The organism is Methylobacterium sp. J-072 (assembly GCF_022829425.1).
GTDB lineage: Bacteria > Pseudomonadota > Alphaproteobacteria > Rhizobiales > Beijerinckiaceae > Methylobacterium.
Window position 1 is genome coordinate 55,307 of record NZ_JAKSYK010000147.1, and the last position, 55,730, is coordinate 111,036.

At 69.3% G+C, this 55,730-nt stretch carries 54 protein-coding genes and 1 riboswitch (2 of these 55 running past the window's edge); of the genes, 33 read left to right on the plus strand and 21 right to left on the minus strand.

Annotation, left to right across the window (positions count from 1 at the left end):
* Together MKK67_RS16960 and MKK67_RS16965 are read left to right on the plus strand one after the other, a co-directional pair.
* Positions 1-97 carry the 3' end of a Fic family protein gene (locus MKK67_RS16960; protein ID WP_313899026.1) on the plus strand. Its footprint begins 1,025 nt before the window's first position, so only the last 97 of its 1,122 coding nucleotides appear in the window; the start codon falls outside the window, past its left edge; its stop codon occupies positions 95-97.
* Positions 98-173: 76 nt separating this feature from the next.
* Positions 174-998 (plus strand): EamA family transporter, encoded by an 825-nt coding sequence (locus MKK67_RS16965; RefSeq protein ID WP_243966433.1) that lies wholly within the window; start codon positions 174-176, stop codon positions 996-998.
* A 6-nt stretch (positions 999-1,004) separates the two neighbouring features.
* Here MKK67_RS16965 and MKK67_RS16970 read toward each other — a convergent pair whose 3' ends face one another.
* The 4 genes from MKK67_RS16970 to MKK67_RS16985 form a co-directional block, all read right to left on the minus strand.
* The gene (locus tag MKK67_RS16970; protein WP_007561549.1) at positions 1,005-1,406 is read right to left on the minus strand and encodes a PTS sugar transporter subunit IIA; all 402 of its coding nucleotides are present in this window, start codon (positions 1,404-1,406) and stop codon (positions 1,005-1,007) included.
* 174 nt (positions 1,407-1,580) lie between these two features.
* Entirely contained in the window at positions 1,581-2,021 is a 441-nt protein-coding gene (locus MKK67_RS16975) for an HPr kinase/phosphorylase (RefSeq protein ID WP_243966350.1), read from the minus strand.
* Entirely contained in the window at positions 2,021-3,823 is a 1,803-nt protein-coding gene (locus MKK67_RS16980) for a stimulus-sensing domain-containing protein (protein WP_409568407.1), read from the minus strand. Before MKK67_RS16980 ends, MKK67_RS16975 begins: the two co-directional genes overlap by 1 nt.
* Positions 3,824-3,839: 16 nt before the next feature.
* Positions 3,840-4,550 carry a response regulator transcription factor gene (locus tag MKK67_RS16985; protein ID WP_092043734.1) on the minus strand — a complete coding sequence of 237 codons (711 nt, stop codon included), beginning with the start codon at positions 4,548-4,550 and terminating at the stop codon, positions 3,840-3,842.
* A 289-nt stretch (positions 4,551-4,839) separates the two neighbouring features.
* Between MKK67_RS16985 and MKK67_RS16990 the strand changes: the two genes are divergently transcribed.
* The 3 genes from MKK67_RS16990 to lepA all read left to right on the plus strand — a co-directional run bounded on the left by MKK67_RS16990 (position 4,840) and on the right by lepA (position 7,912).
* Complete coding sequence (locus MKK67_RS16990) at positions 4,840-5,631, plus strand: HugZ family protein (protein ID WP_243966351.1); 792 nt, start codon at positions 4,840-4,842, stop codon at positions 5,629-5,631.
* A 21-nt stretch (positions 5,632-5,652) separates the two neighbouring features.
* Complete coding sequence (locus tag MKK67_RS16995) at positions 5,653-5,889, plus strand: hypothetical protein (RefSeq protein WP_243966352.1); 237 nt, start codon at positions 5,653-5,655, stop codon at positions 5,887-5,889.
* 220 nt (positions 5,890-6,109) lie between these two features.
* Complete coding sequence (gene lepA, locus MKK67_RS17000; RefSeq protein ID WP_243966353.1) at positions 6,110-7,912, plus strand: translation elongation factor 4; 1,803 nt, start codon at positions 6,110-6,112, stop codon at positions 7,910-7,912.
* A gap of 232 nt (positions 7,913-8,144) precedes the next feature.
* Here the strand turns inward: lepA and MKK67_RS17005 are convergent, their stop codons facing one another.
* The 3 genes from MKK67_RS17005 to MKK67_RS17015 all read right to left on the minus strand — a co-directional run bounded on the left by MKK67_RS17005 (position 8,145) and on the right by MKK67_RS17015 (position 11,586).
* The gene (locus MKK67_RS17005; RefSeq protein WP_243966355.1) at positions 8,145-8,462 is read right to left on the minus strand and encodes a c-type cytochrome; all 318 of its coding nucleotides are present in this window, start codon (positions 8,460-8,462) and stop codon (positions 8,145-8,147) included.
* 224 nt (positions 8,463-8,686) lie between these two features.
* A complete protein-coding gene (locus tag MKK67_RS17010; protein WP_243966435.1) occupies positions 8,687-9,970 on the minus strand; it encodes a PQQ-dependent sugar dehydrogenase in 1,284 nt (427 codons plus the stop codon).
* 113 nt (positions 9,971-10,083) lie between these two features.
* Positions 10,084-11,586 (minus strand): NAD(P)/FAD-dependent oxidoreductase, encoded by a 1,503-nt coding sequence (locus MKK67_RS17015; RefSeq protein WP_243966357.1) that lies wholly within the window; start codon positions 11,584-11,586, stop codon positions 10,084-10,086.
* Between the two features lie 162 nt (positions 11,587-11,748).
* Between MKK67_RS17015 and MKK67_RS17020 the strand changes: the two genes are divergently transcribed.
* Positions 11,749-13,527, plus strand: a complete 1,779-nt coding sequence (locus MKK67_RS17020; RefSeq protein WP_243966359.1) for a hypothetical protein — start codon at positions 11,749-11,751, stop codon at positions 13,525-13,527.
* A gap of 4 nt (positions 13,528-13,531) precedes the next feature.
* Here MKK67_RS17020 and glp read toward each other — a convergent pair whose 3' ends face one another.
* The 7 genes from glp to MKK67_RS17055 all read right to left on the minus strand — a co-directional run bounded on the left by glp (position 13,532) and on the right by MKK67_RS17055 (position 21,481).
* Complete coding sequence (glp, locus tag MKK67_RS17025) at positions 13,532-14,761, minus strand: gephyrin-like molybdotransferase Glp (protein WP_243966360.1); 1,230 nt, start codon at positions 14,759-14,761, stop codon at positions 13,532-13,534.
* Entirely contained in the window at positions 14,758-15,249 is a 492-nt protein-coding gene (moaC, locus tag MKK67_RS17030; protein WP_092043725.1) for a cyclic pyranopterin monophosphate synthase MoaC, read from the minus strand. Before moaC ends, glp begins: the two co-directional genes overlap by 4 nt.
* A gap of 2 nt (positions 15,250-15,251) precedes the next feature.
* The gene (trpC, locus tag MKK67_RS17035; RefSeq protein ID WP_243966361.1) at positions 15,252-16,130 is read right to left on the minus strand and encodes an indole-3-glycerol phosphate synthase TrpC; all 879 of its coding nucleotides are present in this window, start codon (positions 16,128-16,130) and stop codon (positions 15,252-15,254) included.
* Positions 16,127-17,164, minus strand: a complete 1,038-nt coding sequence (trpD, locus tag MKK67_RS17040) for an anthranilate phosphoribosyltransferase (protein ID WP_243966362.1) — start codon at positions 17,162-17,164, stop codon at positions 16,127-16,129. Before trpD ends, trpC begins: the two co-directional genes overlap by 4 nt.
* 35 nt (positions 17,165-17,199) lie before the next feature.
* Positions 17,200-17,814 carry an anthranilate synthase component II gene (locus MKK67_RS17045; protein ID WP_243966436.1) on the minus strand — a complete coding sequence of 205 codons (615 nt, stop codon included), beginning with the start codon at positions 17,812-17,814 and terminating at the stop codon, positions 17,200-17,202.
* A 239-nt stretch (positions 17,815-18,053) separates the two neighbouring features.
* A complete protein-coding gene (trpE, locus tag MKK67_RS17050; protein ID WP_243966363.1) occupies positions 18,054-19,574 on the minus strand; it encodes an anthranilate synthase component I in 1,521 nt (506 codons plus the stop codon).
* A 5-nt stretch (positions 19,575-19,579) separates the two neighbouring features.
* Entirely contained in the window at positions 19,580-21,481 is a 1,902-nt protein-coding gene (locus tag MKK67_RS17055) for a peptidylprolyl isomerase (RefSeq protein WP_243966364.1), read from the minus strand.
* Between the two features lie 185 nt (positions 21,482-21,666).
* On the opposite strand from MKK67_RS17055, the gene tpiA reads away from it, so the two are divergent.
* Both tpiA and ppk2 read left to right on the plus strand, forming a co-directional pair.
* The gene (gene tpiA, locus MKK67_RS17060; RefSeq protein ID WP_243966365.1) at positions 21,667-22,428 is read left to right on the plus strand and encodes a triose-phosphate isomerase; all 762 of its coding nucleotides are present in this window, start codon (positions 21,667-21,669) and stop codon (positions 22,426-22,428) included.
* Positions 22,429-22,636: 208 nt separating this feature from the next.
* Complete coding sequence (gene ppk2 / locus MKK67_RS17065; protein ID WP_243966366.1) at positions 22,637-23,548, plus strand: polyphosphate kinase 2; 912 nt, start codon at positions 22,637-22,639, stop codon at positions 23,546-23,548.
* A 17-nt stretch (positions 23,549-23,565) separates the two neighbouring features.
* Here ppk2 and MKK67_RS17070 read toward each other — a convergent pair whose 3' ends face one another.
* Complete coding sequence (locus MKK67_RS17070; RefSeq protein ID WP_243966367.1) at positions 23,566-24,024, minus strand: nuclear transport factor 2 family protein; 459 nt, start codon at positions 24,022-24,024, stop codon at positions 23,566-23,568.
* A 262-nt stretch (positions 24,025-24,286) separates the two neighbouring features.
* On the opposite strand from MKK67_RS17070, the gene secG reads away from it, so the two are divergent.
* The 6 genes from secG to MKK67_RS17100 all read left to right on the plus strand — a co-directional run bounded on the left by secG (position 24,287) and on the right by MKK67_RS17100 (position 31,113).
* A complete protein-coding gene (gene secG, locus MKK67_RS17075) occupies positions 24,287-24,688 on the plus strand; it encodes a preprotein translocase subunit SecG (RefSeq protein ID WP_243966369.1) in 402 nt (133 codons plus the stop codon).
* Between the two features lie 249 nt (positions 24,689-24,937).
* Positions 24,938-26,566, plus strand: a complete 1,629-nt coding sequence (locus MKK67_RS17080; RefSeq protein ID WP_243966371.1) for a CTP synthase — start codon at positions 24,938-24,940, stop codon at positions 26,564-26,566.
* Between the two features lie 66 nt (positions 26,567-26,632).
* Positions 26,633-27,085 (plus strand): DNA polymerase III subunit chi, encoded by a 453-nt coding sequence (locus MKK67_RS17085; protein WP_243966373.1) that lies wholly within the window; start codon positions 26,633-26,635, stop codon positions 27,083-27,085.
* A 2-nt stretch (positions 27,086-27,087) separates the two neighbouring features.
* Positions 27,088-28,677, plus strand: a complete 1,590-nt coding sequence (locus MKK67_RS17090; RefSeq protein ID WP_243966437.1) for a S10 family peptidase — start codon at positions 27,088-27,090, stop codon at positions 28,675-28,677.
* Positions 28,678-29,436: 759 nt separating this feature from the next.
* A complete protein-coding gene (locus MKK67_RS17095; RefSeq protein ID WP_243966374.1) occupies positions 29,437-30,234 on the plus strand; it encodes a class I SAM-dependent methyltransferase in 798 nt (265 codons plus the stop codon).
* 36 nt (positions 30,235-30,270) lie between these two features.
* Complete coding sequence (locus tag MKK67_RS17100) at positions 30,271-31,113, plus strand: glycosyltransferase family 2 protein (protein ID WP_243966375.1); 843 nt, start codon at positions 30,271-30,273, stop codon at positions 31,111-31,113.
* A 245-nt stretch (positions 31,114-31,358) separates the two neighbouring features.
* Here the strand turns inward: MKK67_RS17100 and MKK67_RS17105 are convergent, their stop codons facing one another.
* The 3 genes from MKK67_RS17105 to MKK67_RS17115 form a co-directional block, all read right to left on the minus strand.
* Positions 31,359-32,705 (minus strand): MFS transporter, encoded by a 1,347-nt coding sequence (locus tag MKK67_RS17105; RefSeq protein WP_243966376.1) that lies wholly within the window; start codon positions 32,703-32,705, stop codon positions 31,359-31,361.
* A 369-nt stretch (positions 32,706-33,074) separates the two neighbouring features.
* A complete protein-coding gene (locus tag MKK67_RS17110; RefSeq protein ID WP_243966377.1) occupies positions 33,075-34,571 on the minus strand; it encodes a discoidin domain-containing protein in 1,497 nt (498 codons plus the stop codon).
* A gap of 41 nt (positions 34,572-34,612) precedes the next feature.
* Complete coding sequence (locus MKK67_RS17115) at positions 34,613-35,632, minus strand: DUF4424 domain-containing protein (protein ID WP_243966378.1); 1,020 nt, start codon at positions 35,630-35,632, stop codon at positions 34,613-34,615.
* A gap of 237 nt (positions 35,633-35,869) precedes the next feature.
* A riboswitch (cobalamin riboswitch) is annotated at positions 35,870-36,065 on the plus strand.
* A 33-nt stretch (positions 36,066-36,098) separates the two neighbouring features.
* Here MKK67_RS17115 and MKK67_RS17120 point away from each other — a divergent pair.
* The 11 genes from MKK67_RS17120 to cobJ all read left to right on the plus strand — a co-directional run bounded on the left by MKK67_RS17120 (position 36,099) and on the right by cobJ (position 46,496).
* Positions 36,099-36,281: a CbtB domain-containing protein gene (locus tag MKK67_RS17120; RefSeq protein WP_147854404.1), complete on the plus strand. Its 183-nt coding sequence runs from the start codon at positions 36,099-36,101 to the stop codon at positions 36,279-36,281.
* Positions 36,282-36,297: 16 nt separating this feature from the next.
* Complete coding sequence (locus MKK67_RS17125; RefSeq protein WP_243966379.1) at positions 36,298-37,032, plus strand: CbtA family protein; 735 nt, start codon at positions 36,298-36,300, stop codon at positions 37,030-37,032.
* The gene (locus MKK67_RS17130) at positions 37,025-37,423 is read left to right on the plus strand and encodes a DUF1636 domain-containing protein (protein ID WP_243966381.1); all 399 of its coding nucleotides are present in this window, start codon (positions 37,025-37,027) and stop codon (positions 37,421-37,423) included. Before MKK67_RS17125 ends, MKK67_RS17130 begins: the two co-directional genes overlap by 8 nt.
* Positions 37,420-38,454 (plus strand): cobalamin biosynthesis protein CobW, encoded by a 1,035-nt coding sequence (gene cobW, locus MKK67_RS17135; RefSeq protein WP_243966383.1) that lies wholly within the window; start codon positions 37,420-37,422, stop codon positions 38,452-38,454. The genes MKK67_RS17130 and cobW overlap by 4 nt, the downstream gene beginning before the upstream one ends.
* 75 nt (positions 38,455-38,529) lie before the next feature.
* Positions 38,530-42,078, plus strand: coding sequence for a cobaltochelatase subunit CobN (cobN, locus tag MKK67_RS17140; protein WP_243966385.1), 3,549 nt, complete (start codon positions 38,530-38,532; stop codon positions 42,076-42,078).
* The gene (gene cobG, locus MKK67_RS17145) at positions 42,075-43,508 is read left to right on the plus strand and encodes a precorrin-3B synthase (RefSeq protein WP_243966386.1); all 1,434 of its coding nucleotides are present in this window, start codon (positions 42,075-42,077) and stop codon (positions 43,506-43,508) included. Before cobN ends, cobG begins: the two co-directional genes overlap by 4 nt.
* Complete coding sequence (locus tag MKK67_RS17150) at positions 43,505-44,185, plus strand: precorrin-8X methylmutase (RefSeq protein WP_243966387.1); 681 nt, start codon at positions 43,505-43,507, stop codon at positions 44,183-44,185. Before cobG ends, MKK67_RS17150 begins: the two co-directional genes overlap by 4 nt.
* Positions 44,185-44,964 carry a precorrin-2 C(20)-methyltransferase gene (locus tag MKK67_RS17155; protein WP_243966388.1) on the plus strand — a complete coding sequence of 260 codons (780 nt, stop codon included), beginning with the start codon at positions 44,185-44,187 and terminating at the stop codon, positions 44,962-44,964. Before MKK67_RS17150 ends, MKK67_RS17155 begins: the two co-directional genes overlap by 1 nt.
* Before the next feature lie 73 nt (positions 44,965-45,037).
* Complete coding sequence (locus MKK67_RS17160) at positions 45,038-45,313, plus strand: AbrB/MazE/SpoVT family DNA-binding domain-containing protein (protein ID WP_243966389.1); 276 nt, start codon at positions 45,038-45,040, stop codon at positions 45,311-45,313.
* Positions 45,310-45,726, plus strand: coding sequence for a type II toxin-antitoxin system VapC family toxin (locus MKK67_RS17165; RefSeq protein WP_243966390.1), 417 nt, complete (start codon positions 45,310-45,312; stop codon positions 45,724-45,726). Before MKK67_RS17160 ends, MKK67_RS17165 begins: the two co-directional genes overlap by 4 nt.
* Positions 45,723-46,496: a precorrin-3B C(17)-methyltransferase gene (gene cobJ / locus MKK67_RS17170; protein WP_243966391.1), complete on the plus strand. Its 774-nt coding sequence runs from the start codon at positions 45,723-45,725 to the stop codon at positions 46,494-46,496. The genes MKK67_RS17165 and cobJ overlap by 4 nt, the downstream gene beginning before the upstream one ends.
* Here the strand turns inward: cobJ and MKK67_RS17175 are convergent.
* Positions 46,463-47,260, minus strand: a complete 798-nt coding sequence (locus MKK67_RS17175; protein ID WP_243966393.1) for a cobalt-precorrin-6A reductase — start codon at positions 47,258-47,260, stop codon at positions 46,463-46,465. The genes cobJ and MKK67_RS17175 overlap by 34 nt on opposite strands.
* Between MKK67_RS17175 and cbiE the strand changes: the two genes are divergently transcribed.
* Genes cbiE through MKK67_RS17195 form a run of 4 tightly spaced genes read left to right on the plus strand, consistent with a single transcriptional unit; the run spans position 47,259 to position 50,969 of the window.
* On the plus strand, positions 47,259-48,479 hold the full coding sequence (gene cbiE, locus MKK67_RS17180; protein WP_243966395.1) for a precorrin-6y C5,15-methyltransferase (decarboxylating) subunit CbiE: 1,221 nt from the start codon (positions 47,259-47,261) through the stop codon (positions 48,477-48,479). The genes MKK67_RS17175 and cbiE overlap by 2 nt on opposite strands.
* The gene (locus tag MKK67_RS17185) at positions 48,476-48,880 is read left to right on the plus strand and encodes a cobalamin biosynthesis protein (RefSeq protein WP_243966397.1); all 405 of its coding nucleotides are present in this window, start codon (positions 48,476-48,478) and stop codon (positions 48,878-48,880) included. Before cbiE ends, MKK67_RS17185 begins: the two co-directional genes overlap by 4 nt.
* Positions 48,877-49,653: a precorrin-4 C(11)-methyltransferase gene (cobM, locus tag MKK67_RS17190; RefSeq protein WP_243966399.1), complete on the plus strand. Its 777-nt coding sequence runs from the start codon at positions 48,877-48,879 to the stop codon at positions 49,651-49,653. The genes MKK67_RS17185 and cobM overlap by 4 nt, the downstream gene beginning before the upstream one ends.
* Complete coding sequence (locus tag MKK67_RS17195) at positions 49,650-50,969, plus strand: cobyrinate a,c-diamide synthase (protein WP_243966401.1); 1,320 nt, start codon at positions 49,650-49,652, stop codon at positions 50,967-50,969. Before cobM ends, MKK67_RS17195 begins: the two co-directional genes overlap by 4 nt.
* 90 nt (positions 50,970-51,059) lie before the next feature.
* Here the strand turns inward: MKK67_RS17195 and MKK67_RS17200 are convergent, their stop codons facing one another.
* Entirely contained in the window at positions 51,060-51,470 is a 411-nt protein-coding gene (locus MKK67_RS17200; RefSeq protein ID WP_243966402.1) for a helix-turn-helix domain-containing protein, read from the minus strand.
* 484 nt (positions 51,471-51,954) lie between these two features.
* Between MKK67_RS17200 and MKK67_RS17205 the strand changes: the two genes are divergently transcribed.
* On the plus strand, positions 51,955-52,302 hold the full coding sequence (locus MKK67_RS17205) for an antibiotic biosynthesis monooxygenase family protein (protein ID WP_243966403.1): 348 nt from the start codon (positions 51,955-51,957) through the stop codon (positions 52,300-52,302).
* A gap of 492 nt (positions 52,303-52,794) precedes the next feature.
* Complete coding sequence (locus tag MKK67_RS17210; RefSeq protein ID WP_243966404.1) at positions 52,795-54,303, plus strand: undecaprenyl-phosphate glucose phosphotransferase; 1,509 nt, start codon at positions 52,795-52,797, stop codon at positions 54,301-54,303.
* Positions 54,304-54,307: 4 nt separating this feature from the next.
* On the opposite strand, the gene MKK67_RS17215 is transcribed toward MKK67_RS17210, so the two are convergent.
* Positions 54,308-54,793, minus strand: coding sequence for a transcriptional repressor (locus MKK67_RS17215; protein ID WP_243966405.1), 486 nt, complete (start codon positions 54,791-54,793; stop codon positions 54,308-54,310).
* Positions 54,794-54,916: 123 nt separating this feature from the next.
* Here MKK67_RS17215 and MKK67_RS32655 point away from each other — a divergent pair, with 123 nt between their 5' ends.
* Complete coding sequence (locus MKK67_RS32655; protein WP_279601677.1) at positions 54,917-55,051, plus strand: hypothetical protein; 135 nt, start codon at positions 54,917-54,919, stop codon at positions 55,049-55,051.
* A protein-coding gene (locus MKK67_RS17220; protein WP_243966406.1) for a metal ABC transporter ATP-binding protein crosses the window boundary here: on the plus strand, positions 55,048-55,730 show its 5' portion. Its footprint extends 121 nt past the window's final position; only the first 683 of its 804 coding nucleotides appear in the window; the start codon lies at positions 55,048-55,050; its stop codon lies off the right edge, out of view. The genes MKK67_RS32655 and MKK67_RS17220 overlap by 4 nt, the downstream gene beginning before the upstream one ends.

A 55,730-nucleotide genomic window follows, 5' to 3' on the forward strand; every position in this document is an offset into this window, starting at 1 on the left:
TCGGGACATCGAAGAGCTGAGCGCGCGCGGGCTCCTGACACGCGGTCCGGCGGGGGTACGCAGTACCAGCTACCGTCTGGTCGAGCCGCATTTCTGAGAGATCCGTGTCCGTGACGATCACCAAGCCGAGCCTCGGCGCCACACTTCTCCCGGTCGTCGCACTGGTTGGCGGCATGATCTCGCTGCAATACGGCGCGACCGTTGCCAAGAGCCTGTTCCCCATCGTCGGCGCGGCCGGGACCTCGTCCCTGCGCGTGGGCTTCTCGGCGCTGATCCTGATCGCCGTCTGGCGGCCGTGGCGGCGCAGCCTGTCGCGGCGCGAGGCCGGGTGGATCGCGCTCTACGGCGTCACCCTGGGGCTAATGAATTTGCTGTTCTACCTGTCGATCGCGCGCCTGCCCCTTGGGCCTGCGGTTGCGATCGAGTTCGCCGGGCCACTCTCCATCGCGCTGATCGCGTCGCGCCGCCGAGCGGATTTCCTCTGGATCGGCGTGGCGGTGGTGGGCCTCGGGCTACTCCTGCCGGTCGCGTCGACCAATGCACTCGACCCGCTCGGCGTTGCCCTCGCCCTCGGGGCAGCCCTGGCCTGGGCACTCTACATCCTGTTCGGGCAGCGGGCCGGCCGAATCGACGGCGGCCAAGCCGTGTCGTTGGGCATGCTGATGGCTGCCCTGGTGGTGGCGCCGTTCGGCTTCGCCGAGGCCGGCCCGGACCTGCTGGCGCCCGGGATCCTGGTTGCTGGGCTGACCGTAGCGCTGATGTCGAGCGCCCTGCCCTACTCGCTGGAGATGTTCGCGTTGCGGCGCCTCGACCGCAAGAGTTTCGGCGTGCTGATGAGCCTGGAGCCTGCGGTTGCGGCCTGCGCGGGCTTCGCCCTGCTCGGCGAGCGGCTCGGCGCCGTTCAGTGGCTCGCGATCGGCCTGGTGATCGCCGCATCCGTGGGTATCACCGCCACGTCGCGCCGGCCTGTCCCGGAGGCCGCGCTCATCGAAGGCTGAGAGATTTTATTTGCCGGCCAGAACGCGCGAGGCGACGTTGATGTACTTGCGGCCGGCTTCCTGGGCGTGGAGGACGGCGTCGCCGAGATTCTCCTCGTCGCGAACGCTCGCCAGCTTGATCAGCATCGGCAGGTTGATGCCCGCCACCACCTCAACCGAGCCACCGTTCATACAGGAAAGGGCAAGGTTCGAGGGCGTGCCGCCGAACATGTCGGTGAGCACCACCACACCGTCACCGGTGTTCACGCGACAGACCGCGGACATGATGTCCCGCCGTCGCAATTCCATATCGTCTTCCGGCCCGATCGTGATCGTCTCGATCTGATCCTGCGGGCCGACCACGTGCTCCAGGGCGGCCTTGAATTCGGTCGCCAATAGCCCGTGAGTGACGAGCACCATGCCAATCATCGACACGTGTTCCAACGTCCTCTGTCTGCCGCCATGTTGTGCAATGCACAGGTCCCAACAAGGCGATCGCGACGTTTTTGCTCGGACATTGCCGCGATCATGCCATGCGCGCTCCTTGGGCGCCATGGGGTCTCACCACCACGACGCGAATCAACGACCTGTGCGGCTGCGAAGTCACGGCCTCTGCTTCCGCAGTGCCGCACGAATCAGCAGCGGTGCCAGTCCGGCATTTCGTACGCCGCGGTCAAGGACCAGGCGGGGTATTCGAAGGTCCAATATTTCGGCGTCCGCCGGCGGCTCGGGCAGCCGGCGTGATTCTGCGACCAGATCGATCGCGAGGCGCACGATCGCCTCGGGGCGGATCGCGAGGCCGAGTTCTTGAACCGGCAGAATACCTTGTCCGCGGATCTCGACCTGCCCGACAAGGGCGTCGTGCGGCCGGGCCACCAGCGCGCCGGCGCGGCGCTCGCAGATGACCCGGTCGTCCGCGACGAAGGCCCCGTCGCTCTCGGCGGCGAGAAGCAGCGCCAGGCTGGACTTACCCGAGCCCGAGGGCCCGCGAATCAGGACGCCGGACTCGCCTAGGGCGACGCAGGCGGCATGAAGGCTCGGCATCAGGCGTGAAGCTGCCGCGGCGCGGCGGGCAGACGGACGGTAAAGCGAGCGCCGCGCACCGTGGGTTCGCCGTCCTCGTCGGGCGCGCCCGGGCGGTTCTCGGCGCGGATCATGCCGCGATGGGCCTGGACGATCTGGCGGGAAATCGAAAGGCCGAGCCCCGAATTCTGGCCAAAACCCTGCTCCGGCCGGTCGGTATAGAAGCGCTCGAAAATCCGTTCCAGGGCGTGCTCCGGGATGCCCGGCCCCTCGTCCTCGCAGACCAGCTCGACCTCGCCGCGGACCCGGCGCAGGGCGACCCGCACCTTGGCGTCGGTCGGCGAGAACGAGCGGGCATTGTCGAGGAGGTTGTTAACCACCTGCCCCAGCCGGCTGTCATGGCCGATGACCGTGAACGGCGCATCCTGGTCCGGGATCGGCTCGACATCGAGCTGGATCAGGCAATCCTTGGGACGCCGCCGCTCGTTCGCCACCGAAACGACCGTGGTGAGCAGCTTCTTGAGATCGACCCGGCGCGCCTCGGCCCGGGCCAGTTCCGCGTCGAGCCGCGAGGCATCGGCGATGTCGCTGATCAGCCGGTCGAGACGTTTCACGTCGTGCTGGATGATCGCCATCAGCCGGCCGCGCGAATCATCGGACTTCGCCAGCGGCAGCGTTTCGACCGCGCTGCGCAGCGAGGTCAGCGGGTTCTTCAGCTCGTGGCTGACATCCGCGGCAAAACTCTCGATGGCGTCGATGCGCCGGTAGAGCGCCTGGGTCATGTCCCGCAGCGCTCCGGAGAGGTGTCCGATCTCATCGGTGCGTTGGGTGAAATCCGGGATCTCTTCCCGGGTCTTGATCCCCATCCGCACCTTTTCCGCGGCCTCGGCGAGGCGCCGGACCGGGCCGGCGATGGCACCCGCCAGCAGCGCCGACAGCACCACCATCACGGCAGACGCCACCAGAAACACCTGAAGCAGGCCGAAGCGCTCGGAGGCGATCACCCGGTCGATGGCGTCGCCCTGCGTCGAGATCAGCAGTGCGCCGCGCACCGAGCCGGCCCGATGGATCGGCACGGCCACCGACACGGTGGTCTCGCCCAGCGCGTTGCGGCGGACCAGGCTGCCGCGATTGCCGCTGAGCGCGGCCTGGACCTCGCGCAGCGAATGGCCGTTCACTGGGCCGGTCTCTTCGAGCTGCGTGGTGCGGCTGCCGAACAACCCGCTCAGCTTCGCCTGGACCGCCTGGAAGGCGGATTCGAGCATGCCGGCCTTGTGCGGCTTGGCGGCGATCGGATCGCCGCGGCCGGCGTCACCCCGCTTGAACAGGGTCCTGGTATCGAACAGCAACCCGCCTTCCTGGTCGTAGACCCGAGCGCGGTTGCCGGTGGGCGTCACCAGGCGCGACAGCAGCGGCGCCACCTTCTCGGGGTTGAGCGAGAAGGCGAGCGGCTGCGATTCCTCTTCCGCGGACTCTCCCGCTTGTTGCTGGAGCAGCTTGTCGGGGTCGATCTGGATCGTGTCGGTATCGACCGAGGCGGAGGCCGCGATGGCGCCCGCGATGATCTCGCCCTGGATCGCCAGGCTCTGGATCCGGGCCTGGATCAGGCCCTGCCGGAACTGGTTCAGGTAGAGGAAGCCGACGAGCAGCGCGATCAACCCGACGAGGTTGAGCACGACGATGCGGCGCGTCAGGCTCGACGACGCGCGCTGGCCGATCGCGTCCCAGAGGGCGCGCGGCCAGGTCAGCGGTCGGGAGAGGAGCTGAGTGAACGAGGCGCGCGGTTGCACGTCCTCGGTTTGGGCGGGGGTACAGCCGGTCACGGAGCGGATCCTTGGATCACGCCTCCTTGAACCGGTAGCCGACGCCGTAGAGCGTCTCGATCATGTCGAAGCTCTGGTCGGTCACCTTGAACTTCTTGCGCAGGCGCTTGATGTGGCTGTCGATGGTGCGGTCGTCGACATAGACCTGGTCGTCATAGGCTGCATCCATCAGGGCGTTGCGGCTCTTCACGACGCCGGGACGATGGGCGAGCGCCTGGAGGATCAGGAACTCCGTGACGGTGAGGGTCACCGGCTCGCCCTTCCAGGTACAGGTGTGGCGCTCGGGATCCATCATCAGCGAGCCGCGCTCCAGCGACCGGGCCGCAACCTCGGCCTCGCCCCTCGGGGTGGACCCGGCCGGCTCCTTGGCGAAGCGCCGCAGCACCGCCTTGACCCGCTCGACCAGCAGGCGCTGCGAGAACGGCTTATGGATGAAGTCGTCCGCGCCCATCTTGAGACCGAACAATTCGTCGATCTCCTCATCCTTCGAGGTCAGAAAGATCACCGGAAGGTCCGATTTCTGCCGCAGGCGTCGGAGAAGCTCCATCCCGTCCATGCGCGGCATCTTGATGTCGAAGATCGCGAGGTCCGGCGGGGAGTGCCGCAGACCGTCGAGGGCGGAGGCGCCGTCGGTGTAGGTCTGGATGCGGTAGCCTTCGGTCTCAAGCGCGATCGACACGGAGGTGAGAATGTTCCGGTCGTCGTCGACGAGGGCGATGGTTGGCATGCGCGATCCCTGAATGAACGGGCTCAAGCGCGGTCCCGGCTGTTCGCGCGGGCCGCGCTTCACCCCGGCCCCCGAGGGGCAGGCGGACGTGCGAACCAGGCCGGTGTCGGCGCCGCCCGGTTCGCGCAACGGGACAGGTGCTTTAGTACGGTCGATCGGAAAAAGCGAGCGGCGGTCATAGCTTGGCCGTAAAGGCCGATCTGACGCGGGCCGCGGCGCTCGTGCGCCGGCTACGGCATCGCTACCATGGCGCGCGATTGTGGCGGCGGTTCGAAACGGGAGGGATTCGATGGCGGACGTGAGCACAGGTGCGTCGGAACAGCGCGAGCCGGCCCGCCCGCTTCCCGCCGCGGACGCGCCCTTCGACGCCATCGGGCTGTCCCGGATGCTGCTGCGGAGCATCCGCTCCGGCGCGCTGGCGACCCTCGATCAGGATGGAACGCCGTTCGCCTCGCTGGTCACCATCGCCACCGACCAGGACGGCACGCCGCTGATGCTGCTGTCGCGGCTCTCGGCGCATACCCGAAACCTGCTGGCCGATCCGCGCTGCTCGCTGCTGTTCTCGCAGGGCGGCAAGGGCGATCCGCTGGCGCATCCGCGGCTGACCGTGGTCGGCGAGGCCGTCCAGACGAACGAGGCCCGGGCGCGGGAGCGGTTCCTGGCGCGCCATCCGAAGGCGAAGCTCTACGCCGACTTTCCGGACTTCGGGTTCTTCACGTTGGCCCCGAGGGCCGGCCACCTCAATGGCGGTTTCGCGAAGGCGGCGACGCTGACCCGCGAAGAACTGCTCCTCGACCTGACCGGGGCGGACGCCTTTGCGGCGGGCGAGCGCGGGGCGGTCGAGCACATGAACGCCGACCATGCCGATGCCCTGGCGCTCTACGCTGCCGCGGCCGGTGCGGAGGCTGGTCTGCCCTGGCGCCTGACCGGGCTCGACCCGGAGGGCCTGGACCTGATGGCCGGCGAACGGACGGCGCGGGTCGTCTATCCGGGGCGGGTCACCGATATGGGCGCCCTGCGCAAGAGCTTGGTCGCCATGGCCGCGCAGGTGCGCGGGGCTGGCGGTACGGCAGAAACGTAACGCGGGAGATCGCGCTCAGGCATGGCGAAGCATCGCCCGGTGCACCATATCCGCGCGATGAGCGACACACAGACAGACACCTATCCTTTCAGCCTCGATGTGCAGCCGGTCGGCGAGAGCGGCTCGATGTTCCAGTGGAGCATCCGCAAGCACGGCAAGCTGCACCAGCGCTCGGACCGGAAGCACCCGACCGAGTCGAAGGCCCGGACCCACGGCGAGGCCGAGATCGAGCGCCTGATCCGCGACCGCGGTCGCTGATCGCATCGGAAATCCGCCGGAACCGGCGGGACGTTGCCGACAGGCGGGGGCCGGATCGTTCCGGCTCCCGTCTTGTCGTTTGTTCCGGCTCGACCGCAGGGCGGTTGCCGGCGCGCTTGGCGCGTTCCCGCGGCGCTGCTATCTCGCGCGTGAGCCGATCCTACCGAACACGCCCTGACGTCAGACGGTGCGCGCCGTCGCGCGCCCGAACGGAATGCCGATGACAACCCCGATCGACAACATCCGCAACTTCTCGATCGTCGCGCATATCGACCACGGCAAGTCGACCCTGGCGGACCGGCTGATCCAGGCCACCGGCACCGTGGCCTTGCGCGACATGAGCGAGCAGATGCTCGACTCGATGGATATCGAGAAGGAGCGCGGCATCACCATCAAGGCGCAGACGGTGCGCCTGGAATACCGGGCCGAGGATGGCAAGGACTACATCCTCAACCTGATGGACACGCCCGGCCACGTGGACTTCGCCTATGAGGTGTCGCGGTCGCTGGCCGCCTGCGAGGGCTCCCTTCTGGTGGTGGACGCCTCCCAGGGGGTCGAGGCGCAGACGCTGGCCAACGTCTACCAGGCGCTCGACGCCAACCACGAGATCGTCCCGGTCCTCAACAAGGTCGACCTGCCGGCTGCCGAGCCCGAGCGCGTGAAGGAGCAGATCGAGGAGGTGATCGGCCTCGACGCCTCCAACGCCGTGCCGATCTCGGCCAAGACCGGGCTCAACATCGAGGCGGTGCTCGAGGCGATCGTCACCCGCCTGCCGCCGCCCAAGGGCGACCGGACCGCGCCGCTCAAGGCCCTGCTGGTGGACAGCTGGTACGACGCCTATCTCGGCGTCGTCGTGCTGGTGCGCATCATCGACGGCGTGCTCAAGAAGGGCATGACCATCCGGATGATGGGCGCCGATGCGGTCCACGGGGTCGACCGCATCGGCGTGTTCCGCCCGAAGATGGCTGAGATCGGCGAACTCGGCCCCGGCGAGGTCGGCTTCTTCACCGGCTCGATCAAGGAGGTCGCCGACACCCGCGTCGGCGACACCATCACCGAGGACAAGCGCCAGACCACCTCGATGCTGCCGGGCTTCAAAGAGGTCCAGGCGGTCGTGTTCTGCGGCCTGTTCCCGGTGGACGCGGCCGAGTTCGAGAACCTGCGCGCGGCCATGGGCCGTCTCCGGCTCAACGACGCCTCGTTCTCCTACGAGATGGAGAGCTCGGCCGCGCTGGGCTTCGGCTTCCGCTGCGGCTTCCTGGGCCTCCTCCACCTGGAGATCATCCAGGAGCGGCTGGAGCGCGAGTTCAACCTCGACCTGATCTCCACCGCGCCCTCGGTGGTCTACCGGCTGAAGATGCGCGACGGCACGCTCAAGGAGCTGCACAACCCGGCCGACATGCCGGACGTGATGAAGATCGAGCTGATCGAGGAGCCCTGGATCCGCGCCACGATCCTGACCCCCGACGAGTATCTCGGCGGCGTGCTCAAGCTCTGCCAGGACCGTCGCGGCGTCCAGATCGACCTCAACTACGTCGGCAAGCGCGCCATGGTGGTCTACGACCTGCCGCTGAACGAGGTCGTGTTCGATTTCTACGACCGGCTGAAATCGATCTCGAAGGGCTACGCCTCGTTCGACTACCACGTCTCCGACTACCGCGAGGGCGACCTCGTGAAGATGTCGCTGCTCGTCAACGCCGAGCCGGTGGACGCCCTGTCGATGCTGGTCCACCGCACCCGCGCCGAATCGCGCGGCCGGGCCATGTGCGAGAAGCTGAAGGACCTGATCCCCCGCCACCTGTTCCAGATCCCGGTCCAGGCGGCGATCGGCGGCAAGATCATCGCCCGCGAGACGATCAAGGCCCTGTCCAAGGACGTCACCGCCAAGTGCTACGGCGGCGACATCTCGCGCAAGCGCAAGCTGTTGGACAAGCAGAAGGAAGGCAAGAAGAAGATGCGCCAATTCGGGCGCGTGGAGATCCCGCAGGAGGCGTTCATCGCCGCGTTGAAGATGGACGATTGAGGCGCTGCATTCGAGATGCATGCTCGCCTCCCTCACTTGCGGGGAGGTGAGCAGGCGGGGGGTCTCGTCTCCGCGTTCGGACATGATGCCCGGTTCTGGAGCTGAAACGAGCCTTTCCCGTCATTGCGAGCGGAGCGAAGCAACCCAGGGCAGCGCGCGATCTAAGGACGTAGCGTTTCCCTGGGTTGCTTCGCTCCGCTCGCAATGACGGTATGGGGCGCTGGAAAAGCCTTTAGCCCGGCGGAAGCACGTCGATCTGGATGCCCGCATAATACGCCGCCAGGTTCGCGATATCGGCATCCGACAGCTCCTTGGCGACCACGTTCATGATCTCGTTCTGCCGCTTGCCGTCGCGGTACTCGCTGAGCGCTTTCACCAGGTAGGGCTCGACTTGGCCGGCGAGGTTCGGCGCCTCCGGCAGCTTCGAGAGCCCGTCCATCCCGTGGCAGGTCTGGCAGGCGGTGGCCTTCTTGCGTCCGAGGGCCGCGTCGCCGGCTTGGGCCGAGAGCGGGACGAGCACAGCGGCGAGAAAGAGAAGCGGGCGTATCATCGGATGGGCTCGGGATGAGACACGGGTGACGTTTTCGCGAACGATCAGTAGACGGCGCAGATCCCCTCTCCCGTCCGGGAGAGGGACAGGGTGAGGGGTGCGACCTCTCCGGAAAGACCGGGTCCCTCACCCCAACCCTCTCCCGCACGGGAGAGGGGGTCCGTTGCGCCACTTCAGGATGGTGGCGCCTCGCACGGAGAGAGGCGCCCCAAATCCCAAAAAGACTACTTCTCGTAGGAGATCCGGTAGATCGCCCCGGCGGCATCGTCCGAGACCAGCAGGGAGCCGTCGAGCATCACCGCCACGTCCACCGGCCGGCCGAGATACTCGCCGTCGCCGGTGAGCCAGCCTTCCGCGAACGGCTTGACCGCGCCGAGCTTTCCGTCCGCGCCCATGGGGGCGAACATCAGCCGGGCGCCCACCGGCTCGGTGCGGTTCCAGGAGCCGTGCTCGGCGATGAAGATCCCGCCCTTGTACGAAGCTGGGAACTGCTTGCCGTTGTAGAAGGTCATGCCGAGGTCAGCCGCGTGCGGCGGCAATTCGGCGACCGGAGCGACCGCGTCGGCGGGCGGGGTCTGGTCCTTGTACTCGACGGTGCGGATCGCGCCGCCGCCATACCAGGGGAACCCGAAATTCTCGCCCGCCTTGGTGGCGTGGTTCAGCTCGCCCGGCGGCTTGTCGTCGCCCATGCCGTCGACCTGGTTGTCGGTGAACCAGAGCGACTTGTCGGTGGCGAAATCCATGCCCACCGAGTTGCGGATGCCGGTCGCGTAGACCTCGCGGTTCTTGCCGTCGGCATCGATCCGGATGATGCCGCCGATGCCGGCCTTCCGGTACAGGTCCATCTTCTCGGCCGGCGGCACGTTGTAGGGCTGGCCGAGCGCGATGTAGGTCTTGCCATCGGCCCCGACCCGGCAGACCCGGGCGGTGTGGTTGAAGCTCTCTTCCGCGGCCGGAATGAGCGCGCCCTCCTTCACGAGAATGCCGGCGGCGACATCCGGATTCTCATAAAAAAACTCGGCGGCCGGGAAGGCGAGGATCCGGTTCTGCTCGACCACGGTGAGCACGCCGTCCTTCGAGAAGCAGACGCCGTTAGGGATCTTGAAGGTAATGCCCGGCGCAAAGGCGCGGACTTCGTCGGCGACCCGGTCCTTGTCGCGGTCGGTGACGGTGTAAACCTTGGTCTTGCGGGTGCCGACGAACAGCACGCCGGCATTGGGGCCGACCGCGATGGCGCGGGCATCCGGCACCACGGCGTAAAGATCGATCTTGAAACCCTCGGGGAGCTTGATCTTGCCGAGCGTCTTGCGGATCGCGTCGGCGCGGCGGCCGCTCTGCGGGATCTCGGGGGCGGCCTGGGTGTCGGTGCTGCGCATGCCCTGGAGCTTCTCCAGGTCGTCGGCCTTGGCCTTGGTCTCGGCCGGCGCCGCACCCTGCGCGAGGGCCGGCACGGCGATGGCGGGCATGGCGACACCCGCCCAGAGCGCAACGATGATCAGCGATCGCATCGTCGAAAAATCCTCCCCGTCGCCCTTGGTGTCGGGCGTTGCCGGATCGGACATAGACGACGCGCGCCAACCGGCAAGTTGCGGTGGTGACGCGCGCCGGCACCTGTTGCGTGTCAGGCGACCTTGCGTGGGACGAGCCGCTCGCTGCCCAGCGCGGCCTGGGCGCCGGACACGCCGGACTCGGTGTATTCCGCGTCCTCGTTGACCTGCCAGACATCGTGCCGGCGCCGGCCGCAGAGGATGTTCTCCACGGTCAGCATCGCAGTCATCATCGCGTGGTCCTGGTTGTTGTACTTGTGCATGCCGTTGCGGCCGACGAGGTGCAGGCTCGGGAAATCCCGCTCCAACTCCCGCCGCACGGTGACGACGTGGCCGGCATAATCCTCGTCGTAGACCGGATAGGCCTTGGGCTGCCGCACCACGCAGGCATCGACCACGTCGGCCGGATCGATCAGGCCGATCTGGCCGATCTCGCGCTTGGCCAAGGCCACCAGCTCGTCGTCCGAGGCGGTCCAGAGCCCGTCGCCCTCGAAGCAGAAATATTCGAGGCCGAGGCAGGTGTGATCTTCGTCCGGCACCATCTCGGGCGACCAAGAACGGAAGTTCTGCACCCGCCCGACCTGCACCGACGGATCGTGGATGTAGATCCAGTTATCCGGAAAATTCTTGTGGGATTTTGCGATGAGCGCGACGGTCAGGAAGTCGCGGTACTTGAGGGACCGTGCGTTGAAGGTGCTGAGCGGGCGCGGGCGGATCGAATCCACCAACTCCCGCACCGGCGCGGACGAGATCACGTGCCGGGCCGTGAAGGTCTCACGGCTGCCGTCGGCGCTGCGGGCCGCCACCGTCCAGATGCCGGTGCCGGAATCATAGCTGAGGGAATCGACGCCGCGGTCGAGGATCACGCGCCCGCCCTGCGCCTGGATCTTGGCGGCGGCCGCCTCCCACATCATGCCGGGGCCGCGGCGGGGATAGCGGAACGACTCGATCAGCGTCTTGATCACCGGGCCGCCGGCCTTCGGCGTCTTACGCAGGCCGAGCGAACGCTTGAGACCGTCGCGGATCGCCGAGCCGAGATCGAGACCCTTGATGCGCTGGGCCGCCCAATCCGCCGAGATCGCGTCGCAGGACATGCCCCACACCTTCTCGGTGTAGGTCTTGAAGAAGATCGAGAACAGGCGCTCGCCGAACTGGTTGCGCACCCAGGCGTGGAAGTTTTTCGGGTCGCGGACCGGCTTCATGCGGGCATACAGGTAGGACGCGACGCAGGCCGCGCTGGTGAGGACACCCAGATTGCGCAGCGCCTCGAAGGCCTTGAGCGGATAGGCGTAGTATTTGCCGCGATAGTAGATCCGCGACAGGCGCGGGCGCTCGATGAAATCGTTCGGCAGGATCTCGTCCCAGAGATCGACCACCGCCTTGGATTTCGAGAAGAACCGGTGCCCGCCGATATCGAACAGGTAGCCGTTGTGCGAGACGGTGCGCGAGATCCCGCCGACCTGCGCCGGATCCCGCTCCAGAACAGTGACCGACCGCCCCTGCTTCGACAGCAGGTAAGCGGCCGTGAGACCGGCCGGCCCCGCGCCGATCACCAGCGTCTCGGTGTGGTGGCTCATCCCCTGCTCCGGCTGCCGTCGCGGCCGGATCCCGACCGGCTCGCGCGGAGATTGCGGTCGGATGGTTAAGGAACCGCCTTACGGTCGATTGACCGGCCATTAAGCCGGTGCGCGCACCTTTCAACCCGCGCCGGATCGGGGCGCGTCCGGGAACCCGTAACGATGCCGCCCGCGGCCGCCGCCTCGCCGGCACGGATCGACACCCGCGCCTTCCTGTGGCTGCTCGTCGCCCTGTCGCTCGCGACGATGAACACGCCGCAGGACATCTGGGACACGATCCGGCACCTGCGCGTGCCCGATACCGACGACGCCATGCGGCTGGTCGAGGTGCGCGACCTCCTGGCCGGCCAGGGCTGGTACGACAATGTCCAGTATCGCTTCCTCGCGCCCGAGGGCGTGGCGAGCCACTGGTCACGCCTCGTGGACGCGCCGATCGCGGGGCTGATCTGGGCATTGACGCCGCTGGCCGGCCGGACGCTCGCCGAGGGGCTGATTGCCGCCTTCTGGCCTATGCTCCTGTTCGGCCTGTTCTGCGCCCTGCTCTATCGCGGTGTGCGGCAGAGTTTCGGAGACCGGGCGGCCCTTCTCGCGCTCCTCGCGGCGACGCAGACCTTTGGGATCGCCATCCAGTTCCAGCCGGGCCGGGTCGACCACCACAACGTTCAGATCCTGGCGATGCTGGGCCTCGCCCTCTGCCTGATCAGCGGCGGCTTTCGCGCCGGCCTCATCGGCGGTGGACTGGCGGCGCTGTCACTCGCGGTGGGCCTCGAAGGGCTGCCCTATCTGGCGCTCGCCGCCCTCTACCTCGCCGGCGACTGGTGCTGGCGCGGTCGCCCCGCCCTCCCCTGCCTCGCCGGATTCGGGCTGGGCCTCGGGCTCGGCGCGCCGCTCCTGTTCGCCGCGCAGACGGCCCCCGCCCTGTGGACCGCGACGCATTGTGACGCCCTCTCGCCGCCCTGGCTGTGGCTGGCCGCCGGCGGCCTCGGCTTCGCATTGGCGGCGGCTGCGCTCGGGCGCCGTCTTGGTACGCCCGGATCACGCATCGCCCTGGCGGCCCTCTGCGGCGCCCTCCTGATTGGCGGCTTCGCCCTAGCCTTCCCGGTCTGCCTGGACGGGCCGTTCCCCGGCATGCCGGCCCTGGTCCGGGAGCATTGGCTGCTCACCGTCAACGAGATGGCCTCGTTGCCGAAATCCATCACCCAGGGGCGCTGGGAGATGCTGGTCTTCTATCCGGTGGTCCTGCTCGCAACGCTGGCTGCAACCAGGATGGCTTGGCGCGGCACGCAGCGACGGGCCTGGTCGGTGGCGGCGCTGTTCCTATGGCCCGGTCTGATCCTCGGCATCTTCCAGTTCCGCGGGCTCTACATCGCCTCCGGCTTCGTGCCGCTGGTTGCTGGACCGGTAATCGACCGCGTCTTGACGTTCGCCGCCGCACCCGGAACCGGCCTTCGCCGCTGGGGCGCGCTCGCCCTCGGCGGCTGCCTGATCAGCACGCTCTGGCTGGCACCGGCGGGGCTGGGCGAATGGCTCGCCCCGGCCTCGCGGACGGCCCCCGATCCGGCCAGCGCCCTCGCCTGCCAGGGCGACGCCGCCGTGCGGCCCCTGGCGGCGCTTCCGGCCGGCACCGTGCTGGCGCCGATCTTTTTGGGGCCGTCGATCCTGCTGCGCACACCGCACACGATCGTGGCCGCGCCCTATCACCGGGCGATCCCGGGGCTCACCGCGGCGATCGAGGGCCTGGGCGGAACGCAAGCGGATCTCGACCGGATACTCGATGCCTTCCGGGTCCGCCACCTGGTGGCCTGCCCGTCCCGGCCCGCCGACGACCTCCAGGCCGAGCCGGCTTTCGCGACCCGGCTCGCCCGCGGCGCGGTTCAATCCAACCGGCTGGAGCCCGTGGCGCTGCCCGGCCCCCTGAAGGTCTGGCGCGTGGTGCGGTGAGCCGTCAGAGCAGCCGGCGGTCCAGGCGGATGATCCGGCACAGGTCGCCCGCCTTGGCGGCCGGCTCGTGCGGCGCTCGGATCAGCAGCGCTTCCGCGCGTCCGAGCACCGCAAGCATCGAGGAATCCTGGCGCTGCTCGGGCGACGCCACCGGCAGCCGACCGGGCTCGATCGCGAGGCTCGCGCGCATGTAGTCGGCACGGCCGTCATTGGCCGGCAGGTCGCGGCCGAGGGTGGCCGGTTCGCTCCGGTCTGCGCCGGCCTGGGGATCGCCCTGGAGCGCCCGGATCGCCGGCACCACGAACAGCAGCCCGCAAACGATCGACGAGACCGGATTCCCCGGCAGGCCGATCACCTGCATGGCGCCGAGGCGCCCCTGCATCAGCGGCTTGCCCGGCCGGAGCGCCACCCGCCAGAAGCCGAGTTCCAGCCCCTCCTTGGCGAGCGCCGCCTGCACGAGGTCGTGGTCGCCGACCGAGGCGCCGCCCAGCGTCACCAGCAGGTCGGCCCGGGCCTCGCGGGCGCGGCGGAAGGCGTCTTCCAAAGCGCCGTGATCGTCCGCGGCGATGCCGAGATCGATGATCTCGGCGCCCGCCTCGGCGGAGAGCGCAGCCAGCGCCAGGCTGTTCGAGGCGACGATCTGGTCCCAGGCCGGCGCAGCGCCGGGCTCGACCAGCTCGTCACCGGTGGCGAGGATCGCCACGCGCGGCCAGCGCCGGACCGACAGGCGCGGATGCCCGGCCGCCGCCGCCAGCGCCAGGCGGCGCGCGTCGAGAGTCATGCCCGCAACCAGCAGGGTCTCACCGGCGGTGAAGTCGAGCCCGGCCCGGCGGATGAAGCGGTTTTTTTCGACTCCCTCCATAACCCGGACGGTCTCGCCCTCGGCTTCCGCGTCCTCCTGGATCAGGATCGCATCGGCGCCCTCCGGCACCGGCGCGCCGGTGAAGATCCGCACCGCCTCGCCGGGGCCGATGCGGCCGGAGAAGCCGTGCCCGGCCGCGCTGGTCCCGATCAGCCGCAGGCGCGCGCCGACAGCAGACGCGTCGGCGAAGCGGACCGCGTAGCCATCCATGGCGGAGGCCGGAAACGGCGGCTGCGTGCGGGCGGCAGCGACATCGACGGCGAGCGTCCGACCGGCGGCTTGAGCCAGGGGAACGGTTTCGGCCTCGACCGGCCCGGGCACGCTCGCCAGGACTCGCGCCAGCGCCTCGGCGACCGGGATCAGGCCGCTCATGCCTCGGGCGCCCGGTAGGCGCCGGAGCGGCCGCCATCTTTGGCGACGAGCCGGATGCCCTCGATCCGCATGCCGCGATCCACCGCCTTCACCATGTCGTAGACCGTCAGGCACGCCACCGAGACTGCGGTCAGCGCCTCCATCTCGACGCCGGTCGGCCCCTGGACCCGCACCTCGGCGGCGATGCGCAGGCCCGGCAGCGCCGCGTCCAACTCGCACTCCACCCGCACCTTCGAGAGCAGCAGCGGGTGGCAGAGCGGGATCAGCTCGTGGGTGCGCTTGGCCGCCATGATCCCGGCGAGCCGGGCGGTGCCGATCACGTCGCCCTTCTTGGCGTCGCCCTCGCGGATCAGCGCCAGGGTCTCGGGCCGCATCACCACGCTGCCCTCGGCCCGGGCGGTCCGGTCGGTGGCGGGCTTGTCGGTGACGTCGACCATGTTGGCCGCGCCGCTCGTGTCGAGATGGGTGAGCGTCGAACCGGGCTCCATGCTCAGCCCTTCTTCTTGGCCTTGCCGGCCTCGCCGAACAGCAGCGCCCGAGTCGCCTCGGTCACGTCCGCCTGGCGCATCAGGCTCTCGCCGACCAGCACCACGCCGAGGCCGTGCTGCCGGAGCCGCTCGACATCGGCATGACCGCCGATTCCGCTCTCGGCCACGGCGATCCGGTCCTTCGGGATGCCGGGGCCGAGACGGATCGCGGTGTCAAACGAGACCTCGAAGGTCTTGAGGTTGCGGTTGTTGATCCCGATCAGGGCCGTGCCCAGCGGCAGCGCCCGCGCCAGCTCGGCCTCATCATGCACCTCGACCAGCACGTCCATGCCGAGCTCGTGCGCGGTGGCGACCAGGGCCTCGGCCTCGTCGTCGTCGAGACAGGCCATGATGACGAGGATGCAATCGGCGCCCCAGGCCCGCGCCTCGTAGACTTGGTAGGGCTCGAACAAGAAGTCCTTGCGCAAGACCGGCAGCCCGCAGGCCGCCCGCGCCTCGGTGAGGTATTCCGGGCGCCCCTGGAACGACGGCTCGTCGGTGAGAACCGACAGGCAGGTGGCGCCGCCCGCCTCGTAGGCGGCAGCCAGCATGGCCGGCGCGAAATCTTCCCGGATCAGGCCCTTCGACGGCGAAGCCTTCTTCACCTCGGCGATCAGGGCCGGGCGCCCGGCGGCGAGATGGGTCCGGATCGCCGCCGCGAAGCCGCGCACCGCCTCGGCCTGGGCGGCGCGGCGCTCGAGCTTGGCCAGCGGCACCCGAAGCTTCGCCTCGGCGATCTCGCGGCGCTTATAAGCCTCGATCCGCGCCAGCACGTTGGGCCGCTCGTGCGGCGGCTCGGCGGCACCCGCTTGGGGCACCGGATCCTGCGTGAGCGTGCTCATCGGCACTCCTGCCCGTTCGAGCGATCGTTCGAGGCCCGGACCAGACGGGCGAGGGTGTCACGCGCCGCCCCGGAATCGACGGCATCCTGCGCCCGTGCGAGCCCCTCCGCCAGGGTCGACGACGCCCCCGCGACGACGAGGGCCGCGCCTGCATTGAGAACGGCGATGTCCCGGTAGGCGTTGCGTGCGCCCGCCAGGACGGCTTCGAGCGCCCGGGCATTGTCGGCGGGATCGCCGCCGCGCAGGTCTTCCGGCGCGCGCAGCGTCAGGCCGAGTTCCTGCGGATCGATGGTGAAGCGGGACAAACGGCCGTCCTCGAGAGCGACCACGCGGGTCGGCCCGGTGACGGTGATCTCATCCAGCCCGTCGGAGCCGTGGACGGTCCAGACCCGGCGGCTGCCGAGTTCCGCCAGCACTTTCGTCAGCGGCTCGGCCAGCGCCTCCTGGGCGACGCCGAACAGCTGGTAGGCGACGCCCGCCGGATTACAGAGCGGACCCAGCAGGTTGAAGATCGTCCGCACCGGCAACTCAGAGCGCACCGCAGCGACATGGCGCATGGCGCCGTGATGGGCCTGTGCGAACAGGAAGCATATATTGGCCTCGGCGAGGCATCGCGCCTGCCCCTCGGCATCGAGCCCCAGCTTCACGCCCAGAGCCGCCAGCACGTCGGCGGCGCCGGAGCGCGAGGTCGCGGCGCGGTTGCCGTGCTTGGCCACCGGCACGCCGCAGGCGGCGACCAGGATGGCGGCGAGCGTCGAGACGTTGACGCTGCCGGAATGATCGCCGCCGGTGCCGACCACGTCGACGGCGTTGTCCGGCGCCGCGATCCGGGTCATGCGGGAGCGCATCGCCTCGGCCGCGCCGACGATCTCTTCGACGGTCTCGCCGCGAACCTTAAGGGCGGCCAGGAATGCGCCGGCCTGGACGGAGGTGACCTCGCCCGACAACAGGTCGTCGAAGGCCGCGCGCGCCTCGGCGCGGTCGAGGGCCAGGCCCCCGGCGACCTTGGCGAGATGGGGTCTGAAGCTGTCCATGCGCTCTGTCGGAAGGCCGCCCCGGCCGTCCGGCGTCAATGCACGTCGGGGCCGCCTCTGTCACGCGCCGCGTTCCAGGCGGCGGCGAGATCCAGAAAATTCTTCACGATCGCCGTACCGTGCTGCGACCGGATGCTCTCGGGGTGGAACTGCACCCCATGCAGGGGCCGCTCGGCATGCTCCACGCCCATGATCAGGCCGTCGGCTTCGGCGGTGACCCGCAGGGTCTCCGGGCAGCTGGCGCGGTCGATGATCAGCGAATGGTAGCGCGTCGCCTCGAAGCTATCGTTGAGCCCGCGGAACAACCCGCTGGCGCCGTGCCGGATGGTCGAGACCTTGCCGTGGAGCGGCAGTGGTGCCCGGATCACGTCGCCGCCGAACGCCTGCCCGATCGCCTGCAAGCCGAGGCAGACCCCGAAGATCGGGATGTCTTCCGAGAGTTCGCGCACCACGTCGAGGCAGATGCCGGCCTCGTTCGGCGTGCAGGGGCCGGGCGAGAGCACGATCGCGTCCGGCGCCTTGGCGCGGATGTCAGCCACCGTCAGCGCATCGTTGCGGGCAACCTCGATGGCGCCGCAGAGCGGGCCGATCAGGTGGACGAGATTCCAGGTGAAGGAATCGTAGTTGTCGATGACGAGGACGTTGGGCATCGCGGCGGCACGCTCGGGCATGAGGGCGATGTGACGGCTCGGGGCGGAACGGTCAACCGTGTGCGACGCGCGGGGCATCGTTCCAACCCAGAGACCTCATCCTGAGGTGCCCGCGTCGGCGGGCCTCGAAGGCGGGCTCCAGGGATCGCGGTGCCGGCTGAAGGGCTCCTTCGAGGCCTCCGCTGCGCTTCGGCAACTCGGGATGAGGTCGTGTTTGGAAGAGCCCCGAGCGCAGCCTCCTACTGCCCGCGCTTGGCCTGCGCGGCGAACCGCACCGCCTCTTCAGCCGCCCGGAACAGCGCCTTGGCCTTGTTGACGCATTCCTGCTGCTCGGAGGCCGGGTCGGAATCGTAGACGATACCGGCGCCGGCCTGGACGTGCATCCGGCCGTCCTTCACCAGAGCGGTGCGCAGGACGATGCAGGTGTCCATCTCGCCGCGGGCGCCGAAATAGCCGATGCAGCCGGCGTAGGGCCCGCGCTTCTCGTGCTCCAGCTCGTCGATGATCTCCATGGCCCGCACCTTCGGGGCGCCCGAGACCGTGCCGGCCGGGAACCCAGCCGCCAGGGCGTCCAGGGGGTCGTGGCGCGGGTCGAGGTCGCCCTCGACGTTCGACACGATGTGCATCACCTGGCTGTAGCGCTCGATGAAGAACGAGTCGGTCACCCGCACGGTGCCGATCTTGGAGACCCGGCCAGCATCGTTGCGGCCGAGATCGAGGAGCATCAGATGCTCGGCGCATTCCTTCGGATCGGCGAGCAGCTCGGCAGCCAGCGCGACGTCCTCGGCCGGGGTCGCGCCACGGCGGCGGGTTCCGGCGATCGGCCGCACCGTGACGGTGCCTTCGCGAACCCGCACCAGGATCTCCGGCGACGAGCAGACGATCTGAAAGGCCTCGAAATCGAGGTAGCACAGGAACGGCGCCGGGTTCGTGCGCCGCAGCGACCGATACAAGCTGAAGGCCGGCAGCGTGAACGGCGCCGAGAAGCGCTGGGACAGCACCACCTGGAACACGTCACCCGCGACGATGTACTCCTTGGCCTGCGCCACCATGGCGGCGAAGGCTTCAGGCGTCGTGTTCGAGACCGGCTCGGGGTGCGCCACCGTCGAGAGGTCCACCCGGGCGTCCACCGGCAACGGTCCTTCGAGGGCTTCCGCCACTCGGTCCATACGCAGAAGCGCGGCCTCGTAGGCGGCGCGGGCGGTGACGCCGGGCGCCGGGCGCACGGGTGAGATGACGGTGATCTGGTCGCGGATCGCGTCGAACACCACCATCACGCGCGGGCGGATCAGGATCGCGTCCGGCAGGCCCAGGGGATCGGGGTTCGGCTCGGGCAGCCGCTCCATGGCCCGGACCATGTCGTAGCCGAGATAGCCGAACAGGCCGGCGGCCATCGGGGGCAGGTCCTGGCCGTCGCTCTCGCCGATGGCGCTCTCGGCGATCAAGGCGCGGAGGCTGTCGAGCGGCGCCCGGTCGTCCGGCTGGAAGGCGTCGAGATCGGTGCCGCGGGCGATGGCGGGGGCGCCGTCGCGGCAGCGCCAGATCAGGTCCGGATCGAGCCCGATCATCGAGTAGCGGCCGCGCACCGCGCCGCCCTCCACCGATTCGAGCAAGAAGGCCGGCCCGGCATGCCGGGCGCGCAGCTTGAGGAACGCCGCCACCGGCGTCTCCAGGTCGGCCACCAAGCTCAGTTCGACGAGGCTCGGTTGCCCGGCCTCGTAGCGTCCGGCAAACGCCGCGTAGTCAGGCGCCTCGGCCATGGCCGTCAATACTCTCCGCCGATGGCGCGGCGCAGGGCCGTCTGGTCGATCTTCACGCCGGCGTTCTTCTGGACCTCCGAGATGTACTGGGACAGCACGTCGTCGGCCAGCGCGGCCTGGAAGTTCTTGGTGATGGTCTTGTCGGCCTGGGTGTCGACCACGAAGGCCGGCATCGTCGCGCTGGTAACCTTGAACACCGCCCGCGAATCGCCCGCCGCCGCGGTTCCGGCTTTGCCGACCGCGGTCGCGAAGATCAGGTTCACGTCGTCGGCGGTGAGCATGTCCTTCGCCTGGTTGCGGGACAGGTCCTGCGCCTCCTGGGTGTTGACGCCGGCCTCCTGGGCGACCGCCTCGATGGTCGCGCCACCGTTGAGCTTCTCCACCAGCTCGCGGCCTTTGGCCTGAAGCCGCTTGGCGATCTCGGTGGCGGTCCAGCCGGCCTTCACGCCGTCCCGGACCTCGTCGAGGGGCTTGTCGTGGGCGGCGTCGATGCCGGTTACGTCGTACCAGACATAGCCGCCGGACTTGGTGCGCAACGGCTCGTTGTCGCCGCCGATCTCGGCGCGGAACAGGGCCGGCAGCGTGGTGTCCGGGTCGGGGATGTCGGCGACGCGCTGCCCGTCGGGGGCTTTGCCCTGGGGATCCACCGCCTTGACGGTCACGAGCTTGAGCCCGCGCTCGGAGGCGATGTCGGCCAGAGGCTTGGCGCCGGCGCGCTGGTCCTCGATGGCGTCGCGGGTGGTCTCCATGGCGTCGCGGGCACGGGTGAGCGCGAGGCTCTTGCGGATCTCGCCCTCGACCGCCTCGAACGGCTTGACGGTGCCGGGCTCGATCTTGGTCACGCGCAGCAGCACCGTGCCGAACCGGCCCTGGACCGGCTGGCTGACGCCGCCCTCGGGCAACGCGAAGGCGGCATCGGCCACGACCTTGTCGAACAACTCGGCCTTGGTCAGCGTGCCCAGCGTCAGGTCGGTGCCGCCGGTGCTGCGCTCTTCGGCGACGGCTTCAAACGTCTTCGAGCCGTCCTCGATCGCCTTGCGGGCGGCTTCCGCGGAAGCCGCGTCCGGGAACACGACCTGCTGGATCGTGCGCTTTTCCGGGCTGCCGTAGCGGCCCTTGTTCAGCTCGTAGGCGGCCTTGGCATCCGCGTCGGTGATCGCATCCGGCTTGGCCATCGCCTCCGGATCGACCACCAGCAGGGTGGCGGCGCGGAATTCCGGCGCCCGGAAGCCCGACTTGTTGGCCTCGTACCAGGTCTTCAGCTCGTCCTCGGTCGGGTCGGGGATCTGCCCGGCTACGGAGGGCGTCAGCATCAGGTAGGCGGCCGAGCGGCGCTCGGTGGAGTAGCGGTGGACCGCCTCGCGCATCGCCGCCGGCACGTGCAGGTCGGACGACACCGCCTCGGCCAGTTGCAGCCGGGCGATCACGGCGCGCTGCTCGCGCACGAATAGGCCCTCGTTCAGGCCGGCCCGCTGCAAGGTCTGGTAGAACAGCTGCGGCTCGAACTGGCCCTGGGCGTTCTGAAAGCTTTTTTCGTCGTGGATCGCCCGGATCACCGAGGCGTCCGGCACGCCGAGGCCGAGATCATGCGTCTTCTGGTCGAGGGCCGCCTCGGTGATCAGCTGCGACATCACCTGCCGGTCCAGGCCGAGCATCCGCGCCTGATCGGGGGTGAGCGCGCGCTTCAGCTGCACCTGATAGCGCTGCAGCTGATTCTGATAGGCCTGGCGCACCTGCTCGCCGGTGATCGGCGTGCTGCCCACGGTCGCGACGTTGTTGCTGGAGCCGCCGCGGAAGAACTCTTCCACGCCGAAGATGCCCACGCCCGCGATCAGCAGCGCGAAGATGATCGTCAAGACGATCTTGCCGAGCCAATGCTGGCTGGCGTTGCGGATGCCCTGAAGCATGATCTGTGATCGGATACCTTCGGCACCCGACCCGTCGCCGGGCCGATGCCATCCCTGAAAGGCGACCGCGATAGACCATTCGCGCCCGCAGGCAAAGGCTCAGCCTTTCGGACGGTTTGCGCGCCCAAGCTCGCTCTGGTAGGCCGCGCCGACCCCGGAAAACCGAGGCGAAGTGAGGGATAGGGATGACGCAGACGGGGCGGAAGCCGCTGGTCGCCGGCAACTGGAAGATGAACGGAACGCGGGCATCGATCCACGTGGTCGAGGCGATCCGCGACGGTCTCACGCCGGAGCTCGCCGCCCGCGTCGACGTGCTGATCTGCCCGCCCGCGACCTTGATCGGGTCCTGCGTGGCGGCCACCGCCGGGTCGCCGATCGCCATCGGCGGCCAGAACCTCCACGCCCGCCCGAGCGGCGCCTTCACCGGCTCGATCTCGGCCGAGATGCTGGCCGACCTCGGCGCCAAATACGTGATCGTCGGCCATTCCGAGCGCCGGGCCTACCACCACGAGACCGATGACGGCGTCCACGCCAAGGCGCTCGGCGCCCGCCGCGCCGGTCTGTGCGGCATCATCTGCGTCGGCGAGACCATCGAGGAGCGCGAGCAGGGCCGCGCCCTCGACATCGTTCGCGCCCAGCTCGCCATCGGCCTCCCGAAGGGCGCCAAAGCGGCCGACACGGTGATCGCCTACGAGCCGGTCTGGGCGATCGGCTCCGGCCGCACCCCGACGCCGCGCGACATCGCCGAGGTCCACGCATCCTTACGGGAGATGCTCGACAAGCTCGTCGGCGACGAGGCCCACCGGATCCGCATCCTCTATGGCGGCTCGGTGAAGCCCAGCAACGCCCGCGAGCTGATGGCGGTGGAGAATGTCGACGGCGCCCTGGTCGGCGGCGCGAGCCTCGTGGCCGAGGATTTTCTGGGGATCTGCGCCGCTTACGCCTGAGGGTTTGAGCGCGGCCCTGGAATGACAGGGTGCTGTATCCGCGAGCGGCCACGGCGCCGGTCGAAGATTAGCTTCGAGCAGCCGCCCAATTCCAAAGACGGAGAATTGCCGGAGGGCGATTGCACCACGCATGAGGCTTCAGGGGTTCTCGGAGCTGTCACATGATCCTGCTTTAGAGTCGTGACGACATCCGACCCAGAAGCCTGCCATGACCATCGACTACGACCGCGCCGACCCCACGATGGTGGACATGATCCGCCGCGAGATCCTCGACAGCTACGACGAGGAGATGGAACTCGGATTCGAGGACGACCGCCTCGACAGCCTCGAAGGCGGAACCGAATCCGTCCAGGACCGCAGGCGCTACTTCCGCGAGCTCCTGCGCCTCCAGCACGAGCTGGTCCGGCTCCAGGACTGGGTGCAACACAGCAAGCTGCGCGTCGTCGTCCTGTTCGAGGGGCGCGATTCGGCCGGCAAGGGCGGCGTGATCAAGCGGATCACCCAGCGCCTCAACCCACGCGTCTGCCGCGTCGTGGCCCTGCCCGCGCCGAGCGAGCGCGAGCGCACGCAATGGTACTTCCAGCGCTACGTCACCCACCTGCCCGCCGGCGGCGAGATCGTGCTGTTCGACCGCTCTTGGTACAACCGCGCCGGCGTCGAGCGCGTCATGGGCTTCTGCTCCGAAGCCGACGTGGAGGAGTTCTTCCGGTCCGTGCCCGAGTTCGAGCGCATGCTCGTGCGCTCGGGCATCATCCTGTTGAAATACTGGTTCTCGATCACCGACGAGGAGCAGGCGCTGCGCTTCAACATGCGCATCACCGACCCGCTGAAGCAGTGGAAGCTCTCGCCGATGGATGTCGAATCCCGCCGCCGCTGGGAGGACTACACCCGCGCCAAGGAGGACATGCTGGCGCGCACCCACATCCCCGAGGCGCCCTGGTGGGTGGTCGAGGCCGTGGACAAGAAGCGCGCCCGACTCAACTGCATCAGCCACCTGCTCGAGCAGATCCCCTACCAGGACGTCGAGCATCCGCCGGTTCACCTGCCCGAGCGGGTGCGCCATGCCGATTACATCCGCACGCCGACCCCGCCGGAGATGCTCGTTCCCACGCGCTACTGAGCCGCGTTTGCGGCGCGTCAGAGCTTGAACGCCTGGCGCGCCATCAGCCGCCAGCGTCCGCCGTCGCGGTGCCAGACCTGCAATACGCCGATATGGACCGGGGATGTCTTGCCACCCGCGACGGTTTCGCCGGTGAAGACGTGGCGGACGATCGCGTCGTCGCCGATCACCGAGGTCGAGCGGTCCGACAGGGTGATGCTCGGGAACTTAGAACGGCCGCTGGTCAGGGCCTCGATGAACGCTGCCTTGTCCTGCACCACGCCGCTGGAATGGCCGTAGCTCAGGCCGTCGAGGGTCAGGGCGTCGAGGGCGGTGCCGTCCGCCGCGAGCAGCGCCTTGGTCAGGTTGTCGACCGCCGCCTCGACTTCGGTGCCCTGGGCGGACTCGCCCGGACCGGCAGCGACGGCGGCCCTCGCTGGCGTCAGGATCGGCGCGGCTGCAACGATGGCGAGCGCCGAACGGCGTGAGATGGTCATGGCGGGCCTCCCGGGCGGGGCGGCGCGTTTGGTGAGCCGCCCTTCCCTACCGACAGAGCACGGCGCGCAGCCGGGCGCGAGGGGTGCCGGGAACAGTGGGCGGCCGATCGTCAAGTTGGCGGTGGCCGGCGAGTGGTGTATGGCCGGCGCAGATTTGTGACCGGCGCACCAAGTCGAACGCTTGGCACCTGTCGCCGGGCGCCCGCCGCCGGACCGGCCTCTCGGGCCGGCGCGCGAAGCCGAACGAGATTCCGGAACACCGATGCAGACCGTCCTGATCGTCGTCCACCTCATCATCGTGCTGGCGCTGATCGGCGTCGTGCTGCTGCAGCGCTCCGAGGGTGGCCTCGGGCTCGGCGGTGGCGGCGGCGGTGGCGTCGCCGGCTTCATGACCGGCCGCGGCCAGGCCAACGCGCTGACCCGCGCCACGGCGATCCTGGCCGCCCTGTTCTTCGCCACCAGCATGCTGCTCGCCGTGCTGTCGCACCGCACCGCCGCACCGAAATCGATCCTCGATACCGGCGCGTCGACCCCCGCCGGCCAGCCGGCCAAGCAGCCCACCGGCGCCGATAACCTGCTCGACACCCTGCGCCAGCAGCAGGACCGGGCGCCCGCCACCGCCCCGGCCCAGCCCGCCGTGCCCGAGGCGCCGCAGTCGCGCTGACGATTCGCGAGTCGATGACGGGCGCGCATAGCTGATGCGGGCATCCAGGGTCTGCGCCGAACGCGCGTGACATCCGGGCCGGGGGGCCGCAAGAGGGCCGGCGGCGGGTGAGCGCGGAGACGACGAGTCGGCTCGGCTTTGGTCCGCCCTGGCAGGCCGTTCCCCGCGCCCGCCCGATCCCCAAACATTTCATCGCCGGCTAGCTTGCCGTTTGGCAAATGCCAGCACCTTCTTTATGGACCGAGGCCCATGACGCGGTACGTTTTCATCACCGGCGGCGTGGTTTCCTCTCTCGGTAAGGGACTCGCCTCTGCGGCGCTTGCCGCCGTGCTCCAGGCCCGGGGCTACCGGGTCCGGATGCGTAAGCTCGACCCCTACCTGAACGTCGACCCGGGCACGATGAGCCCGACCCAGCACGGCGAGGTCTTCGTCACCGACGACGGGGCCGAGACCGACCTGGATCTCGGCCATTACGAGCGCTTCACCGGCGTGCCGGCGAGCCGGGCCGACAACATCACCACCGGCCGGATCTACCAGGACATCATCGCCAAGGAGCGGCGGGGCGACTATCTCGGCGCCACGATCCAGGTGATCCCGCACGTCACCAACGCGATCAAGGACTTCGTCCTCGACGGCAACGACACGTTCGACTTCGTCCTCGTCGAGATCGGCGGCACGGTCGGCGACATCGAGGGGCTGCCGTTCTTCGAGGCGATCCGCCAGCTCGGCCAGGAGCTACCGCGCGGCAGCTGCGCTTACGTCCACCTGACGCTGCTGCCCTACATCCCGTCCGCCGGCGAATTGAAGACCAAGCCGACCCAGCACTCCGTGAAGGAGCTGCGCTCGATCGGCATCCAGCCCGACATCCTGCTCTGCCGCTGCGACCGCCCGATCCCCGTCGAGGAGCGGCGCAAGCTCGCCCTGTTCTGCAATGTCCGCGAGAGCGCGGTGATCGAGGCGCTCGACGTGGCCTCGATCTACGAGGTGCCGCTCTCCTACCGGAAGGCCGGGCTCGACCGCGAGGTGCTCGGCCATTTCGGGCTGGAGCACGGCGAGGAGCCGGATCTCGGCCGCTGGACCACCATCTCCGACCGGGTGCGCAACCCCGAGGGCGAGGTCTCCATCGCCATCGTGGGCAAGTACACGGGGCTGAAGGACGCCTACAAGTCGCTGACCGAGGCGCTGATCCACGGCGGCATCAGCCATCGGGTGAAGGTCAACCTCGAATGGATCGAGGCCGAGGTGTTCGAGCGCGAGGATCCCGCGCCGTTCCTCGAAGGCCTGAACGGCATCCTGGTACCCGGCGGCTTCGGCCAGCGTGGCGCCGAGGGCAAGATCCGCGCGGCCCGCTACGCCCGCGAGAAGCGCATCCCCTATCTCGGCATCTGCTTCGGCATGCAGATGGCGGTGATCGAGGCCGCGCGCTCGCTGGCCGGCGTGCCGGATGCCAACTCCACCGAGTTCGGCGAGACCTCCGAGCCGGTGGTCGGCCTGCTGACCGAGTGGCTGCGCGGCAACGAGTTGGAGCGCCGCGCCGCCGTCGGCGATCTCGGCGGCACGATGCGGCTCGGCGCCTACGACGCGCAGCTCGACCCCAATTCGAAGATCGCCCAGATCTATGGCTCGGAGCGGATCTCCGAGCGCCATCGCCACCGCTACGAGGTCAACATGGCCTATCGCGAGCGGCTGGAGGCCAAGGGCTTGCGCTTCTCCGGGCTCTCGCCGGACGGGCTCCTGCCCGAGACCGTGGAGCATGTCGGGCACCCGTGGTTCATCGGCGTGCAGTTCCACCCGGAACTGAAGTCGCGCCCGTTCGAGCCGCACCCGCTGTTCAAGGGTTTCGTCGGCGCGGCGATCGAGCAGAGCCGGTTAGTCTAAAACAACGAAGCCGCGGCTGCGCGCCGCTGCTCGCTCCCCGGGCCATAACCCTATATCGGTCGGATCGTGACCGAGATCCTGTTCTACCACATGCAGCGCCAGCCCCTGGAGAAGGTGCTGCCGAACCTCGTCGAGCGCTCGCTCGGCCGGGGCTGGCAAGCCGCGATCCAGGCGGCCTCCGAGGAGCGGCTTCAGGCCCTCGACGACCACCTCTGGACCTATTCCGACGAGAGCTTTTTGCCCCACGGCACCGACCGCGATCCCGATGCGGCCGGCCAGCCGGTGGTGCTGACGCTCCGCGACGTGAACCCCAACACCGCCTCGATCCGGTTCCTGGTCGAGGGTGCCGACCTGCCGCCCGATGCAGAGAGCTACGAGCGGATCTGCATCCTGTTCGACGGGACCGACCAGGATGCCCTGCTGCGCGCCCGCGAGCAGTGGCGCCAGGCCAAGGAGGCGGGTCATGCCGTCGCCTACTGGCAGCAGGACGATTCGGGCCGCTGGAACAAGAAGGCTTGACCGTGCTCCTCAGCAAGCGTCTCGCGCAGGCCGCGCTCGCCCTCACCCTCGCGGCGGCGCCGCTGCCGCTTTGGGCGCAGGATACTCACCATTCTGGTCCGCAAGCGGAGGCCAAGCCGGCACCGCGCGGTCCGGAGGGGCGGCGTCTCCCGCCGGATTCGACCACCCGGCAAAGCATCAAGCTTCCGGACGGACGGACGCTCGACTTCACCGCCACGGCCGGCAGCCTGCCGCTGGTCGACGAGGCCGGGAAGCTCCAGGCCGAGATCGCCTATGTCGCCTACACGATGGCCCCGGAGGCCGGCCGAGAGCGGCCCGTCACCTTCGCGGTCAATGGCGGCCCCGGCGCGGCCTCGGCCTACCTGAACATCGGCGCGATCGGACCCTGGCGGCTGCCCACCGGCGGCGACAGCATCAGCCCGTCGCAGCCCGTTGCGCTCACGCCCAACGACGGCACCTGGCTCGACTTCACCGACCTGGTCTTCATCGATCCCGTCGGCACCGGCTACAGCCGGGCCAGCGACGGCAACGGCAAGACCTATTGGAGCATCGACAGCGATGCCTCGACGCTGGCGGCGGTCATCGCCCGCTACCTGCGGGTCAACGAGCGGATGGCGAGCCCGAAATTCTATGTCGGCGAGAGCTATGGCGGCTTCCGTGGGCCGCTGATCACCGAGAAGCTGCAGGAAGAAATCGGGATCGGGCTCTCCGGGATGGTGCTTCTCTCGCCGGTGCTCGATTTCGGCTGGCTGGAGACGCCGCGGGCGAACCCGTGGGGCTACGTGCTGAAGCTGCCCTCCCTGGCCGCCGGCGCCCTGGAACGGGCCGGCACCGTCCCGACCCCAGCGCTGCTTAGCGAGGCCGAGGCCTACGCGGCGGGTCCCTATCTCGCCGACCTGCTCAAGGGCCCCGGCGATACCGCCGCCGTCGCGCGGATGACCGACAAGGTCGCGCCGCTCACCGGCCTCGACCCGGCTATCGTCCGCGCGCAGGCCGCAAGGCTCTCCACCCGCAGCGTCCAGCGGGAGGTCGACCGGGCGGAAGGCCGCGTCACCAGCGCGTACGACACCGGCATCACCGGCTGGGACCCGAACCCGGACGCCGCGCAGGCGAGCTTCGAGGATCCGCAGCTCACCGCGCTCCAGGCGCCGCTGACCAGTGCGATGCTCGATCTCTACGCGCGCACCCTGAAATGGACGGTGCCGAACCTGCGCTACGAGCTCCTGAGCAACGCGGTGAACCGCGGCTGGAGCTGGGGCTCCGGCCGGCAGGCTCCCGAGGTGCTCTCGAACCTGAAGGGCGTGCTGGCCCTCGACGGCCGGCTCCGCGTGCTGGTCGCCCACGGCTTCACCGATCTGGTGACACCCTACTACGCTTCGAAGCTGCTGCTGGCCCAGGTGCCGGCCTACGGCGCCGGGCGACTCAGTCTCGCGGTCTATCCCGGGGGGCACATGTTCTATTCGCGCTCGGATTCCCGGGCCGCGTTCAAGCGGGATGTCCAGAAGCTCTACCAGGATGCCCTGACGGCGCGCGATGCCGGCCCGACCCCCGCGGCCGGAGCCCCGGCCGAACGCCTCAAGGACACGCCCTGACTCCGAGACAGTCCGAGCAGAACGGGTCTTGAGCCCTGGTCGCGACGTTCAGTGCGGAGGCTGGCACGTGTGGCCGCTGAACCCTGAACCGGAAGCACACCCCTTCATGCGCCGCCCCGACAGAAGGGCGCCTGGCGACCGATCGACGACAGAGGCCCGCTGACCAGTATCGTGATCGATATCTTGGCTGCGCTGGGCCTGGTCGCCCCCCGTTGCGACGGGACAAGCTCCACGCCGGCGAGGAACACGATGCCGAGCCTCACGGGCAGCGGTGGCGCGCTCGTGGAAACGTATCCCGCATCGTCCGGATGAGCATCGACGGCGACGAGAAGCCCGGCCGCGACCGCGCTGGCTCCTGAATCCCTCGGCACGCTCGGGAAGAGGGCACGCAAGCTCGATTCGACCGCGTCCACCCGATTTCGGTACACCGGCTCGACATCTGCGACGCGTCCACGCGATGCGGCACAGGTCTCAACGCCTTCGATCAGGCCGGATGACTCTCTCGGCCGCTCGTCGCATCAAACCGCGCCTACGTTTAACTTGTATCTACTTGAGCGGTGAGGGCTACTATATACCATTCGGCACCCAAACAGCAGTTCAGATCGTAATACGTCGGAAATTTTTACACAATTCTCACACGATTTTCGATGAGGCACGCGCACACAGCTGTTGTTATCCGTATTGAAGATCAGCCCACAAGCCGTGTAGGAGTTCGACACCCAACTCAGCGTAAGTCACGGTCCGAAAGGGTGAGCTGACGTGGTTGATCAATCCCAAAGTATTCGCTCTCCGAGCTATGAAAAGCCTTGGCTGAGCGCGGAGCATGATAAGCGTTACTGGTATCATTCCATGTCATTCCCCGACGGCGAGGCCGTGCGAGGAAGCTGGACGATCGAAAATTTTGATCAGTATATTGGCGGATATGATTTAAACGGGAAAACTGTTCTTGATGTCGGTACTGCTTCCGGCTTCCTCGCGTTCAACGCCGAGCGATCCGGTGCTGTTGTAACTGGCTTTGATGCTGCGACGACTCATGAATTCCGGCATTTCCCGTTCGCATCGTCTTTGTCGTACAAAGACATCATAACCTCACGAGACGTATGGGAGCGCAAAAACCTTATTCCGATCAAGAATTCTTGGTGGTATGCTTGGCAAAAATTCAATAGTCAGTCCAAATGCGTCTATGCGCCGATGGCTGAGCTGTACGAGTGGCCGGAGCAGATGTTCGATGTCGTGATGGCTGGCGCTATCGTCGAGCACCTGTCAGATCCCGTCTACGCCATTGGTGCCTGGGCTCGGCTCGCCAAGGAAGCGGTCCTGATCCCGTTCACCAACGTTCTACCGCTGGATGATCTGGTCATCCACCCGATCACGAATCTCGACAATCCGAATATCTTCTACGTGTGGTGGCACCTCTCGCGCGGTCTTTACACGAAAATATTCGACAATCTCGGCTTCGATATAGCGTTCACGCAGGCGCATGCACTCCATAACGACGATGCATCCGGCCCCCAGCTCGCCACCCGACCCTCGATCATAGCCACGCGCCGCCGCTAAGCCCTGCGGGATTCGAGACGCGGTGGGGGGACTGCAATGGATAAGAAACCGCTCGCCGTCGTAACGATGGCCTACAACGAGACGGTCCTTCTGCCGGTCTGGCTGAGACATTACGAGCGTCAAGTTGGGTTGGAGCATTGCTACGTCATCGACCACGGGTCCGATGACGGTTCGACCCGGAACATCGGTGCGAATGTCATACGCCTGCCACGCACGCCCATGGACGAAGATGCCCGTGCGACGACCGTGCGGGATTTCTGCTCAGCGTTATTCCTGGGATACAAGCGTGTGCTCTACACGGATGCGGACGAGTTGGTTGTTCCGGATCCAGGCGTATCCCCGTCGCTAAATTATTGTGCCGCTACGCAGAACCTGCCTCACGTTCTGACCTTGTTCGGGGTCGACGTCGTACACGTCGCTGAAGAGAAGCATATCGACCTCAGCCGACCCATTTCACATCAGCGTCAATTTGCACGTCCCATATCCACGCTCTGTAAACCGACCCTGATAGCGGGGCGAACGGATTGGATGCATGGGTTTCATTGCATAACTGGCGATCATCGTCCGAATTTCGGTGACATTTTTTTATTTCATGTTGCGCATTGTGATATCGACATCCTTTACGAACGACAGAAAAAGAGAAACGCGGCCGCGCCGATCGGGATACCGCATTCCCATCACACCATAACACCGGATGTGTTTGCCGATCATATGCGCTCCGAGGTGGCGCTCCTTCCGCGACGCGATGTTCAGATGCGACGGGGCGAGCCGCATTTTGAGAACACCAAGCTGAGATTCTCGGACGCCATCGAACGGAAAGATTGGTCCGTGGAGCCCGATCTCTGGCGCATCCCGGCACGCTTTGCCGGCGCTTTCTGAATTCGAGCTTGGCACCCCGGCACAGGCTCACATGGCGACACGGCCGGTCTTCGAGCAGGGTTTACGCCGGCTCGCCGCAAACCGCCCCGGCGGTCACGGACGGTCCGATGAAAGCGTATCCGCGACCGGCGCTTTATCGTTCGGCAGGCGGACACGCATCTCTCACGTCGGATGCGCGGGTGTTCGGCGCAATGAAGTCCGCCCCGCGCCGGCGCGTGCGGTGGCCGTCTGCCGGGCGGACGCGGCTACGTGATGGGCTCCCCTGTTCGATCCTGCATCGTCAGGACCGCGGCAAGGGAGATCGCCGAGAGCAAGGCGACGTAGAGACCCGGCCCCGTCGTGAATTTCAGGTGATGAACGATCCAGGTAGCCGCCATCGGGGCCGTCCCGCCGACCAGCGCCATGGAGGCGTTGAAGCTGATCGCCAGCGCCGTGCAGCGTGTGCGGTGCCGGAACATCTCCACGAACGCGATCGGGATCACCGAGGCATATCCGGCGACCAACACCGCGAAGATGATCTGGCACACGACGATCAGGACGACCTGTCCGCCGGCCATAAGCGCGAACAGGGGCCATGACAGGAGGGTGAGGCCTGCCCCGGTCAGGATCAGAACCCGCTTGCGTCCGATGCGGTCCGAGAGGGCACCCGCGATCGGAATGCAGACGGCCTGCGTGACCATCGCGAGCGTGTTGATCAGGAACGCGGTGTGCTGCGGAATGCCCACTACGGTGTGCAGGTAGGTCACGAGGTAGACGAACACGACATAGAAGGCGCAGGCGATGCCGAGATTCATGGCGAACGCGCGCGCCATGGCCGGTCCGTCGATCGCGATCGCCGCGCGCAACGGTGACCGATGATCCGCCAAGGCGGGATCGGATCCGAGCGCCTCGTCGATGTGCCGGTCGTCCATGTGCCGCCGCAGCACGACGATGAAGGCGCCCAGAGCAATCCCGGCGAGGAACGGCAGGCGCCAGCCCCAGGCGTCAACCTCCTCGGGTGTGAGCAGGCCGGTGACGAGAGCACCGGCGATCGATCCGAGCAGGATCCCGCCGGCCGCGCCAATGCAGGCGAGGCTGCCGGTCAGGCCGCGGCGGCCCGGCTCGGCGGTCTCGGACAGGAAGACCGCCGATGAGGTGTATTCACCGCCCACCGAGAGGCCTTGCCCGAGCCGCAGCAGTACCAGCAGGATTGGAGCGAGCAGTCCCGCGGAGGCGTGGGTGGGCAGGCACCCCATCGCGAAGGTCGAAACCGTCATCAATCCCGCCGAAAACAGGAGAGCCGACCTGCGACCGTAGCGATCCCCGATATGGTCGAACACGACGCCCCCAATCGGGCGCATGAAGAACGCCGCGGCGAAGACCGCGAAGGCCGAGAGCAGCGATGTCGCCGGGCTGTCCGACGGGAAGAAGTTCCGGCCGATGACGGCGCTGAAATAGCCGTAGGTCGCGAAGTCGTACCATTCGAGCATGTTGCCGATGGCACCGGCGATGACGGATCGACTTCGTAGCGACGGAGCCGGCGCCACGCTCATCTCGGCGCCCATGCGGCCGGCCACGGGAGACGGCGCACCGCCAAGAGGGGCGAGTTTCATGAACGGATAGCCTGTCGCCTATATCAGTCATGAAGGCTATATAAAGAGACAAAATTCGGCAATAGGATTGATTAGGCGTGAGAGTCACCTGCCAATAAATTGAATATGTATGGACTACGATCTGTAAGGTCCACTGTGGCTCGGCGGCGGCTCGCTCGCGGGGGGACAACCAGCGTCCAGGCGTTCCCGGCTCGCGGCGCCAGAGCGTTCCCAGGAGACCCGGCAGATCACACGCGCAACGCCTGATGCTTCGTCACGCTCGCTGAGCGGCCGCCTAACTGGTCTTCTGCCTGGAAACCTCCCTCGGCAGACGTCCTGCGGGCCTTGGGCGCTCCACTCAAAAGCCGGCAATGAACTTCGGGGGGATGCTCAGGCCACGTCGTCGAATGCCAGAGCCTCGGCCGGATAATCGATCATCATGCGGCGCTGCGCGTCGGTGTTCTGCCACTCGCCGACCTTGATGTAGCGCTCTTCGAGGTCGCGGACCTCGATCACCTTGTCGATGGTCGGGATCCCTCGAAAGATCTGCGGCCAATTGGACGCGAAGTAGAACACCTGCTCGACCCGCTCGGACAGGTGGCAGATCCCCGGACCGAAGGTCCCGAGGCCGAACACGAGGTAGCGACCGTTCACCAGCGCCGCGACGTCGGCGATCAGGGATTCGCTCTGCGTCTCCACCGGCAGGCCGAGGCGGCTTGCATAGGCCTCGACCTCGGCGATCACCGGGTTCAGCCGGTTCTCGAAGACCAATTTTACCGAGCGGATCCGGCCCTCGCCGAGCAGCCGGTCGATGACCATGCGGTAGAAGGCGAAGGGCGGCTGCGGATAGTGAGGGTCGACCCAAGTACTGAAGATGTCGCCCGAGCGGATATGGATCAGGAGCTGGTCGTCGGGCTTGGCCGGGAACGTCGCCGGAAGGCCGTTGAACAGGGGGCGGATCATGCCCTGGATGATCGCCCGCGAATCCGGCGGCTCGTCGAGGCTCACCTGCCGCTGGAACTGCGTCGGATCGAAGAACAGGCCCGACAGGAAATAGCCGTCCGTCGGAAGCGGCTCGTCCGGTGGCAGGAAGGTGACGCCGTCGCGAGTGAGCCGCTCGGTCAGGAAGATGACTTTGCTGCGGTCGAATTTTGGGACCGCCACGTATTTCAGGTTCAGCGCCTTCGCGACCGAGAGCGCAATGATGTACTGGATCAGGCAATTGCCGAACGCGCCGTTCTGGAACGTCGACACGCCCACGAGCGCTCGGCTCGTGCGTCCGGGGCTGCTCTCCAGGCTGTAGGAAGTGAAGGCATTAGCGCCGGGCTTCTCGTTCAGGAGCGTCACGTCGAGATTCAGCATCGCCCGCAAGGCGATCAGGTCGAAGGCGGCCTCCTCGCACCGGATCTGGATCGCGGCATCCGTTATCGATGTCGGCACCGCGACGCGCACGAACCGCGTCCAGGCGCGCTCGTCGGCTTCGATGACGACCGTGATGGTGCCCGCCTCGACTTGGTGGGATGCGATGCCGGGCGCGGACCAGGACGCGCCGTCCTGCGAGAACAGGATCGGGCCGCGGTCTATGGCCGAACCGCCCTCCCCGCCCGCGGCCAGGACGACGGACTGGACCGGGAAGCGGCCGCCCAGATCGATCTCCAGCCAGGTCGTGTCCGCGTCCACGACGGTCTGCAGGACACGGCCGGCGGCGAGATCGACGAGGGCGGGGTTCGGGGCGTCTGCCGGGGCCATCGTGTCTCCGAAGCGGTCTGGACCGATCGCGCCGAGGACGCGGCCGGACGGCGCGCCCGGCGGTGCCCGCTTCGAGACCGGCCCGTCAAGCCCGCCAGCGCGCAACGAGCCCGGGATCGCGTCCGGGACCGAACTCACGATGCTCCCGCGGCGCGGGCCGTCGGCCCAGGACCGACGCGTCAACCCTTCGTCGTCTTCAAGAACAGGATGTCGATGTCGCGCTGCGGGACGTAGTCCTTCACGACGATCTCGAAGGTGGTCGGGCCGATCTTCTTCGCTGTGCCGCCGCAGTACGAGACCAGGGTCGCCGGATCGCCCTTGTCGACAACCAGCTTGAACAGGCCGATCGGCCCGACCCCGTTGTTCCCGGGCGTGATCACGTACGACAGGGACTGCTCGTAGGCCTGGAACGCCCGGCTGCCGTCGGCACTCGCTCGCCGGTACAGGGCCTGGGCCGCCCGCTCGAAGGCTGGGTCGGTGCAGTACCGGGTCGCGTAGTGCGCCTTTTGTAACGGGTCGAGGTTCGGCGCGCCGTAGGACAGGCTCGAGAGACCACCGAGGCTCGGCACGTAGCTCTGATGGACCGCGATCTCCCGGCCGGTCGGGAAGACCTGCCGGCGCCAGAACTTCGACTTCAGCGTCCAGAGCGGGGCATCCGTGATCGTCCCGTCCTTGTGCTCCTGCCGCTCGAGGATGCCGGCCGCGATGAGGTCGCGGCGCTGCCTCTCCCCGAGCCGGCGCAGCGCGACCTCCGTCGCCTCGACGGTCGGAACCAGCGGAATCCCCAGCGTCCTCAGCCGATCGGTGATCGCGACGGGGGGGGTGTCGCTCCGCATCAGGATAGCGTGCTGCTCGACCTGCCAGTCGACGGGCCGGCCGTCGACCGCGGTCTCGAACTTGAGGAAGTTGTCCTTCGCCGGATCGGGAATCGAGACCAGCGTCGTGGAATCACCGGCGATGTCGGGCATCGGAAACGCGAGCGTGGTCTCGATGTCGGCATCGGTCAGGTTGCGGAACCGATAGTCGATCCGCACGGCCTTCTCCGAGAGGTACAGGTCCTCCGCCGCGAGGGCGATCCCGTCGGTCTTCTCCAGAACGAGACCGCCGGCCGCGAGCGCGACGCTGCCGTCGTCGGCCCGGACCGGGAAAGACGCCGCCGCCAGGATGGCGAAGGCCAGCGACACACTACGCATCGACATCACGCTCGAAGAGTTGAGAATCAGCGGCCTGCCCCACCGGGGCCGTCCGCATCGGCCGTTACACGCAGGCGGTCGCGATGGCCAAGCCTCGGAGGCGGAGGCGGCGGGACCTTGGCGTCCATCGCCCGAAAGCGTTCGAACCGTCACGGCAACTGCCCGACCCGCATATTCACGCCGTGCCCAAAAGAGTCGGAAACGATTCCGCCGCGCCTCCGTTGTGCGAGAGCTGTCATGCGTCTACAACGATGGCGTGACGGTGCCCCGGCGACGGGGTGAAAAGGGAATGCGGTGAGGGGTGTGAGCCCCGAATCCGCGGCTGCCCCCGCAACTGTGAGCGGCGAGCGCCTGCCAGGAAGCCACCGGAGTGATCCGGGAAGGCGGCAGGCGCGCCGAGCCGCGAGCCAGGAGACCTGCCGTCGCGATGAGATCCCGCAATGCCGCCGGTGGGGCGGCTGGAGACATGTTGATGACCACCTCGACCCTCGCCCCCGTCGCCACCGGCACCCGCGCCGGCGAGCGCCCGGTTGCCGTCGCGCTTGCGGCCTTCCTGGGCCTGGGCCTGCTGTTCATGGCGGGCTTCTCGCCGGCGATCGCGCTGCACAACGCCGCGCACGATTTCCGGCACACCCAGAACTTCCCCTGTCACTGACGCCCCTGGCGCAGGGATGATCATCCGGCTTCTGTCGGCGGCCCTAGCCGCCGGCTTCCTCGCGGCCGTCGTCGTGACGGGCCTCGAGTTGACGCTGACCTCGCCGCTGATCGTTGCGGCCGAGCGCTACGAGACCCACCAGACACATCAGGCCCAGCGCGGTCTCCCGATCGTGCTGGCGCATGCCGGGCACGATCATGCCGCGCCGGATTCCGCGCCCGAGTGGCAGCCCGGCGAGGGCCTGCCCCGCATGGCCTTCACAGCCCTGGCGACGCTCGTGGGCGCCGTCGGCTACGCCTTGCTCCTGGGCGCAGCGATCCTGGCCTGCGGGCGCGAGCCGACCCGGCAGGTCGGCGTCGCCTTCGCGATCGCGGGCTTCGCCAGCGTCGCCCTGGCTCCGGGCCTGGGTTTGCCGCCGGAACTGCCGGGCAGCGAAGCGGCACCGCTTGCGACCCGACAGGCTTGGTGGGTGATGACCGCCGCCGCCACCGGCATGGGCCTGTACCTGATCACGATCCGGCGCTCGTTGATCGCGATCCTGGGTGGGCTGGTGCTGATCGTGGCGCCGCACGTGGCCGGCGCCCCGCAGGCGCCGGAGGCGGCCTCCGAGCTGCCCGCGGCGCTCGCGGCGCAGTTCGCGGCGCGGTCCCTGGCGATCAGCTTCGTCTTCTGGATGCTGATCGGCCTCGGCTTCGGCTGGGCCTGGCAGGCCTTCGCCCGGGGCACGGCGCGCGGGACGGTCCATGCCTGAGACCGTGCTGTACGTCTGCACGACCTGCCGCCGCCCGGGCGACGATCCGGACGGCCCCCGGGCCGGTGCGCGCCTGCTGGACGCCCTGCGCGCGGGTAATGCGGCCCCGGATCTGCGGATCGAAGGGGTCGAGTGCCTGTCGGTGTGCAAGCGGCCCTGCTCGGTGGCGGTCGCCTCCGCGAACCGCTGGACCTACGTCTACGGTGACATGGACCCGGTCGAGTCCGCCGCGATTATCCTGGACGGCCTTGCGGCCTACGCGGCGACCCAGGACGGCATCGTGCCGTGGCGGGAGCGGCCCGCCGCCTTCAAGACCGGTGTGATCGCCCGGATCCCGCCCTTTCCCGATCCCCGCCCGCTTCCGGCCGGCACCTTGGAGGCTGCGGAATGACCATCGTGACCAAGATCCCCTGCACCATCGTCACCGGCTTCCTCGGCGCGGGGAAGACGACGCTGGTCCGCCACATCGTCGAGAACGCCAAGGGCCGCCGCCTGGCGATCCTGGTCAACGAGTTCGGCGATGTCGGCTTCGACAAGTCGTTCCTGGCCGCCTGCGGCGTCGAGGGCTGCACCGAGGAGTCCATCGTCGAGCTGCCGAACGGCTGCATCTGCTGCACCGTGGCCGACGATTTCGTCCCGGCGCTGGAGACGCTGCTCGGCCGCGCCGAGCCGCCGGAGCACATCCTGATCGAGACTTCCGGCCTCGCTTTGCCGAAACCGCTGGTCCAGGCGTTCCAGTGGCCGGCGATCCGCTCGCGGGTCACCGTGGACGGGGTCGTGGCCGTGGTGGATGGGCCGGCCGTGGCCGCGGGCGCCTTCGCCGAGGATCCCGAGGCTTTGGCCGCCCAGCGCGCCGCCGATACGGCTGTCGATCACGACAATCCGCTGGAAGAGGTGTTCGAGGACCAGCTCCTCTGCGCCGACCTTGTGGCGCTCAACAAGTCCGACCTGCTCGATGCCGAGACCCGGGCGCGGGTGCGCGCCGAGGTCGAGGGGCATCTGCCCCGGGCCGTGAAGGTGGTCGAGACTGCGAACGGCGCGATCGATCCGCTGGTTCTGCTCGGGCTCGGGGCCGCGGCCGAGGACGATCTGGACGCGCGTCCCTCGCATCACGGCGACGGCGAGGACCACGACCACGACGATTTCGAGACCGTCGCCCTGCCGGTCCGCCCGGCGGTGACGGCCGGCGACCTCGCGGCCCGGGTCGAGAAGGCCGCCGAGGCCGCGGGCGTGCTACGGATCAAGGGCTTCGCCGAGGTGGAGGGCAAGGCCATGCGCCTCGTGGTGCAGGGCGTCGGCCGGCGCGTCGCCCACCATTTCGACCGGCCCTGGCGGGCGGGCGAGAACCGGGACGGGCGCCTCGTCGTGATCGGCCTGAAGGGGTTCGACCAGGACGCCGTAGCCGCGGCGCTGGCGGGATGAAGTCGGTCGCGCGTGTTTTCGCCTCGGTGAGACGTTCCGCGCGCGCCCGCTCCGGCGCAGCCTAGGAGGCGCGCCATGCATCTCGTCCGCATCGATACGGTCTCCCTCGACGAGGGCGAGGCCGCCGTGGATCTCGGGCAGGAGCCCGGCGATCTCGTCGTGCTCTCGTTCACCGACAGCGACCTCGCGGGCATCGGGCAGGCCCAGGCCGCAGAGCCGGGGCTGCCGAGTCTGAGGCTCGCCAAGCTCGCCAAGCTCCGGCACCCGATGTCGGTCGATCTCTATGTCGAGCGCGTGGTGGCTCGCGCGAAGCTCGTGGTGATCCGCTGCCTCGGCGGCCTGGATTACTGGCGCTACGGGATCGAGCGCTGTGCTGCCGCGGCGCGGGCGCACGGGGTCGTTCTGGCGGTGCTGCCGGGCGATGACCGGCCGGACCCGCGGCTGGCCGGCTTCTCCACCGACCCGGATTTCGCACAGCAGCTCGATGCGTATTTCCGCGCCGGCGGCCCGGAGAATCTGCGGCGGATGCTGCGGCTGCTCGCCGCCCGGATCGGCGCGGGTGGAACCGTCGAGCCGCCGCAGCCGCTGCCGCGGGGCTTTCCGTGGTGTCCCGGTTGCGGCGTGCTTGCGCTGGATACGGCGATCCAAGCCGCCGAGACGGCGGTGCCGCTCTCAGACCCGCGCGTCACCGCCACCCCGCTTGCCCTGCTCCTGGTCTACCGCTCCGCGGTGCTCGGCGGCGATACCGCGCCGTTCGTCGCCCTTGCTGCGGCTCTGCGCGCCCGCGGCATCGGCGTGCTGCCGATGGCGGTGTCGAGCCTCAAGGAGCCGGAGGCTGCCAGGGCCGTCGCCGAGGCCGTGCGGGCGCGAAAGCCGGATCTCGTGATCGCCGCCACCGCCTTCTCGGCGCGGGAGGACGGGATCGATTTCGTCCTCGACGGCGCGGATTGTCCGGTGCTCCAGGCCTTCACGGTCGGCGCCCCCCGGGCGGCCTGGGAGGCCTCGGCCCGGGGCCTCGGAGCGGCCGACCTCGCCATGCAGATCGCCCTGCCGGAATTCGACGGCCGGCTCTCTGGCTTCCCGATCTCGTTCAAGGAAGAGGCCCCGGAGGTCGCCGGCTTCGCCGAGCGCCGGGCCGTCCCCTATCCCGACGGCATCAAAGCCCTGGCCGAGCGGGCGGCGGGCTGGCTGCGTCTGGCCGCCCTCCCCCGGGCCGAGCGGCGGGTGGCCGTCGTCCTGTCCGATTATCCCGCCCGCGGCGGCCGGGCCGGCTTCGCGGTCGGCCTCGACACGCCCGAGAGCGCCCGCGCGATTTTTTCCGATCTTGCCGCGTCGGGTTACGCGACCGGCCTGCTGCCCGAACCGGCCGTGCTGATGCCGGCGCTCACCGAGGGCGAGGCGGGGTTCGCGGTACCGCTGGCGGATTATATGGCTTGGCTCGCCGGATTGCCGGCGGGCGCCCGCGATGCGCTTACCGATTCATGGGGTGACCCGGCCGCCGACCCGACCTGCCGCAACGGCATGTTCCGGTTTCGGATGGCCACGGCCGATGCCGCGCCCCCTCCGCTCTCTGCGGACGCCCGAATTCACACATCCCCGGATGAGGCGCGGGTCCCCTCTCCCGTGCGGGAGAGGGACAGGGTGAGGGATGCGACGTCTCCGGAAAGACCTGGTCCCTCACCCCAACCCTCTCCCGAACGGGAGAGGGGGAATGTCGCGTTACCAGCGGGCCGAGGTGTGAACGCCGAAGCTGTTGCGGCTGGTGCGGGTAAACTCACCCTCTTCCTCCAACCGGACCGCGGTCGCGATCCCGACCGCAAGACCAGCTACCACGACCCGGAGCGCGTCCCGACCCACGCCTACCTGGCGTTCCACCTCGGGCTGCGCCGCCGGTTCGACGCGCTGGTGCAGCTCGGCACGCACGGCACCACCGAGTGGCTGCCCGGCAAGGCGGTGGCGCTGTCGCCGGGCTGCTTCCCGGCGCTGTGCGTCGGCGGCCTGCCGGTGATCTACCCGTTCATCGTCGACGATCCCGGCGAGGCCGCTCCGCTCAAGCGCCGGCTGGGCGGGATCGCCCTCGGGCACCTCACCCCCGACACGCAGCTCCACGCTCTGTCACCGGAGGCCGCACGCCTGCGCGAGCTGGTGGAGGAGTATTCCGCCGCCAGCGTGCTCGATCCGCGCCGGGCCGGTCTCATCGCCAGCGCGATCCTGGAGGATGCGGACGCCGCCGGCCTGCTCGACGGCGCCGGCATCGGCCCGGACACGCCCATGGAGGAGGCGCTGACCCGCCTCGACGCCCATCTCTGCGACCTCGGCGAGACCACGTTCCGCGACGGGCTGCACGTCTTCGGCCGTGCCCCCGACGATGCATCCGAGCCAGTCCTGGCGAGTGCCGCCGGCGAGCGGGCTGGCCTTTCGGCGGCCCTGGACGGGCGCTTCGTGCCGCCGGGGCCCGCGGGCTCGCCGTCGCGCGGCCGCGCCGACGTGTTGCCGACCGGGCGCAACCTCGCCACCCTCGACCCGCGGGCGATCCCGAGCCGCGCCGCGGCCCTCCTCGGCGAGAAGGCCGCCGCCTCCGTGGTGACCCGCTATCTCCAGGACGAGGGCGAATATCCGGCCCGGATCGTCATGGATCTCTGGGCCTCCCCGACCCTGCGCACCGGCGGCGAGGACGTCGCCCACGCGCTGGCGCTGATGGGCGTGCGGCCGGTCTGGGACCATGCCAGCACCCGGGTCACCGGCTTCGAGGTTTTGCCGCTCGCTATGCTCGACCGGCCGCGCATCGACGTGACACTCCGCGTCTCGGGCGCGTTCCGCGACACCTTCCCGGACACGCTGGCGCTGCTCGACCGCGCTGCCCGGGCGGTGGCCGAGCGGGAGGAGGAAGATTCCGAAAATCCCCTGGCTGCCGCCCGGCGCCGGGGCGAGACCACCGCCCGGGTCTACGGCGCGGCCCCGGGCCGCTACGGCGCCGGCACCGCCGCCACCGCCCTCGACGGGGCCTGGGATAATCGGGCCGATCTCGGCCGGGCCTATCTGGCGGCGAGCAGCCACGCCTACGGCGACCGGGAGGGGCCGGACGCGGCATTCGGGGACCGGGTCGCGGCGGCGGACGCCTATCTGCACGCCTTCGACGTGGCCGAGCGCGACCTGTTCGACGGCGACGCCGCGGTGGACGCCATGGGCGGTTTCGCGGCCGCGGCCACGCTGCAGGGCGCCAGCCCCGCCCTGTACAGCCTCGACGTTTCGGTTCCCGAGCGCCCCAAGACCCGCACCGCCCGGGAGGACGCCGCCCGGCTGATCGGCGGGCGCCTGGCCGATCCCCGCTGGATCGCGGCCCAGCTCCGCCACGGCTACCGGGGCGCGCAGGAGCTGGCCCAGGGGCTCGACGCCGTGTTCGTCCTCGCCGCGGCGAGCGACGCCGTGACCGATGCGGGCTTCGACCGGCTCTACGCCGCCTGGATCGCCGACCCCGACGTGTTCGACCGGCTGCGCGCCGCCAACTCCGCCGCCACCCGCGCGATCCTCGAGCGGTTCGACGAGGCCCGCGACCGCGGCCTGTGGCACAGCCGGCGCAACGCGCTGCTGGCCGACGCGCTGATGCCGGAGGCGGCCGAATGAGCGTCGCCGCCCATCGCCGCACGCTGCCCGATGCCCCCGCCCGTCGGGGCTGGTGCCCCGGGCTCAGCCGCCCGATGCCGACCGGGGACGGCCTGCTCGCGCGGGTGCATCCGCCCCTCGGAATCCTGACCTTGCCGCAGGCCCGCGCGGTGGCCGAGAGCGCGCGCCGCTTCGGCAACGGCCATCTCGACCTCACCGCCCGGGCCAACCTCCAGATTCGGGGCGTCACCGAGGCGACGCGCGCGCCGCTCGCCCGCCTGCTGGAGGCCGCCGGCCTCGGCGACAGGCGCGCCGATGGCGGCCCGCAGCGGCTGACGCTGACCAGCCCGCTCGCCGGCCATGATCCGGCCGAAACGTTCGACGTGCTGGCCCTCGCGCGTGCGGTGGAGGCGGCGGGGCTCGCCGTGGCGGGGCTGCCGGCCAAGACCCTAGTGGTGGTCGAAGGGCGCCTGGGTGCGGAGGTGCCGGAGGCCGACGCGTACCTGTTTCCACATGTCTCCGGGGACATCCGGATCGCGGTCGCCGTAGAGCAGGGCTTTCACGATCTCGCCACCTGCGCTGCGGAGGAGGCGCAGGCCGCGATAGCGGCACTGCTGCAGGCCTTCGCCCGGACCGGATTGCGGCGGATGCGCGATCTGTCGCCCGATGACTTCAGCGCACTGGACAATGCCGTTCGGGTCGAAATCCAGACGCAGGTCCCCTCTCCCGTGCGGGAGAGGGACAGGGTGAGGGATGCGACCTCTCCGGACAAACCTGACCCCTCACCCCAACCCTCTCCCGCACGGGAGAGGGGGCACGGTGGCGTCTCTCGATGGGCAGTGCCCTCCTCGCCGCGGGCCGGTGTCGAATGGTTGGCGCCAAGGCAGCGCATCCTCACCGTAGATGCGCCGTTCGGTCGCTGCACAGCCGATGCCCTCGACCACCTCGTGGACCTTGCCGCCCGCCTCGGTGCCGAGGAGATCCGCCTGTCCCCGGCGCGCGGCTTCGTTTTGCTGCCGCTTCAGGACCCGTCCGCGGCAGATCTGACGGCCCTGGCCCGAAACTTCATCGTCGCAGCGGAGGATCCTCGGCGCAGCGTCGCCGCCTGCACGGGCGCGCCGGCCTGCGCCTCCGGATCGACGCCGACGCTCAACGATGCCGCGCTTCTTGCGGAGATGTTCGCACCGTTCGGCTTGGAGGGGCGGTCCGCCCACGTCTCCGGCTGCGCTAAGGGCTGCGCCCGGCCGGGCCCGGCGGACCTCACACTTGTCGGCCGGGACGGCCTCTATGGTGCCGTCGTCGGTGGTGCCCCCGGCGATGAGCCGGCGATACACCTCCCTATCGAGGCGGTGCTGGAGCGGTTAGGAAGGGCCAAGACAATCGGGCTCGCCGCCGCCTTCGCGCCGGATCGCGCCTGGACTGATATCGGGAGGACCAAGAGACCGGCATGAGCGCGAGCCAGAATGCCCTGCGCCAGGCAGGTTCGGAGCCGGAGGCCACCTCTCGCTACGATTATATCCGCGATGGCGCCGCGATCTACGCGCGCTCCTTCGCGATGATCCGGGCCGAGGCCGACCTCGCGCGCTGGTCGGGGGCGGCCGAGCGCGTGGTCGTCCGGATGATTCACGCCTGCGGCATGACCGACCTGCCCGCCGATGTGGAGATGTCGAAAGGCTTCGCCGAGGCCGGCGTCGCGGCGCTCCAGGCCGGCGCCCCGATCCTGTGTGACGTCCGGATGGTCGCCGACGGCGTCACCCGTGCGCGGCTGCCCGCGAACAACGCGGTCGTCTGCACCCTCGGCGACCCGCGCGTGCCGGATCTCGCCAAGAGCCTCGGTACCACCCGCTCCGCCGCCGCCATGGAGCTGTGGCGCGAGCACCTGCCGGGCAGCATCGTGGCGGTGGGCAACGCCCCGACCGCCCTGTTCCGCCTGCTCGAATTGCTCGATGCCGGCGTGCCGCCCCCGGCCGCGGTGATCGGCATCCCGGTGGGCTTCGTCGGCGCCGCCGAGTCGAAGGAGGCCCTCGCCCGGGACGGCCGCGTCCCGTTCGTCGTCGTCCACGGCCGGCGGGGCGGCAGCGCCATGACCGCGGCGGCGGTCAACGCGCTCGCCAGCGAGGTCGAGTGATGGACGGGTTCGAGCGGGTCGAGGCGCCTGTCGAGGATAGTCCCACCGCTTCCGTGACCGGCACCCTCTACGGGGTCGGCATGGGACCGGGCGACCCGGAGCTGCTCACCGTAAAAGCGCAGCGCATCCTGATGCGCGCGCCGGTGCTGGTGCATTTCTGCAAGCGCGGCCGGCGCGGCAATGCCCGCACCATCGCGGACGCGATCCTGCGCGACCCCGCCCGCGAAATGCCGCTCGCCTATCCCTACACCACCGAGATCCACCCGGAGCACCCGGACTACGTGGCGGCGCTTGCGGGTTTCTACGACGACGCGGCCGGGCAGCTCGCCGACCATCTCGGCGCGGGCCGCGACGTCGCGATCCTGTCGGAGGGCGACCCGTTCTTCTACGGCTCGTTCATGCACCTGTGGCGGCGCCTGAAGGACCGCTTCCCCGTGGAGGTGGTGCCGGGCGTCACCGGCATGTCCGGCTGCTGGACCCGGGCCGGCACGCCGATCACCTGGGGCGACGACATCCTGACAATCCTGCCGGCGACGCTGCCGCTCGACGCGCTCACCGAGCGCTTACGCGGCACCGACGCCGCCGTACTGATGAAGCTCGGCCGGCATCTGCCGAAGGTCCGGGCGGCGCTCACCGCCGCCGGGCTGATCGAGCGGGCGGTCTATGTCGAGCGCGGCACCATGGCGGGCGAGCGCGTGGTGATGCTCGCCGACAAGGCGGACGACGACGCCCCCTATTTCTCCATGGTGCTCCTGCCCGGCGAGGGGCGGCGGCCGTGACTGGAAGACCGCATATCTGTCCTTGGCCTGTGATGCTGACGGGCATTACAGTTCGTGGGTTGGAGGACGCGGCGTGACGACGTTGACGGTGACGGCTCGGGGCGAGGTCACGTTCGGACAGGACGTGCTGAAGCACCTCGGCATCCAGCCCGGCGACCGGGTCAGGCTCGACCTGCTCCCTGACGGTCGGGCGGAGCTGAAGGCTGACCGGCCGTCGGGTTCCTGGCGGCAGCTGCACGGCCTGCTCAAGGGCAAGGGCAACGGCGCGCGCTACTCGATCGAAGAGATCGATGAGGCCATCGCCGAAGCCGGCGCGGCCGCCGGCATGGCCGGTCTGGAACGGCCGTGAAGCTCACGCCCGACACCAATGTCCTGCTCCGTCTCATCGTCGATGACGACGAGGCGCAGGGGATCGCGGCCGTGGAGACGATGGAACGCGCCGCCCAGGTCGCGATCGGCGTGCATGCGCTGTGCGAGCTGGTCTGGGTTCTGCGCGGTCGTTACGCGATGCCGCGCGCGGACATCGCGACCGCCATCCGCGGCCTGATCGACGCAAGCAACGTCGTCGCCAACCGACCCGCCATCGAGGCGGGCTTGGTCCAATTGGAGGCCGGCGGCGATTTCGCGGATGGAGTGATCGCCTTCGAGGGACGCTGGCTGGGGAGCGAAACCTTCGTGTCGTTCGACAGACGCGCGCTCAAGCTGCTGGACCGACAGGGCTACGCGACCCTGTCGCCGACATCACAGGCGGATACGCGTTGAGCCCGGATCCGCGCGGCAGCCTCACGGTGGTCGGCCTCGGCCCCGGGGATGCGGGATTGCTGACCGACTCCGCCCGCCGGGCCCTCGACGCCGCGGAGGATCTGGTCGGGTATTTTCCCTATGTGGCCCGCGTGCCCGAGCGCCCGGGCTTGATCCGGCATGCCAGCGACAACCGCGTCGAGGTCGACCGCGCCCGCCATGCCCTGCAGCTCGCCGCCGCCGGGCGGCGGGTGGCGGTGGTGTCCGGAGGCGATCCCGGCGTGTTCGCCATGGCCTCGGCGGTGTTCGAGGCGGTGGAGCACGGCGAGGCCGGCTGGCGCGATCTCGCTATCACGGTGGAGCCCGGGATCACCGCCATGCTGGCTGCTGCGGCCCGACTCGGCGCGCCGCTGGGCGGCGACTTCTGCGCTCTATCGCTCTCGGACAACCTGAAGCCCTGGCCAGTGGTGACCACCCGGCTCGAAGCGGTGCTGCGCGCCGATTTCGTCATCGCGCTTTACAACCCGATCTCGACAGCGCGGCCCTGGCAGCTCGGTTCGGCCCTCGAACTCGCCGCCGGGATCCGGACGCCGGAGACCCCGGTGATGTTCGCCCGGGCGATCAGCCGGCCGGACGAGGCGATCCGGGTCTCGACCCTCGCCGAGGCGCGGGACGTCCCGGCCGACATGGCCACGATGGTGATCCTCGGCGCCTCGACCACGCGGCTGATCCCGCGGACAGACGGCCTGCCCTTCGTCTACACGTCGCGCAAAGTCGCGGGGCCGGCATGAGCGCCGGCATCGAGCCAGCGCAGCGCGCCGGCGGCATCCGGAACACTCTGTACGTCGGGTTTTTCGGGCCGTCGCACCATGATGACGGGGATCGCGAGGCTGCGGGCCGCGGCGATCTTGCCGTAGGTCGCCGCACCGCCGGAATTCTTGCTGACCAGGATCTCGGTGCCGGTGGCGCGCATCAGATCCGCCTCGGCTTCAGCATCGAACGGGCCGCGCGCCTCGATGGCCGTGAGGTGCGGGACCGGCAGCACGCCGGCCAGCGGCTCGACCGTCCGCGCCAGGTAGGCGTGCTGCGGCGCCGCCGCGAAAGCTCCGGCCTCCTGCCGGCCGATCGTCAGGAACACGCGCCGGGGCTCCGGCCCCAGGGCGGAGACCGCCTCCGCCATGCTACCGACCTCTGTCCAGAGATCGCCGGGTTCGCGGCACCAGGCGGGTCGGCGGATCGCGAGCAGCGGCACGCCCACGGCCTCCGCGGCGCGGGCAGCGTTGCCCGAGATGGTCGCCGCAAAGGGATGCGTCGCGTCGATCAGGCGGTCGATGCCTTCGCTGCGCAGGTAGTCGGCGAGGCCCTCGGCGCCGCCGAACCCGCCGACCCGGATCGGCACCGGCTCGGGTTTCGGCGCGGCGGTCCGGCCGGCGAGCGACAGCGTCACGGCGCGATCGGGCCGGCCGGCCAAAGCCCGCGCCAGGGCGCTCGCCTCGCCGGTGCCGCCGAGGATCAGGATTCGCATCGCGCCGCCGGTCATGGGGGCCTTGTCCATGAGCGCTGACCCCCTGTCGAGCGGCCGCTGGCTGTCGATCGTCGGCATCGGCGAGGATGGACGGGCCGGGCTCGCGCCCGCCGCCGCCGCCGCGCTCGACGCCGCGCGGGTCGTCTATGGCGGACGACGCCATTTCGCGCTGGCTAGCTCTCTCGATGCCGAGACGCGGTCCTGGCCGAGCCCGATCCACGAGGCTTATCCGGAGATCCTGGCCCGCCGGGGGCAGCCGACCTGCATCCTCGCCACCGGCGACCCGTTCCATTACGGCATCGGCGCCGAGATCGCCCGGCTGGTGCCGCCCGCCGAGATCCGCGCCTTCCCGCAACCCTCGGCCTTCAGCCTCGCCTGCGCGCGGCTCGGCTGGCCGCTGGCCGAATGCGGCCTCGTCACCCTGCACGGTCGGGCGCTGACCCGGATCGTGCCGCATATCCAGCCGGGCGCGCGTCTCCTCGTCCTGTCCTGGGACGGCACGACGCCGGCGGCTCTGGCGGCTCTGTTGACCGAGCGCGGCTTCGGAGCCTCGACCGTCACCGTTTTGGAAGCGATGGGCGGCCCGCGCGAGCGGATCCGCACGGCGCAGGCCGACGCCTTCGACCTCGGGACGATCGACCCGCTCAACACCGTGGCGATCGCGGTCGCCGGTACGGGCCAGGCCCTGCCGCTGGCGCCCGGCCTCGATGACGGTCTGTTCGAGAATGACGGCCAGCTCACCAAGGCCGAGATCCGGGCACTGACGCTCGCGGCGCTCCGCCCCCATCCCGGTCTGCATCTCTGGGATATCGGGGCCGGCGCGGGCTCCGTCGCCATCGAATGGATGCTGCGCCACCCGAGCCTGCGCGCCACAGCCATCGAGGCGCGACCCGACCGGGCCGAACGGATTCTTCGGAACGCGCAATCGCTGGGGGTTCCGGACCTTGCGGTGGTGACCGGCGCAGCGCCGGCCGCGCTCGCCGGCCTGGACGCTCCGGATGCGATCTTCATCGGCGGCGGCGTCTCCGAGCCCGGGATCCTGACGACAGCCCTCGCGGCCCTGCGGCCGGGTGGGCGCTGCGTCGCCAACGCGGTGACGCTCCAGGGCGAGGCCGCCCTGCTCGCGGCCTTCGCGGACCTTGGCGGCAGCCTGCGGCGGTTCTCGGTCGACCGCGCGAGCCCGGTGGGCGGCCTGCACGGCTGGCGGCCGGCGATGCCGGTGACCCAATGGGCCTGGACCAAGCCATGAGCGACCGGATCGTCGCCGGGATCGGCTTCCGCCGCGGCACGGGTGCCGACGAGATCGCCGCGCTGATCGCCCGCGCCCTCGGAGCGATCGGCGCCCCCCATGCCGATCTCGCGGCCATCGCGACCGCGGCCGACCGGGCCGCGGAACCGTCCATCCGCCAGGCGGCATCGGAATTCGGCCTGTCGCCCTGCCCGGTCGAACCGGCGGCCCTGGAAGCCTGCGACCCAAACGTCGTCACGCGCTCCGCCCGGATCGAGCGCCTGCGCGGGGTCGGTTCCTTGGCCGAGGCCGCGGCCCTGGCGGCGGCGGGCCCCGAAAGCCGCCTCGCCCTGCCCCGCATCGCCAGCGCCGGCGCGACCTGCGCCCTCGCGATCCTGCAACACAACGCGCGGCCAGCATGACCGTCCACTTCATCGGCGCCGGACCGGGCGCCGCCGACCTAATCACGGTGCGGGGTCGCGACCGCATCGCCGCCTGCCCGGTCTGCCTCTATGCCGGCTCGCTGGTGGCCCCCGAGATCCTCGGCTGGTGCCCGCCGGGCGCCCGCATCGTCGACACCGCCCCCCTCGACCTTGACGCGATCGTCGCCGAGATCGAGGCCGCGGAGGCAAGCGGGCAGGACGTGGCGCGGCTGCATTCGGGCGACCTGTCGATCTGGAGCGCGCTCGCCGAGCAGATGCGCCGGCTCGACCGGCTCGGCATCGCCTACACGGTGACGCCCGGCGTCCCGGCCTTCGCGGCTGCCGCCGCGATGCTGCGCCGGGAGCTGACCGTGCCGGGCGTCAGCCAATCCGTCGTGCTGACCCGGACCTCCGGCCGGGCAAGCGCGATGCCGGAGCGGGAGACGCTGGCGGCCTTCGCGGCGACCGGGGCGACACTGGCGATCCACCTCTCGATCCACGGGGTTAAAAAAGTCGCGGCCGAGTTGATCCCGTTCTACGGCGCATCCTGCCCGGCGGCCGCCGTGTTCCGCGCCTCATGGCCCGATGAGCGGGCGCTGATCGGCGACCTCGCCGGGCTGCCGGCGCTGGTCGCCGAGGCCGGGCTCGAACGCACGGCCCTGATCCTGGTCGGGCCGGCGCTCGGCGCCGCCGACTTCCGCGAGAGCGCCCTCTACGCCCCCGATTACGACCGGCGCTACCGGCCCGGCGGGACCGTGGGGAGCGCGGTTTGAGCGCCCCCGGCCTGCTGGTCGCGGCGCCGCGCTCCAGCTCCGGCAAGACCACCGTCACGCTGGCCCTGATGCGGGCGCTGACCCGGCGCGGCCTGCGCGTGCGCGGCGCGAAATGCGGGCCGGACTATATCGATCCCGCTTTCCACCACGCGGCGACCGGCCATCCGAGTTTCAACCTCGACAGCTTCGCCATGGCGCCCGGCCTCCTCGACGCCCTGGCGGGTGAGACGGCGGCGCAGGCCGACATTGTGGTCGCCGAGGGCTCGATGGGCCTGTTCGACGGCGTCCGGGCCGCCGAGAGCCGGACCGGGGCGAATGCCGACATCGCAGCCCGCTACGGCTGGCCGGTGGTGCTGGTGGTCGACGTCTCCGGGGCGGCGCAATCGGCCGCCGCCGTCGCCTTGGGCTGTAAGCTTTACGATCCGCGGATCCGGATCGCGGGCGTGATCCTCAACAAGGTCGCGAGCGCCCGCCACCGCCGCTTGGTAGAGGCCGGCATGGAGCGCGTAGGACTTCCGGTCCTCGGCGTGCTGATGCGCGATGCCGAGCTGGTCCTGCCCGAGCGGCATCTCGGCTTGGTCCAGGCCGGCGAGACCGCCGACCTGGAGGCGCGGCTCGACCGGCTGGCCGATCTGGCGGAGGCGGGCATCGACCTCGATGCCGTGATCGCTGCAGCGGGGGGCGCCGCCCCCGCCGTGGCTGGCCTGCTGCCGCGGCCGCCCGGGCAGCGCATCGCGGTGGCCCGGGATGCGGCGTTCAGCTTCCTTTACCCGCATCTCGAAACCGGCTGGCGCCTGGCCGGGGCCGAGATCGTACCGTTCTCGCCGCTCGCCGACGAGGCGCCGCCGGAGGATTGCGACACCTGCTGGCTCCCGGGCGGCTATCCGGAACTGCACGCCGGCCAGCTCGCGGCGGCCAGCCGGTTCCTCGACGGCCTGCGCGCCTTCGCGGCCACGCGCCCGGTCCACGGCGAGTGCGGCGGCTACATGGTCCTCGGGCACACCCTGGAGGACGCGGACGGCACCACGCACGCCATGGCGGGGCTGCTGCCGGTCGCCACCTCGTACCGCAAGCGCAAGCTGCATCTCGGCTATCGCGTCGCGCGGCTCTGCAGCGACGGTCCTCTGGGCCGCCGGGGCGCCCGGGTCGTGGGCCACGAATTCCACTACGCCAGCGAGCTTTCGCCCGCTGCCGCGGAGGCGGATGCCCTGGCCCGCGTCACCGACGCGGAGGGCACCGATCAAGGCCTGGCCGGTCACCGGGTCGGATCCGTGGGCGGCAGCTTCTTCCACCTCATCGCGGCGGACGAGGCGTGAGCGACAATCGAAGTGGCAGGCCTGAAACGAAAAGCGCTCCCCGATCGGCCTGATCGGGGAGCGCTATGCCGATCCGACAATGGGAGAGGATCAGGCGGGATCCGTCGCCGGCGGTGCAGTGCGGGCCTGCGCGAGGCGCGCCGCGCTCCGGACCAGTGCCAGCACGTCCCGGCGCATCTGCTCGTCCTCGATCTGCGCGTAGGCGCGGAGCAGTTCGATCGCCCCGTGGGCGCTGAGGAAGCCGAACACGTCCTCCTGGGCGTTCTCGCGGGGCTCGCTCTCCTCGAAGAAGGCCGAGACCGGCACTTCGAGCAGACGCGCGATCTCGCGCAGCCGGCCGGCACCGACCCGATTCTGGCCCTTCTCGTATTTCTGCACCTGCTGGAACGTGACGCCGACGGCGTTGCCGAGGGCGGTCTGGCTCAGGCCTCGCGCCTTCCGCAAAGCGGTGATGCGAATACCCACCAGACGATCCACGTCGGTGGTCTGCTTCGGCATCATCGGACTGCTCGCATCCTTTTCCGCCGCCTGAACAGCGTCCCCTTGCGGATCCGGTGTTCTGGCCTCGCCATCGCGCCGCTTCACCGTCCGACCCTCAATCTCATAGTCCGTCTACACCTGAAGTGTGGTGCCACACGCTAGAGCAGCGGCCGCTTGCATTGCAATCGGCTACCGCGCCAAGCCCTTATTGTGATCCGCTCTCTTGCGTCGACCAAGAATCCACATCGACGGTGAGGGCTATAGCAGTCGGTCAACAGCCCGACTGCGACACAATACGAACCGTCAGGCAATTGGACACCAAGTTGTTAAGCTCCGCAAGTCTAAGTCTACATCTTGTGGTTTAACCTGACGTATCTCCGAAACATTGTTGCGGAAATGTCGATCCGCAGACTGTGCGCAGTCCATTCCGCGCGCCGCGTCGCCGCAGCAGGGCTCGCCCGAGGCGGGTTCAAGGCCTAGATTCGACGTTTCAACGGAGAACAGCATGTTTATCGCGATGAATCGCTTCAAGGTCGTTAAGGACGCGACCGAGGACTTCGAAGCCGTCTGGCTCGGCCGCGACAGCCATCTCGGCGAGATGGAGGGCTTCGTGGAATTTCACCTCCTGCGCGGGCCCGAGCACGAGGATCACGTGCTCTACGCCTCGCACACCGTCTGGCGCTCCCGCGCCGAATTCGAGGCCTGGACGCGCTCCGAGCAGTTCCGCAAGGCGCATAGCCGGGCGCCCTCGACCAAGCCGCTGTATCTCGGCCATCCGCAATTCGAGGGCTTCGAGATGGTGCAGACCGTCGGTGGCGCGGGCGAGATCCGGCAGCAGGCCGACGCCGTCTGACATCACGACTAACGGTATTCAGCGCGCTCGCTGCCGAATCGGCGGCGGGCGCTTTCCTATTCGAGGACGCGGCGACCGGCGCGCGCGGCTCGTGCCGCCGATGCGCCAGAATTCTGGTCTGGCCTCATCGTGTTCCGAAGGCCGGTAACCACCCTCCCGGATGAGGACCCGGAGCGACCGCCGCAGCATCGGCCAAGCTTCAAGTTCCGAGGGAATTCAACCGTCCAGCAATGTTCGAGCATTACGACGCAACCACTGGTAACGGGCCACCGCACCCAGCCGGATCGCATGTGTCTGTATTTCGGTGACTCAGCATTTACCATGTATTGCCCGCAGCCGGACGTTCGCATAAATGACCGGCCATTCCGAAGCGGCCGAATCATCGGACTTCGCGGCTCACCCCTTGCTCCGTCATCGGCAGATGCCGGCGCTGAAATCTTTCGTGTTTCAGACCGGTACAAAGTCCGATCAAACCGGGACGTGGCGGGCCAGATGTTTCACGAACGGGTTCCGGAGACGTTTCAGGCCTTGCCGACCTCGGCCGATCGCCGCCGCAGCGTGTGGTCTGCGCTTCTGCCGCGTCGCGGTCGGGCATTCGCGCGGATTGCCCTGTCGTCGTCGCTGGCTCTGGCCGACATCGCGGCGATCCTCGCCGTCATCCTGACGGTCGAGTTCGGCTATCAGGTCGTCTTCGCTGGCGACAGCATCTGGGTGACCGGCTTCCGCAGCCTGCGGCTCGCCGCCCTGCTCGGTGCCATCATCGTCGCCACGAACGCGCTCCGGGAGGATTACAGCCTCGACGGCATCATGGCGCAGAAGCTGAACGTGCAGCGCATGGCCTCGCTCTGGCTGGTCGCCTGGGCGGCTGTGCTGGTGGTCGGCTTCCTCACCAAGACGACCAACGATTACTCGCGCATCGTCTCGATCACCGCGTTCCTGCTCGGCCTTCCCGCTTTGCTGGCGACCCGTGCCGCGGCGACCCGCCTGGTGCGTCGGAGCCTCGTTTCGGGATCGGCCTCCGCAAGCCGCGTCCACCTGGTCGGCTACGAGGAGGACATCGCCCGGTTCTATGCCAGCCACGAGGCCGACCAGCTCGGCTCCCGGATCGTCGGAACCAGCTACCTGCGCCGGGTCGATCCGGGCGCGGACACCGTGTCGCGCCACGACCAGCTCCAGGAAGACCTCGACCTCGCCGTGTCGGTGGTGCGGTTCCTGCGGCCGGACGACGTCTTCGTGCTGGTGCCGTGGACCGATACCGCCGAGGTCGAGCGCTGCATCGACGCGTTCCTCCGGGTGCCGTCCGCCCTGCACCTGCGGCCGGGCAGCGTGCTCGACCGGTTCCCCGACATGCAGGTCGCCCGGGTCGGCGGCGTCTCCGGCATCAATATCGGCCGCCGACCGCTGAACGTCGCCGAGATCGTGCTGAAGCGCGCCCTCGACCTGACGGTGGCGGCGATCGCCCTCGTCTCGCTGTCGCCGCTGCTCGCGGCGATCGCCGTGGCAATCAAGCTCGACAGCCCGGGCCCAGTCTTCTTCCGCCAGAAGCGCTACGGCTTCAACCAGCAGCCGTTCGGCGTGTTCAAGTTCCGCTCGATGCGGGCGGATGCCGCCAGCGCGGTGTTCAAGCAGGCGACCCGCAACGACAGCCGCATCACCCAGGTCGGCGCGATCCTGCGGCGGACCAATCTCGACGAGCTGCCCCAGCTCCTGAACGTTCTCAAGGGCGAGATGTCCCTGGTCGGTCCGCGGCCCCACGCGCTCGCGCATGACCGCAGCTTCGAGCGGCGGATCGCCCTCTACGCGAGGCGGCACAACGTGCGCCCCGGCATCACCGGCTGGGCGCAGGTCAACGGCTATCGCGGCGAGACCCTGACCGACCTCGACATGGAGCGGCGCGTCGCCTGCGACCTGCACTACATCGACAATTGGTCGATCTGGTTCGACATGCAGATCATGATCCAGACGATCGTCTCGCGCCGGGCCTACAAGAACGCGCGCTGAGGTTTCAGCCGGCTTGCTGGCGCTCCCGGCAGGCCCCGCAATCGCCCTCGACCTCCAGGATGGTGTGGGCCGGTGTGAAGCCCGCCCGCTTCAGGGTGCGGTCGAGACCGTCCTCCAGCTCCCCCGACGAGGCCTCGTCGACGCCGCCGCAGGTGCGGCAGATCAGGAACACCACCCCCTCCCCCGGGGCGTGCCCGTGGGCGCAGGGGATGAACGCGTTGCGGCTGGCGATCCGGTGGACCAGCCCCTGTTGCATCAGGAAGTCGAGGGCGCGGTAGACCGAGACCGGCGCCACCCGCTTGCCCGGCGCGCTGAGCGTCTCGGCGATGTCGTAGGCGCCCTGCGCTTTGCCGGCCTCGGCCACCGCCTCCATCACCTCGCGGCGCAGGGGCGTGAATTGCAGCCCGCGCTCGCGGCAGACGGCCTCCGCCCGGGCGAGCATGTCGCCGACGCCTGTGTGGCACGCGTCGTGACTCTCGTGACGGTGCATGATTGCTCCAACCGGGAAACCGCCGGTTGTCCGGCGGGTTTGTTACAGTGTATCACCGCGGCCCCGGACCATGCCAGTGCCCGACGGGTCCCCGCGCCGGCCCGAGCGCGCGACGAGGCCATCTTGTCCACCACCTCTAGTTCACGACACGTGGCCCCGCGATCCCTGTTCCGCAGCGGCATCGGCCCGCGCCTCGCCCTTGCCGCGAGCTTCTCGGCTGTGGTCTGGCTGGTGATCGGCTGGGCGCTCGCGGCATGAGCATCCGGCCCGCGACACAGGATCCGATCCGCTTGGTCGGCCTGACCCTGGGCTACGATCGGCATCCGGCGGTCCACCATTTGTCGGGGACCGTGCGCGCCGGCGACCTGCTGGCGCTGGTCGGGCCGAACGGTGCCGGCAAGTCGACCCTGCTCAAGGGGATGGCCGGCGAGATCCGCTGCCTGGAGGGGCGTATCGATCGCTCCGGTGACCTCGCCTACATGCCCCAGGCCGACGAGATCGACCGCAGCTTCCCGTTGAGTGTCATGGACCTCGCCGGCATGGGCCTGTGGCGCAAGGCCGGGTCCTGGCGCAGCCTGGAGCGGTGGCGGCCGGAGATCGGGGCGGCCCTCGACGCGGTCGGGCTCGGCGGGTTCGAGGCCCGGCCGATCAGCACCCTCTCGGGCGGCCAGTTCCGGCGGGCCCTGTTCGCCCGGCTGATCCTGCAGGATTGCCCGGTGGTGCTTCTCGATGAGCCGTTCACCGGCATCGACAACCGCACCGTGGACGACCTTCTGGTGTTGATCCGGCTCTGGCACGGCCAGGGCCGCACCGTCGTGGCTGCCCTGCACGATCTCGCCCAGGTGCGCGAGCATTTCCCGACGACGCTTCTGCTCGCCCGCGAGGCCGTGGCCTGGGGGCCGACCGCCCGGGTGCTCACACCGGAGAACCTGGCGCG

What these genes read in the sequence shown, in the direction of transcription:
- MKK67_RS16965 (WP_243966433.1), top strand. Translation starts at nt 174, where the DNA reads ATGATCTCGCTGCAATACGGCGCGACCGTTGCCAAGAGCCTGTTCCCC.
- MKK67_RS16970 (WP_007561549.1), bottom strand. Translation starts at nt 1,406, where the DNA reads ATGATTGGCATGGTGCTCGTCACTCACGGGCTATTGGCGACCGAATTC.
- MKK67_RS16975 (WP_243966350.1), bottom strand. Translation starts at nt 2,021, where the DNA reads ATGCCGAGCCTTCATGCCGCCTGCGTCGCCCTAGGCGAGTCCGGCGTC.
- MKK67_RS16985 (WP_092043734.1), bottom strand. Translation starts at nt 4,550, where the DNA reads ATGCCAACCATCGCCCTCGTCGACGACGACCGGAACATTCTCACCTCC.
- MKK67_RS16990 (WP_243966351.1), top strand. Translation starts at nt 4,840, where the DNA reads ATGGCGGACGTGAGCACAGGTGCGTCGGAACAGCGCGAGCCGGCCCGC.
- MKK67_RS16995 (WP_243966352.1), top strand. Translation starts at nt 5,653, where the DNA reads ATGGCGAAGCATCGCCCGGTGCACCATATCCGCGCGATGAGCGACACA.
- lepA (WP_243966353.1), top strand. Translation starts at nt 6,110, where the DNA reads ATGACAACCCCGATCGACAACATCCGCAACTTCTCGATCGTCGCGCAT.
- MKK67_RS17005 (WP_243966355.1), bottom strand. Translation starts at nt 8,462, where the DNA reads ATGATACGCCCGCTTCTCTTTCTCGCCGCTGTGCTCGTCCCGCTCTCG.
- MKK67_RS17010 (WP_243966435.1), bottom strand. Translation starts at nt 9,970, where the DNA reads ATGCGATCGCTGATCATCGTTGCGCTCTGGGCGGGTGTCGCCATGCCC.
- MKK67_RS17015 (WP_243966357.1), bottom strand. Translation starts at nt 11,586, where the DNA reads ATGAGCCACCACACCGAGACGCTGGTGATCGGCGCGGGGCCGGCCGGT.
- MKK67_RS17020 (WP_243966359.1), top strand. Translation starts at nt 11,749, where the DNA reads ATGCCGCCCGCGGCCGCCGCCTCGCCGGCACGGATCGACACCCGCGCC.
- glp (WP_243966360.1), bottom strand. Translation starts at nt 14,761, where the DNA reads ATGAGCGGCCTGATCCCGGTCGCCGAGGCGCTGGCGCGAGTCCTGGCG.
- moaC (WP_092043725.1), bottom strand. Translation starts at nt 15,249, where the DNA reads ATGGAGCCCGGTTCGACGCTCACCCATCTCGACACGAGCGGCGCGGCC.
- trpC (WP_243966361.1), bottom strand. Translation starts at nt 16,130, where the DNA reads ATGAGCACGCTCACGCAGGATCCGGTGCCCCAAGCGGGTGCCGCCGAG.
- trpD (WP_243966362.1), bottom strand. Translation starts at nt 17,164, where the DNA reads ATGGACAGCTTCAGACCCCATCTCGCCAAGGTCGCCGGGGGCCTGGCC.
- MKK67_RS17045 (WP_243966436.1), bottom strand. Translation starts at nt 17,814, where the DNA reads ATGCCCAACGTCCTCGTCATCGACAACTACGATTCCTTCACCTGGAAT.
- trpE (WP_243966363.1), bottom strand. Translation starts at nt 19,574, where the DNA reads ATGGCCGAGGCGCCTGACTACGCGGCGTTTGCCGGACGCTACGAGGCC.
- MKK67_RS17055 (WP_243966364.1), bottom strand. Translation starts at nt 21,481, where the DNA reads ATGCTTCAGGGCATCCGCAACGCCAGCCAGCATTGGCTCGGCAAGATC.
- tpiA (WP_243966365.1), top strand. Translation starts at nt 21,667, where the DNA reads ATGACGCAGACGGGGCGGAAGCCGCTGGTCGCCGGCAACTGGAAGATG.
- ppk2 (WP_243966366.1), top strand. Translation starts at nt 22,637, where the DNA reads ATGACCATCGACTACGACCGCGCCGACCCCACGATGGTGGACATGATC.
- MKK67_RS17070 (WP_243966367.1), bottom strand. Translation starts at nt 24,024, where the DNA reads ATGACCATCTCACGCCGTTCGGCGCTCGCCATCGTTGCAGCCGCGCCG.
- secG (WP_243966369.1), top strand. Translation starts at nt 24,287, where the DNA reads ATGCAGACCGTCCTGATCGTCGTCCACCTCATCATCGTGCTGGCGCTG.
- MKK67_RS17080 (WP_243966371.1), top strand. Translation starts at nt 24,938, where the DNA reads ATGACGCGGTACGTTTTCATCACCGGCGGCGTGGTTTCCTCTCTCGGT.
- MKK67_RS17100 (WP_243966375.1), top strand. Translation starts at nt 30,271, where the DNA reads ATGGATAAGAAACCGCTCGCCGTCGTAACGATGGCCTACAACGAGACG.
- MKK67_RS17105 (WP_243966376.1), bottom strand. Translation starts at nt 32,705, where the DNA reads ATGAAACTCGCCCCTCTTGGCGGTGCGCCGTCTCCCGTGGCCGGCCGC.
- MKK67_RS17115 (WP_243966378.1), bottom strand. Translation starts at nt 35,632, where the DNA reads ATGTCGATGCGTAGTGTGTCGCTGGCCTTCGCCATCCTGGCGGCGGCG.
- MKK67_RS17120 (WP_147854404.1), top strand. Translation starts at nt 36,099, where the DNA reads ATGACCACCTCGACCCTCGCCCCCGTCGCCACCGGCACCCGCGCCGGC.
- MKK67_RS17125 (WP_243966379.1), top strand. Translation starts at nt 36,298, where the DNA reads ATGATCATCCGGCTTCTGTCGGCGGCCCTAGCCGCCGGCTTCCTCGCG.
- MKK67_RS17130 (WP_243966381.1), top strand. Translation starts at nt 37,025, where the DNA reads ATGCCTGAGACCGTGCTGTACGTCTGCACGACCTGCCGCCGCCCGGGC.
- cobW (WP_243966383.1), top strand. Translation starts at nt 37,420, where the DNA reads ATGACCATCGTGACCAAGATCCCCTGCACCATCGTCACCGGCTTCCTC.
- cobN (WP_243966385.1), top strand. Translation starts at nt 38,530, where the DNA reads ATGCATCTCGTCCGCATCGATACGGTCTCCCTCGACGAGGGCGAGGCC.
- cobG (WP_243966386.1), top strand. Translation starts at nt 42,075, where the DNA reads ATGAGCGTCGCCGCCCATCGCCGCACGCTGCCCGATGCCCCCGCCCGT.
- MKK67_RS17150 (WP_243966387.1), top strand. Translation starts at nt 43,505, where the DNA reads ATGAGCGCGAGCCAGAATGCCCTGCGCCAGGCAGGTTCGGAGCCGGAG.
- MKK67_RS17155 (WP_243966388.1), top strand. Translation starts at nt 44,185, where the DNA reads ATGGACGGGTTCGAGCGGGTCGAGGCGCCTGTCGAGGATAGTCCCACC.
- cbiE (WP_243966395.1), top strand. Translation starts at nt 47,259, where the DNA reads ATGAGCGCTGACCCCCTGTCGAGCGGCCGCTGGCTGTCGATCGTCGGC.
- MKK67_RS17175 (WP_243966393.1), bottom strand. Translation starts at nt 47,260, where the DNA reads ATGGACAAGGCCCCCATGACCGGCGGCGCGATGCGAATCCTGATCCTC.
- MKK67_RS17185 (WP_243966397.1), top strand. Translation starts at nt 48,476, where the DNA reads ATGAGCGACCGGATCGTCGCCGGGATCGGCTTCCGCCGCGGCACGGGT.
- cobM (WP_243966399.1), top strand. Translation starts at nt 48,877, where the DNA reads ATGACCGTCCACTTCATCGGCGCCGGACCGGGCGCCGCCGACCTAATC.
- MKK67_RS17200 (WP_243966402.1), bottom strand. Translation starts at nt 51,470, where the DNA reads ATGATGCCGAAGCAGACCACCGACGTGGATCGTCTGGTGGGTATTCGC.
- MKK67_RS17205 (WP_243966403.1), top strand. Translation starts at nt 51,955, where the DNA reads ATGTTTATCGCGATGAATCGCTTCAAGGTCGTTAAGGACGCGACCGAG.
- MKK67_RS17210 (WP_243966404.1), top strand. Translation starts at nt 52,795, where the DNA reads ATGTTTCACGAACGGGTTCCGGAGACGTTTCAGGCCTTGCCGACCTCG.
- MKK67_RS17215 (WP_243966405.1), bottom strand. Translation starts at nt 54,793, where the DNA reads ATGCACCGTCACGAGAGTCACGACGCGTGCCACACAGGCGTCGGCGAC.